This window comes from Cellulomonas sp. SG140 (assembly GCF_025770785.1).
In the GTDB taxonomy this organism is placed as follows: domain Bacteria; phylum Actinomycetota; class Actinomycetes; order Actinomycetales; family Cellulomonadaceae; genus Cellulomonas.
Genome location: NZ_JANZLA010000007.1, coordinates 1 through 57671 on the forward strand (window position 1 = coordinate 1; position 57671 = coordinate 57671).

Annotated in this window: 50 protein-coding genes and 1 riboswitch (1 of these 51 running past the window's edge); of the genes, 18 read left to right on the forward strand and 32 right to left on the reverse strand. The window is 73.3% G+C overall.

What is annotated here, in order from left to right; all coding sequences use genetic code 11:
* The 4 genes from N0B34_RS13130 to N0B34_RS13145 all read right to left on the reverse strand — a co-directional run.
* The coding region (locus N0B34_RS13130) for a protein kinase family protein (protein WP_263731857.1) at nt 1-1275 on the reverse strand (1275 nt) is incomplete at its 3' end.
* A 7-nt stretch (nt 1276-1282) separates the two neighbouring features.
* Nucleotides 1283-2953, reverse strand: a complete 1671-nt coding sequence (gene murJ / locus N0B34_RS13135) for a murein biosynthesis integral membrane protein MurJ (protein ID WP_263731858.1) — start codon at nt 2951-2953, stop codon at nt 1283-1285.
* Nucleotides 2950-5202 carry a DUF6049 family protein gene (locus N0B34_RS13140; RefSeq protein WP_263731859.1) on the reverse strand — a complete coding sequence of 751 codons (2253 nt, stop codon included), beginning with the start codon at nt 5200-5202 and terminating at the stop codon, nt 2950-2952. The genes murJ and N0B34_RS13140 overlap by 4 nt, the downstream gene beginning before the upstream one ends.
* Nucleotides 5199-5753 (reverse strand): NUDIX hydrolase, encoded by a 555-nt coding sequence (locus N0B34_RS13145; protein ID WP_263731860.1) that lies wholly within the window; start codon nt 5751-5753, stop codon nt 5199-5201. Before N0B34_RS13145 ends, N0B34_RS13140 begins: the two co-directional genes overlap by 4 nt.
* A 71-nt stretch (nt 5754-5824) precedes the next feature.
* Here N0B34_RS13145 and N0B34_RS13150 point away from each other — a divergent pair, with 71 nt between their 5' ends.
* The gene (locus tag N0B34_RS13150) at nt 5825-7300 is read left to right on the forward strand and encodes a CCA tRNA nucleotidyltransferase (protein WP_263731861.1); all 1476 of its coding nucleotides are present in this window, start codon (nt 5825-5827) and stop codon (nt 7298-7300) included.
* On the opposite strand, the gene N0B34_RS13155 is transcribed toward N0B34_RS13150, so the two are convergent.
* The 6 genes from N0B34_RS13155 to N0B34_RS13180 form a co-directional block, all read right to left on the reverse strand.
* Nucleotides 7291-9054 carry a SpoIIE family protein phosphatase gene (locus tag N0B34_RS13155; protein WP_263731862.1) on the reverse strand — a complete coding sequence of 588 codons (1764 nt, stop codon included), beginning with the start codon at nt 9052-9054 and terminating at the stop codon, nt 7291-7293. The two genes, N0B34_RS13150 and N0B34_RS13155, sit on opposite strands and share 10 nt — an antisense overlap.
* Entirely contained in the window at nt 9051-10361 is a 1311-nt protein-coding gene (locus tag N0B34_RS13160; protein WP_263731863.1) for an MFS transporter, read from the reverse strand. The genes N0B34_RS13155 and N0B34_RS13160 overlap by 4 nt, the downstream gene beginning before the upstream one ends.
* Before the next feature lie 96 nt (nt 10362-10457).
* Nucleotides 10458-11813, reverse strand: coding sequence for a phosphoribosyltransferase family protein (locus N0B34_RS13165; protein WP_263731864.1), 1356 nt, complete (start codon nt 11811-11813; stop codon nt 10458-10460).
* Nucleotides 11814-11845: 32 nt separating this feature from the next.
* The gene (locus N0B34_RS13170; protein ID WP_412175754.1) at nt 11846-12256 is read right to left on the reverse strand and encodes an Hsp20/alpha crystallin family protein; all 411 of its coding nucleotides are present in this window, start codon (nt 12254-12256) and stop codon (nt 11846-11848) included.
* Between the two features lie 145 nt (nt 12257-12401).
* Complete coding sequence (locus N0B34_RS13175) at nt 12402-13496, reverse strand: inositol-3-phosphate synthase (RefSeq protein ID WP_263731865.1); 1095 nt, start codon at nt 13494-13496, stop codon at nt 12402-12404.
* The gene (locus N0B34_RS13180; protein WP_263731866.1) at nt 13493-14158 is read right to left on the reverse strand and encodes a PadR family transcriptional regulator; all 666 of its coding nucleotides are present in this window, start codon (nt 14156-14158) and stop codon (nt 13493-13495) included. Before N0B34_RS13180 ends, N0B34_RS13175 begins: the two co-directional genes overlap by 4 nt.
* Before the next feature lie 491 nt (nt 14159-14649).
* Here N0B34_RS13180 and N0B34_RS13185 point away from each other — a divergent pair, with 491 nt between their 5' ends.
* From N0B34_RS13185 to rplI, 5 genes are all read left to right on the forward strand, one after another.
* Nucleotides 14650-16896, forward strand: a complete 2247-nt coding sequence (locus tag N0B34_RS13185) for a penicillin-binding protein (protein ID WP_263731867.1) — start codon at nt 14650-14652, stop codon at nt 16894-16896.
* 191 nt (nt 16897-17087) lie between these two features.
* On the forward strand, nt 17088-17381 hold the full coding sequence (rpsF, locus tag N0B34_RS13190) for a 30S ribosomal protein S6 (protein ID WP_263731868.1): 294 nt from the start codon (nt 17088-17090) through the stop codon (nt 17379-17381).
* A gap of 66 nt (nt 17382-17447) precedes the next feature.
* Entirely contained in the window at nt 17448-17972 is a 525-nt protein-coding gene (locus N0B34_RS13195) for a single-stranded DNA-binding protein (RefSeq protein WP_263731869.1), read from the forward strand.
* A gap of 65 nt (nt 17973-18037) precedes the next feature.
* Nucleotides 18038-18274: a 30S ribosomal protein S18 gene (gene rpsR / locus N0B34_RS13200; RefSeq protein ID WP_263731870.1), complete on the forward strand. Its 237-nt coding sequence runs from the start codon at nt 18038-18040 to the stop codon at nt 18272-18274.
* A gap of 14 nt (nt 18275-18288) precedes the next feature.
* Nucleotides 18289-18738: a 50S ribosomal protein L9 gene (rplI, locus tag N0B34_RS13205; protein ID WP_263731871.1), complete on the forward strand. Its 450-nt coding sequence runs from the start codon at nt 18289-18291 to the stop codon at nt 18736-18738.
* A 131-nt stretch (nt 18739-18869) separates the two neighbouring features.
* Here rplI and N0B34_RS13210 read toward each other — a convergent pair whose 3' ends face one another.
* The 5 genes from N0B34_RS13210 to N0B34_RS13230 all read right to left on the reverse strand — a co-directional run bounded on the left by N0B34_RS13210 (nt 18870) and on the right by N0B34_RS13230 (nt 24181).
* Nucleotides 18870-19589 (reverse strand): ABC transporter ATP-binding protein, encoded by a 720-nt coding sequence (locus tag N0B34_RS13210; RefSeq protein WP_263731872.1) that lies wholly within the window; start codon nt 19587-19589, stop codon nt 18870-18872.
* Nucleotides 19576-20580, reverse strand: coding sequence for an ABC transporter ATP-binding protein (locus tag N0B34_RS13215; protein ID WP_263731873.1), 1005 nt, complete (start codon nt 20578-20580; stop codon nt 19576-19578). Before N0B34_RS13215 ends, N0B34_RS13210 begins: the two co-directional genes overlap by 14 nt.
* Nucleotides 20577-21800, reverse strand: coding sequence for a branched-chain amino acid ABC transporter permease (locus N0B34_RS13220; RefSeq protein ID WP_263731874.1), 1224 nt, complete (start codon nt 21798-21800; stop codon nt 20577-20579). Before N0B34_RS13220 ends, N0B34_RS13215 begins: the two co-directional genes overlap by 4 nt.
* A complete protein-coding gene (locus N0B34_RS13225) occupies nt 21797-22840 on the reverse strand; it encodes a branched-chain amino acid ABC transporter permease (RefSeq protein ID WP_263731875.1) in 1044 nt (347 codons plus the stop codon). Before N0B34_RS13225 ends, N0B34_RS13220 begins: the two co-directional genes overlap by 4 nt.
* A gap of 99 nt (nt 22841-22939) precedes the next feature.
* Nucleotides 22940-24181 carry a branched-chain amino acid ABC transporter substrate-binding protein gene (locus N0B34_RS13230; protein WP_263731876.1) on the reverse strand — a complete coding sequence of 414 codons (1242 nt, stop codon included), beginning with the start codon at nt 24179-24181 and terminating at the stop codon, nt 22940-22942.
* Nucleotides 24182-24835: 654 nt separating this feature from the next.
* On the opposite strand from N0B34_RS13230, the gene N0B34_RS13235 reads away from it, so the two are divergent.
* Nucleotides 24836-28735, forward strand: a complete 3900-nt coding sequence (locus N0B34_RS13235) for a replicative DNA helicase (protein WP_318529990.1) — start codon at nt 24836-24838, stop codon at nt 28733-28735.
* Between the two features lie 82 nt (nt 28736-28817).
* On the opposite strand, the gene N0B34_RS13240 is transcribed toward N0B34_RS13235, so the two are convergent.
* The gene (locus tag N0B34_RS13240) at nt 28818-29174 is read right to left on the reverse strand and encodes a YciI family protein (protein ID WP_263731877.1); all 357 of its coding nucleotides are present in this window, start codon (nt 29172-29174) and stop codon (nt 28818-28820) included.
* A 312-nt stretch (nt 29175-29486) separates the two neighbouring features.
* On the opposite strand from N0B34_RS13240, the gene N0B34_RS13245 reads away from it, so the two are divergent.
* The 3 genes from N0B34_RS13245 to N0B34_RS13255 all read left to right on the forward strand — a co-directional run bounded on the left by N0B34_RS13245 (nt 29487) and on the right by N0B34_RS13255 (nt 33449).
* Nucleotides 29487-30548: a cytochrome c oxidase assembly protein gene (locus N0B34_RS13245; protein ID WP_263731878.1), complete on the forward strand. Its 1062-nt coding sequence runs from the start codon at nt 29487-29489 to the stop codon at nt 30546-30548.
* A 207-nt stretch (nt 30549-30755) separates the two neighbouring features.
* Nucleotides 30756-32756 (forward strand): penicillin-binding transpeptidase domain-containing protein, encoded by a 2001-nt coding sequence (locus N0B34_RS13250; protein WP_263731879.1) that lies wholly within the window; start codon nt 30756-30758, stop codon nt 32754-32756.
* 27 nt (nt 32757-32783) lie between these two features.
* Nucleotides 32784-33449 carry a Pr6Pr family membrane protein gene (locus tag N0B34_RS13255; RefSeq protein WP_263731880.1) on the forward strand — a complete coding sequence of 222 codons (666 nt, stop codon included), beginning with the start codon at nt 32784-32786 and terminating at the stop codon, nt 33447-33449.
* A gap of 10 nt (nt 33450-33459) precedes the next feature.
* Here N0B34_RS13255 and N0B34_RS13260 read toward each other — a convergent pair whose 3' ends face one another.
* From N0B34_RS13260 to N0B34_RS13275, 4 genes are all read right to left on the reverse strand, one after another.
* Nucleotides 33460-34254 (reverse strand): hypothetical protein, encoded by a 795-nt coding sequence (locus N0B34_RS13260; RefSeq protein ID WP_263731881.1) that lies wholly within the window; start codon nt 34252-34254, stop codon nt 33460-33462.
* A 73-nt stretch (nt 34255-34327) separates the two neighbouring features.
* Nucleotides 34328-34804, reverse strand: coding sequence for a GNAT family N-acetyltransferase (locus N0B34_RS13265; RefSeq protein WP_263732061.1), 477 nt, complete (start codon nt 34802-34804; stop codon nt 34328-34330).
* Between the two features lie 145 nt (nt 34805-34949).
* Nucleotides 34950-35573, reverse strand: coding sequence for a YbhB/YbcL family Raf kinase inhibitor-like protein (locus N0B34_RS13270; RefSeq protein WP_263731882.1), 624 nt, complete (start codon nt 35571-35573; stop codon nt 34950-34952).
* 52 nt (nt 35574-35625) lie between these two features.
* A complete protein-coding gene (locus N0B34_RS13275; protein ID WP_263731883.1) occupies nt 35626-36075 on the reverse strand; it encodes a MarR family winged helix-turn-helix transcriptional regulator in 450 nt (149 codons plus the stop codon).
* Between the two features lie 88 nt (nt 36076-36163).
* Here N0B34_RS13275 and N0B34_RS13280 point away from each other — a divergent pair, with 88 nt between their 5' ends.
* The 3 genes from N0B34_RS13280 (at nt 36164) to N0B34_RS13290 (ending at nt 40295) form a co-directional block, all read left to right on the forward strand.
* Nucleotides 36164-37579: an MFS transporter gene (locus N0B34_RS13280; protein WP_263731884.1), complete on the forward strand. Its 1416-nt coding sequence runs from the start codon at nt 36164-36166 to the stop codon at nt 37577-37579.
* Between the two features lie 106 nt (nt 37580-37685).
* Nucleotides 37686-38822, forward strand: a complete 1137-nt coding sequence (locus tag N0B34_RS13285; protein ID WP_263731885.1) for a 6-phosphofructokinase — start codon at nt 37686-37688, stop codon at nt 38820-38822.
* Nucleotides 38823-39029: 207 nt separating this feature from the next.
* Nucleotides 39030-40295, forward strand: coding sequence for a hypothetical protein (locus N0B34_RS13290; RefSeq protein WP_263731886.1), 1266 nt, complete (start codon nt 39030-39032; stop codon nt 40293-40295).
* Here N0B34_RS13290 and N0B34_RS13295 read toward each other — a convergent pair.
* Nucleotides 40208-41974, reverse strand: a complete 1767-nt coding sequence (locus N0B34_RS13295; protein WP_263731887.1) for a cation:proton antiporter — start codon at nt 41972-41974, stop codon at nt 40208-40210. The two genes, N0B34_RS13290 and N0B34_RS13295, sit on opposite strands and share 88 nt — an antisense overlap.
* Nucleotides 41975-42104: 130 nt before the next feature.
* Here N0B34_RS13295 and N0B34_RS13300 point away from each other — a divergent pair, with 130 nt between their 5' ends.
* Nucleotides 42105-42920, forward strand: a complete 816-nt coding sequence (locus N0B34_RS13300) for a putative protein N(5)-glutamine methyltransferase (protein ID WP_263731888.1) — start codon at nt 42105-42107, stop codon at nt 42918-42920.
* Nucleotides 42921-43002: 82 nt separating this feature from the next.
* The gene (locus N0B34_RS13305; RefSeq protein ID WP_263731889.1) at nt 43003-43497 is read left to right on the forward strand and encodes an ATP-binding protein; all 495 of its coding nucleotides are present in this window, start codon (nt 43003-43005) and stop codon (nt 43495-43497) included.
* Here N0B34_RS13305 and N0B34_RS13310 read toward each other — a convergent pair.
* Nucleotides 43494-44345 (reverse strand): hypothetical protein, encoded by an 852-nt coding sequence (locus tag N0B34_RS13310; RefSeq protein WP_263731890.1) that lies wholly within the window; start codon nt 44343-44345, stop codon nt 43494-43496. The genes N0B34_RS13305 and N0B34_RS13310 overlap by 4 nt on opposite strands.
* Nucleotides 44346-44538: 193 nt before the next feature.
* Here N0B34_RS13310 and N0B34_RS13315 point away from each other — a divergent pair, with 193 nt between their 5' ends.
* The gene (locus N0B34_RS13315) at nt 44539-45360 is read left to right on the forward strand and encodes an SDR family NAD(P)-dependent oxidoreductase (RefSeq protein WP_263731891.1); all 822 of its coding nucleotides are present in this window, start codon (nt 44539-44541) and stop codon (nt 45358-45360) included.
* 32 nt (nt 45361-45392) lie between these two features.
* Here the strand turns inward: N0B34_RS13315 and N0B34_RS13320 are convergent, their stop codons facing one another.
* From N0B34_RS13320 to N0B34_RS13330, 3 genes are all read right to left on the reverse strand, one after another.
* Nucleotides 45393-46322, reverse strand: coding sequence for an NAD(P)-dependent oxidoreductase (locus N0B34_RS13320; protein WP_263731892.1), 930 nt, complete (start codon nt 46320-46322; stop codon nt 45393-45395).
* Between the two features lie 78 nt (nt 46323-46400).
* Nucleotides 46401-47243, reverse strand: a complete 843-nt coding sequence (locus N0B34_RS13325) for an aldo/keto reductase (protein ID WP_263731893.1) — start codon at nt 47241-47243, stop codon at nt 46401-46403.
* 150 nt (nt 47244-47393) lie between these two features.
* The gene (locus N0B34_RS13330; protein ID WP_263731894.1) at nt 47394-48086 is read right to left on the reverse strand and encodes a GNAT family N-acetyltransferase; all 693 of its coding nucleotides are present in this window, start codon (nt 48084-48086) and stop codon (nt 47394-47396) included.
* Nucleotides 48087-48249: 163 nt separating this feature from the next.
* Here N0B34_RS13330 and N0B34_RS13335 point away from each other — a divergent pair, with 163 nt between their 5' ends.
* A complete protein-coding gene (locus tag N0B34_RS13335; protein ID WP_263731895.1) occupies nt 48250-48942 on the forward strand; it encodes a 1-acyl-sn-glycerol-3-phosphate acyltransferase in 693 nt (230 codons plus the stop codon).
* Between the two features lie 53 nt (nt 48943-48995).
* Nucleotides 48996-49166: a CsbD family protein gene (locus N0B34_RS13340; protein WP_263731896.1), complete on the forward strand. Its 171-nt coding sequence runs from the start codon at nt 48996-48998 to the stop codon at nt 49164-49166.
* Nucleotides 49167-49441: 275 nt separating this feature from the next.
* Nucleotides 49442-49516, forward strand: a riboswitch (cyclic di-GMP riboswitch).
* A 298-nt stretch (nt 49517-49814) separates the two neighbouring features.
* Here the strand turns inward: N0B34_RS13340 and N0B34_RS13345 are convergent.
* The 7 genes from N0B34_RS13345 to N0B34_RS13375 form a co-directional block, all read right to left on the reverse strand.
* Nucleotides 49815-52379 (reverse strand): flippase-like domain-containing protein, encoded by a 2565-nt coding sequence (locus tag N0B34_RS13345; protein WP_263731897.1) that lies wholly within the window; start codon nt 52377-52379, stop codon nt 49815-49817.
* A 156-nt stretch (nt 52380-52535) separates the two neighbouring features.
* The gene (locus N0B34_RS13350) at nt 52536-53456 is read right to left on the reverse strand and encodes a CPBP family intramembrane glutamic endopeptidase (RefSeq protein ID WP_263731898.1); all 921 of its coding nucleotides are present in this window, start codon (nt 53454-53456) and stop codon (nt 52536-52538) included.
* Between the two features lie 32 nt (nt 53457-53488).
* Nucleotides 53489-53707: a hypothetical protein gene (locus N0B34_RS13355; protein ID WP_263731899.1), complete on the reverse strand. Its 219-nt coding sequence runs from the start codon at nt 53705-53707 to the stop codon at nt 53489-53491.
* Nucleotides 53708-53714: 7 nt separating this feature from the next.
* Nucleotides 53715-54677, reverse strand: a complete 963-nt coding sequence (locus tag N0B34_RS13360; RefSeq protein ID WP_263731900.1) for an SPFH domain-containing protein — start codon at nt 54675-54677, stop codon at nt 53715-53717.
* 214 nt (nt 54678-54891) lie between these two features.
* Entirely contained in the window at nt 54892-57309 is a 2418-nt protein-coding gene (locus N0B34_RS13365; protein WP_263731901.1) for a heavy metal translocating P-type ATPase, read from the reverse strand.
* The gene (locus N0B34_RS13370; RefSeq protein WP_263731902.1) at nt 57306-57539 is read right to left on the reverse strand and encodes a heavy-metal-associated domain-containing protein; all 234 of its coding nucleotides are present in this window, start codon (nt 57537-57539) and stop codon (nt 57306-57308) included. The genes N0B34_RS13365 and N0B34_RS13370 overlap by 4 nt, the downstream gene beginning before the upstream one ends.
* Before the next feature lie 58 nt (nt 57540-57597).
* Nucleotides 57598-57671 carry the 3' end of a metal-sensitive transcriptional regulator gene (locus tag N0B34_RS13375; protein WP_263731903.1) on the reverse strand. It continues 208 nt past the right edge of the window, so 74 of the gene's 282 nt are visible here — the last part of the coding sequence; its start codon lies beyond the right edge, outside the window; it ends in the stop codon at nt 57598-57600.

Below are 57671 nucleotides of genomic sequence, written 5' to 3' on the forward strand. Positions count from 1 at the left end.
GGGCCGCTGCGGCGCCGTGGCCCGCGGCGCCTCGGACGACGTGCGCACCGGGGGCTGGTTCGCCGCAGCCGCGGTGGGCGGGAAGGCCGGCGGCGGGGCCGCGGTCGCAGGCGTCATCGGCCGCGTCTCCGCGGCAGGCGCCGCGCCCGTCGCTGCAGCACCCGGCTCCGGGAACGGCGGACGTGCAGGCGGTGTCGCCGACGCGGCGAACGACGGAGGCTGCTGCCCGACCGCAGGGAAGGCGCTGGTGCGACCCGGTGCTGCGGGCGGCGGCGTGCCGGGGCGGTTGGTCCCCGCCGTGCTCTGGCTGAAGGCGCTGCGGACGGACTGCCGCTGGACCTGGGGCGGCGGGCCGCCGGCCGCCGGCCCCTCGGTGCCGGGCGCCGCCGCACCGGCTGCGGCTGCACCGGCGAGCGCACCCGCCGCGGCCGCTCCCGCCGCGCCGAGGTGCCCCGACGGCCGGCTGATGCGGATCTCGCCCCAGGGCTCGAGCTCCCGCACCACCTCGGCCGGGCTGTGCGGACCGTCGTCGTAGGGGCCCAGCGTCACCGAGCAGAGCGTGTCGAGGTCCGCGGGGACCGCGGCGACCAGGTCGGCCGGCGGGACGGGCACGCCGTCGACGACGGGCGCGACGGGCAGGCCGTCGGCAGCGGCGGCCGGACCCGGCCAGCGTCCCGTCAGGGCCGTGTACAGCAGCCGCACCAGGTCGACGGCGTCGGCACGGCTGGTGCTGCGCGCGTCGCCCTCCACCCGGCCGAGCAGGGCGGCGTCCAGGGCGAGACCGGACACGAGCACCCGACCGTCGTCCGCGACGCAGATCGCCGACGGGCGCAGCGCCTGGTGGTGCACACCGCGGCGCCGTGCGACCTCCAGCGCGGCCGACGCCTCGCCGACCACGGCCCTGGCCTGGTCGGCGGTCAGGGGCTCGCGGACGACCAGCTGGGCGAGCGACGGACCGGACACCTGCTCGGTGACCACGTAGCCGAGCCCGTCGTGCGTGCCGACGTCCAGCACGCGCAGCAGGCGAGGGTCGGTGACCAGTGCCGCACGCCGCGCCGCGTCGAGCCCGGCGGTCGACGACTCGGGGGCGAGCACCTGCGCGCGCACAGGTCTGTCGAGGATCTCGTCCACCGCCGCCCACGTCTGCAGCACGGGGACGGTGGACGGCTGGGGCTCGAGCACGCGGTAGCGCCCGGCGAGCAGAGTTCCTCGTCCGACCTGGTCCACGCGCAGCTCCCGCACCATCGGCAGGGACGTCCGGCGGCCGCCGGACACGTGCATGCTAGTCGGGACGCCCCGGGCGTCGCCCCGGGAACCGGGCGAGCACCGACCGCACCGGCCCGGCGAGGACCTCGAGCTCGGGCACATGCATCGCCCGGAGCACCAGCACGTAGACGGTCACCATCGCCCCGCCGACCACCACGCACTTCAGCAGGGCCGCGACCAGGGACATCTGGGCGCCTGCACCGAGCAGCAGCAGCAGGGGCACGCCGACCACCAGGGCGGCCACCGAGGCGAGGGTGGCGCGCAGGTGCAGGCGGAGCACCCGCGACCCGTCGAAGCTGCCGATCAGCCAGTGCACGTGCCGCAGCGCCATCAGGGTGCCGATCACGTAGGAGAGGCTGACAGCCAGCGCCGAGACGGCCACCCACCACTGCGGCGGCGCGAGCAGCCAGCCGAGCAGGGTGCCGACGACGATGACCACCGCCATCACGATCTGCGGCGCCAGCATGCTGCGCGCGTCCTCGTAGGCGTAGTACACGCGCTGGCACATCGACCAGATGCCCAGCACCGGCAGGCCGAGCACCATCGCGACCGTGACGCCGCCGACCGCCGCGATCTCGCCGGGGTGCGGGTGCCAGATGATCAGGCGCACCACCGGCAGGGCCAGCAGCCCGACGATCACCGTGGTCGGGATGGTGAACAGGCCGAGCGCGCGCAGGCCGGTGGACAGGGTGTCCCGCACACCGAGCCGGTCCCGGTCGGTCGCCTGTGCGGAGAGGCGCGTGAACAGCGCCGTCATCAGCGAGACCGTCACCAGCGAGTGGGGAAGGATGAACACTAGGAAGGCGTAGTCGTAGGCCGCGTTGCCGGCGACGGCGGTGGTCGCCTGGACCGTCGTCAGCCCGTGCGCCCGCGCGAACGCCTCGGGGGCGGCGGACGCGATCCGGGACTGGACGATGAACGCGAGCTGGCCGACGCCGAGACCGGCGAAGGTCCACATCGCCACCGAACCGGCCCGGCCCAGGCCGGTGCCGCGCACCCCCCACCGCAGCCGGAACCGCACGCCGGCCCTGGTCAGCGCGGGGAACAGCACCAGCGCCTGCGCCACGATGCCGAGCGTGGCCGACCCTGCGAGCACGGCGACCTTCGCACCGCTCCAGCCGCCGGCGCTGCTCGACGAACCGAACATCACGATGAACAGACCGCAGCCCGCGATGGCGACGATGTTGTTCACCACCGGCGCCCACATGTAGGGGCCGAACGACTCTCGGGCGTTCAGCACCTGCCCGAGCAGCCCGTACACGCCGTAGAAGAACATCTGCGGGATGCACCAGTAGGCGAAGGTGGTGGCCAGCACCATCTGCTCACGGTTGCCGGCGTCGGCGTACAGCAGCACCAGCAGCGGTGCGGCGATCGTCAGCAGCAGCGTGGTGCCGGCGAGCACGGCGAACCCGAGGGTGAGCAGCCGGTCGACGTACTGCTGGCCCGCCCGGCGCTTGTACGCCCGCACCACCTGCGGCACCAGCACGGCGTTCAGTGCCCCGCCCGCGAGCAGCTGGTAGAGGATGTTCGGCAGCTTGTTGGCCACCGCGAACGCGTCGGCGGCCTGACCGGTGGCACCGATGGCGGCGGCGAGGGCGATGCTGCGCAGCAGCCCGAGGACCCGCGACGCGGCCGTGCCGGAGCCCATCAGCGCGGAGGCGCGACCGATGCTGGGCGAGCGGCTCACGACGGACGTCCGGGCGACACGTCGCCACCGAGCGGAGGCAGCGGGGGTGCCTCGTCCTCGGAGGTGCGCCGGGCACCGCGGCGGGCGCTCTGGCCCCGTCGGACGGTCCGCACGATGCCCAGCACCAGGCCGATCGCGAGCAGCGCACCGACCACGGCGGTGCCGACGTTCTCGACGGTGGGTGCCACCCGTGCCGTGAACTGGGCGCCGGTGCCGACCGGCTGCCCGGCGAGGTCCGTCACCTGCGCGTCGACGATCACCTCGCAGTTGGCCGCCGCGTGCAGCACGACCGGGACGCTGGCCTCGGCACCGGCCGAGACGGTGACCGCATCGCTGGTGGCGGCACCGAGGCAGCTCTTGCGGGGGTGCACCGTCACCCGGACGGTCACCGGGACGGGCAGGCCGTTGCGGACGGCGAAGCGGTAGGGCACCGACGCGCTGATCACGTTGAGGTTGCTCACGGGCGCCAGGGAGAGGCCGCTGCGGCGGTCGTCGATCGCCTGGATCAGCCGTGCTGCCAGCGCGTCACGGTCGCCCGGTGCGGAGCGCCAGGCGACGGAGAGCGGGGTCAGGGCCTCGTCGTCCACCCCGGCGAGCAGCGTGCCCGGCTCCTGCGTGATGCTGGCGAACGCCCGGGTGGTGGCGCGCGCGGTGGCCAGCGCCTGCACGGTCGCGGGTGCGAGCTCGTCCGGCGCCGCCGCGCTGGCCGGGAGCGAGGCGCGCTTGCTGCGGTCGTCGGGGTTGCCGAGCGCCGTGCTGACCGGCTCGAGGCGGCTCCACGGCGAGCTGGACAGGGCGGCGAGCACCGCCTGCGCGGTGGTCGGGTCGGGGCTCCAGTCGCGGGACGGGGCGACGAGAACGTCGCGCGGCTCGCTGGAGCCGGTGCGCGTCAGCAGCGCGAGCTCAGCCAGCGTGCGCTGGACGGCGGTGGCCGCCGTGCTGCCCGGCTCCACCGACCCGGGGTCGGTCAGCAGGGAGGTCAGCACCGCGTCTGGCACCAGCGCCGTCACCGTGCCCGCGGCCGTCTTCACGTCGGCCCGGGCGGTGGTCGCGACGCCGCCGACGCTCTGCAGCGACTGCGGGCCGACGACGACGGCCGCGGCGTCCACCGTGCGCGCCAGCGCGAGCGTGCTGGTGTCCACCGCACCGGGACCCGCCCACAGCACGTCCGTGCGCGCGGTCTGCCCACCGATCCCTACGTCGGAGGACAGCTGCTGCGCGGTCCGGAGCAGATCGGCACCGTTCCCGTGCGCCACCGTCGCGAGGTCGGGGTCCGACCAGGGTAGCGCGAACGTCTCCCGTCCGGACAGCGCCGTGCCGAGGTCGGCGGCCCAGGCGCGCGCGTGCGCCCCCGAGACCTGCGCGTCGGCGACCAGCGCGGGGTCGACGGCCAGGCCCAGGTCGGGAGAGCTCCGAGCCAGGTCGAGCACCGCCCGCAGCCGACCGCCGGCGGTGGTCAGCCGCTCCAGGGCGGCCTGCTCGGTCGCGCTCGGCGTGACCGACACCGCGCCGCCCGCGGGGGCCGACGCGGTCCCGCTCGGGCTCGGCTGCGGGGTCGCGCCGCCCGTGGCACCGCTCGGCGACGGCCCGGTCGCTCCCGGTGCGGCACCGGCGCCGGAGCCGGCCGCGACCGTCGGCGTGCGCGCGGGACCGGTCAGCGGCAGCAGCACGGACACCCGCGCCTGCGGCACCGTGCCGTCGGGCAACCACAGCGCGAACGTGCGCGCCGAGCCCGCACGGTCACCACCGTCGTCCGTCACGTCCACGGCGAGGCCGCGCGGCCCCCAGCCCGTCGACACGTTGCTCAGCCCGATCGCCGACGCGGGGACGGTCAGGTCGACGTTCAGCTGCGCACCGGGCGCCAACGCCCCGGGGTGCACGGTGGTCAGGCGGACGCCGATGACGCCGCTGGAACGGTCGATCCAGGACGCCAGCTCGGCGCGGGTCGTCGGCCGGAGCCGGTTGATCCGCAGCGCGACAGTGGGGTCCGCGATGGCCTCCGAGCCGGTGTTCCGCAGCGTGACGCTGACGGTGAGGTCGTCGCCGGGCCGCAGCACCGTCGGCATCACCCGCTGGATCGAGACCGACACCGGCAGGTCCGTGTCGGCCGCCGACGCGCTGGGGCTGGGCGAACCGCTCGCCGCGAGGGCCGGCGAACCCCCGAACACGCAGGTCAACGCGAGGAGCAGCACCGCGAGCAGCACGACGGGCGTGGCGCGGGCGGGTGCGCGCCGGACGGGCCGGCTCATGCCTCGTCGGCGAGCACCGCGCAGGCCGCCTCGGCGAGCCGGCGCTCGTTCGGGTACGCCAGCCGGGCCGGCAGCGCGCCGACGGCCACCCAGGCGACGTCCTCGGCCTCGCCGTCGGGGTCGCCCTCGACGGACAGCTCCCCGCTGACCGCGCCGAGCAGGAAGTGGTGCACCACCTTGTGCACGCGACGGTCCTCGCCGCTGAACCAGTAATCGATCACGCCCAGGCGCCGCAGCACCCGGCCAGTGATGCCCGTCTCCTCCGCGATCTCCCGGACGGCGGCCTGCTCCGGTGTCTCGTCACCTTCGAGGTGACCCTTGGGCAGGCACCACTCGAGCCGTCCGGCGCGGTTGCGGCGCGCGATGACCGCCGCGTGGAACAGCCCGTTGCGACGCTGCACCACCAGGCCGCCCGCGGAGGTCTCGTCCACCACCGGGAGCGGGGTGGTCACCGCACGGACCGGGGTGGTGCTGGGATCGATGCGCAGCCGGTGCCCGCCGGGCGGGGCCGGCACCCGCCCCGAGGCGTGACCTTCGGCGGCGGCGGACATGCCGACACTGTAACGACTCGGGCACGGCGCCCCGGTCCGGGCGGTCCGCCCCGGTCTGGCAGGCTTGCCGGGTGCCGAACGACCGCCCGAACCCCGACGAGGCCGCCCTGCAGCGGCGTGCCCTGGCGTCGCTCGCGCAGCTGGCGCCCGACGCCGTGGCCCTGGGTCGTCGGTTCGCGGACGCGGGCCACGAGCTGGCTCTCGTGGGTGGCCCCGTGCGCGACGCGTTCCTCGGTCGGGTCAGCGCCGACCTCGACTTCGCCACCTCGGCACGGCCCGACGAGTCCGAGCGGATCCTGTCCGGCTGGGGCGACGCGCACTGGGACGTCGGCAAGCGGTTCGGCACGCTGGGTGCGCGCCGGTTCGGCCGCGGCGGCTCGTCGGACGTCGTCGTCGAGGTGACCACCTACCGCACGGACGCCTACGACCCGACGTCCCGCAAGCCCGCCGTCGAGTTCGGCGACACCCTCGAGGGCGACCTGTCGCGGCGGGACTTCACCGTGAACGCGATGGCGGTGCGGGTGCCGGACCTGCAGTTCGTCGACCCGTTCGACGGGCTGGGCGACCTGGCGCGGCGCGTGCTGCGGACACCGGTGGACCCCGAGCAGTCCTTCGACGACGACCCGCTCCGCATGATGCGTGCCGCGCGGTTCGTCGCCCAGCTCGGGTTCGGCGTCGACGACGCCGCACGGGCTGCGGCCGTCGCGATGGCCGAGCGGCTGTCGATCGTCTCCGCGGAGCGGGTGCGCGACGAGCTGGTCAAGCTGCTGCTGTCCGACCACCCGCGCGAGGGTCTGCAGGTGCTGGTCGGCACGGGCCTGGCCGACCACGTGCTGCCCGAGCTGTCCGCCCTGCGCCTGGAGATCGACGAGCACCACCGCCACAAGGACGTGTACGAGCACTCGCTCACCGTGCTGGAGAAGGCGATCGCCCTGGAGACCGGCCCGGACGGCGCCGTACCCGGGCCCGACCTGGTGCTCCGGCTCGCCGCGCTGCTGCACGACGTGGGCAAGCCGCGCACGCGGCGGTTCGAGCCGGGCGGCGGCGTCAGCTTCCACCACCACGAGGTGGTCGGCGCCAAGCTCGTCGCCAAGCGGCTGGCCGCGCTCCACTTCGACAAGCAGACGGTGCACGACGTCGCCCGGCTGACGGAGCTGCACCTGCGGTTCCACGGCTACGGGGACGCGGGCTGGACGGACTCGGCCGTGCGCCGGTACGTCACGGACGCCGGCCCGCTGCTCGAGCGCCTGCACCGCCTGACCCGGTCGGACTGCACCACGCGGAACGTGCGCAAGGCGGCGCGCCTCTCCGCCGCGTACGACGACCTCGAGGAGCGGATCGGCCGCCTGGCCGAGGCGGAGGAGCTCGCCTCGATCCGCCCCGACCTGGACGGCACCCAGATCATGCAGGTGCTGGGCATCGGCCCGGGACGGGACGTCGGTGAGGCGTACCGCTACCTGCTCGAGCTGCGGATGGACCGCGGTCCGCTCGGTGCCGACGCGGCCCGCGAGGAGCTGCTGGCCTGGTGGGTGGCGCGTCAGTCCTGACGCACGACGGGTTCGGTGGCCGACGGCACCCGGACCACCAGCAGGCACAGGTCGTCCTCCTGGGACGACGCGGCCAGCCGCTGCACCAGCCGGTCCCGGACCGCCGTCGCGTCGGCATCGTCCGGCACGGCCTGCAGCTCGGCCTCGAGCTGCGCCACGCCCTCGCGCAGCCCGCGGTCCCGCCGCTCCACCAGCCCGTCGGTGTACACCACCAGGGTCGAGCCGGCCGGCAGGTCGACCGTCGCCTGCTCCCGGCCGGCCGTGTGCGACGTCAGGCCGATCGGTGTGCTGTTCGCCTGGTCCAGGCGCAGCACCTCACCACCGGGCAGCCGCACCATCGGCGGCGGATGACCGGCACGGGCGTACGTCACCCGGGCGTGGTCGCCCGCCGGTACCCAGTGCAGGTAGACGCACGTGGCGACCTCCGCCATGCCGAGCCCCTGCACCAGCTCGTCCAGCCGGTCGAGCACCTCCCGGGGCGGTAGGCCCGCCCACGCGTGGGACCGCATCAGCGACGCCAGCTGACCCATGGACGCCGCGGCGCGCAGGTCGTGGCCCACCACGTCGCCGACGGCGAGGCCGATCGCCCCGTCGCGCAGCGGCAGCACGTCGAACCAGTCGCCGCCCACCTGCGCGTAGCGGGAGGACGGGACGTACGCGGTGGCGAGGTCGAGGCCGGCGACGGGCTCGACGTGCGGGAGCAGACGCTGCTGCAGCGTCAGGGCGGCCTCGCGCTGCGCCAGGTACAGCTGCACGTTGTCGAGCGCCAGGCCGGCGCGGCGGCCGAGGTGGGCCGCGGTGATGGCGGTCTCGGGTCCGAAGCCGTCCGGTTCGTGGTGCAGCAGGACGAGCACGCCGAGCACCCGGTCGCGCGCGCGCAGCTGCACGATCAGCGACGATCCGAGGCCGAGCCGTTCCAGCAGCTTCAGCTCGCCGGGCGTGCTGCGGGTCGGCAGGTCCGCGCGGTCCACCGGCATCGGCTCGGGCACCAGCTCGATGCTGCTGTCCAGGGCGCTCCGCACCCGCGGTGAGCGCTCGAGCCACCATCCCGCCTCGGCCTCCAGCCGGGCGGCGGTCGCGGCCAGGCGGGGGTCGGTGGCGACGACGTGCACCCGCTCGAACCGTCCACGGTCGCCGACGACGGCGACGAAGCCCCACGTGGCGAGGGCGGGGACCACCACGTCGGCCAGCGCGTCGACCGCCGTCTCGTAGTCCAGGTGCCGCGAGAGCTCGTCGCTGACGGCACGCAGCAGGTCCAGGCGGGAGCTCGTCTGCCGGGCCAGCTCGAGCTCGAGGTCCCGCGCGTCGTCGTCACCCACCTGGGCCGTGACGTCCAGCTGGGCGCCGACCAGGTGCGTCACCTGGCCGTCGGCGTCGTGCACCGGGCTGATCACCACCCGGTTCCAGAACACCGACCCGTCGCGCCGGTAGTTCAGCAGCACCTCGCTGATCGACCGGCCGACGTGCACGGCGTCGCGCATCCGCTGCACGGCGGCCGGGTCGGTGGCCGGCCCCTGCAGGAAGCGGCAGTTGCGACCGAGCGCGTCCTGAGGTGCGTAGCCCGTCAGGCGGGTGAACGCCTCGTTCACCCAGACCAGCGGCTGGTCCGGGGCCTGGGCGTCGGACAGCGTCAGGGGGAGGTCGCCCTCGGTGACGGCCAGCGCCAGCAGGCGCTCGTCGGGCGCCCGGCCGGCGAGCTCGGCGGGCAGGGGGATGCCGTCCGGCGGTGTGCGGTGCCCCGCGGTGGCGGTCATGACCGCACGCTCTCGGCCGGCAGGTGACCGGCGGCGTGGGCACGGTTGGACGCGCGCGCGTAGACCAGCGCCGATCCGAGGTAGCCGGCGGCGAGGACGACGAACAGGCCTCGCGACCAGCCCGTGTCCGGCAGCGTGACGGCACCGAGCGCGGCGGCGCCGACGAAGGCGGCGTTGTAGAGGACGTCGTAGAGCGCGAACGCCCGGCCGCGGTACGCGTCGGCCGTGTCGCGCTGCACGATCGTGTCGACCGCGATCTTGGCCGACTGCGCCGCGAGGCCCAGGGTCGCGGCGGCCACCAGCACCACCGGCAGCGCGAGGGTCACCACCAGCATCAGCTGGCTGACGGTCGCCACCACCAGGCACACGACGATCCACCGCTGCGGCCCCAGCCGCGGGCTGAGCACCGGCGTCACCACGACGGCGAGCGCGAAGCCGACCGCCGTCGCGCCGAGCACGGTGGCGAAGGTGCGCAGCCCGGCGTCGACGTCCGACGGGGAGTTCAGCAGGTTGCGCGAGATCAGGATGCTGGCCATGAAGACGACGCCGTAGCAGAACCGGTGCCACGCCATGATGCCGAGCGCCTCGGCCGGCGTCCGGCGCGCCACCAGGTACCGCGCACCGGCGCCGAGCTCCCGCGCCACCACGCCCAGCGCGCGGCGCACCGGCATCACCACCGGCTCGTCCGGCCCCAGCTGGTCGCGACCGAGGCGGCCGGCCAGCGCCGACGCGGCGCCCATCACCGCGGCCGCCACCACCAGGGCGATCGCGTCGCGCTCGCGTCCGGCAGGCATCAACCGGCCCAGGACGAAGCCGAGCAGCGCACCGACCCCCGCGGAGGCGGCGCCGAGCGTCGGGGTCAGCGAGTTCGCGGTGAGCAGCAGCGGGCCGTCGACGACCTTCGGCAGCGACGCGGACAGCGCCGCGAGCAGGAAACGGTTCACGGACAGGGTGACCAGCGCCAGCACGTACACCAGCGGACCGACGCCGTGCACCACCATGACCAGGGCGATCGCCGCCGTCAGCACGACCCGCACCAGGTTGCCGTACAGCAGCACCTGCCGCCGGCGCCACCGGTCCAGCAGCACCCCGGCCCACGGACCCACCACGGTGAACGGCAGCAGCAGCACCGCGAAGGCGGCCGCGACGCCGGTGGCGGTGCTGGCCGTCTCCGGCGAGAAGAAGAACAGCGTTGCCAGGCCGACCTGGAACATGCCGTCCGCGCACTGGCTGACCAGGCGCACCGTGAACAGGCGCCTGAAGCCCACCAGGGGCCACAGCCGTCGGAGGTCCTCGGTCACCTGCACGGACTCAGGCTAAGCGCAGGTTCTCCGGCTGCCACGCCGGGGCGCCGACCTCACCCGCTCGGCGGAGCCGGCACCACGAGCGTGGCGCCGGCGTCCTCACACCTGCCGGTACCCGGACATGACGGCCGCCTCCGGGGCAACGGCGGCGGCTCCGAGAAGGTGGTCGACGAACCAGTCGCGCGCCAGGCCCGCGGCCTCGGCGAGTGCGCCCGGCTCCTCGAACAGGTGCGTCGCCCCACGGACCACCGCCAGCTCGCGGTGGCAACGCATCAGCTCCATCGCCTCCCGGTTGAGCCCGAGGACCGCCACATCCGCCCCGCCCACGACGAGCAGGGTCGGCGCGTGCACCTCCCCGAGCCGTGCGCGCGCCAGGTCGGGTCGACCCCCGCGCGAGACGACCGCCGCGATGTCCGACCCGGGCTCGGCGGCGGCCCACAGCGCAGCACCGGCGCCCGTGCTGGCCCCGAAGTAGCCGACGCGGCAGCCGGCGGCGTCGGGACGGGCGCGCAGCCATCGCGTCGCGGCCAGCAGCCGCCCCGCGAGCAGCTCGATGTCGAACACGTTGGAGCGGTCCAGCTCCTCGTCGGGGCCGAGCAGGTCCAGCAGCAGCGTGCCGAGACCGGCCTGCCGCAGCACGTCGGCCACGTAGCGGTTGCGTGGGCTGTGCCGGCTGCTGCCGCTCCCGTGCGCGAACACCACGACGCCGCGCGCCGGCTCGGGCAGGTACAGGTGGGCACCCACCGTGACCGAGCCGACGGGGATCTCGACGTCGAGGTCCGCGTCCAGCCCGCCGTCCCCCGTCCGGACGGGAAGCGGCCGAGCGGCAGCCGCGTCGAGCAGCACGACGACCTCCTCGTCGGTGGTCGGCGAGAAGTCGCGGTAGTGCGAGCCGACGGCCCGGAACGCGTGCGGCGTCGCGACGCACACGACCTCGTCCGCCTCCGGCAGGTCCCGGAGCGCCTCGACGGGCGCCACCGGCACCGCGACGACGATCCGGGCGGCGCCGAGCGTGCGCGCGACCTTGCACGCCACCCGCATGGTGGACCCGGTGGCGATGCCGTCGTCGACGATCACCGCCACCCGTCCCGCGAGGTCGACCCGCGGGCGCCCGCTGCGCAGCAGAGCGATCCGCGCCTCGAGCTCGATCCGCTCCTGCCGCTCCACCTCGGCGAGGTCGTCCTCCGACACGCCCAGCGTGGCGAGCACCGCGTGGTCGACCACACGTGCGCCGCCCTCGCCGATGGCGCCCATGGCGAGCTCCGGCTGGTACGGCACGCCCAGCTTGCGCACGACGACGACGTCGAGGGGGGCGCCGAGCGTCTGCGCCACCTCGTACGCCACCGGGACGCCGCCCCGGGGCAGCCCCAGCACCACCACGTCCTGCCCGCGCAGGCGCTCCAGGAGCCGGGCAAGCTCCCGACCGGCCTCGATGCGGTCAGCGAAGAGGTTCACCGTTGCACCCCCCCACCTGCGTGCGGACCCGGTCAGGCCCTCGCCACGGAGATCTTCACGGGCTCGGTCGGCCGCGCCGCCGTCGTCGGGACGCGCACCTCCAGGACGCCGTCGCGGTACGTCGCGGTGACGTCCGTCTCCGAGCAGCCCGCGGGCAGCGGGATGCTGCGGGCGAAGGACCCGTAGCGGAACTCCGAGCGGTAGGAGTCCTTGCCCTTGTGCTCGGACGTCTCCTCGCGCTCGGCGCTGATCCGCAGGGTCCCGTCCACCACGGTCAGCTCCACGTCCTTGTCCGGGTCGACACCGGGCAGCTCCGCCCGGACCACCAGCGTCCCGTTCTCGACGTACTCCTCCACGCGTAGCCAGGGCTTGTCCCAGTCGCCCTCGACGAACCGTCGGAACATCTCGGGCAGCTCGACCCGGTCGCGTCGCACGATTGCCATCGTCGACCTCCCTCGGTCACGGTGGGCGACTGCGCTGTCCCCACCAGGATCGACGCTAGTCCTGTGGTCGCGGACGCAGAAGGGCCCCGCCACCCTGACGGGTGCGGGGCCCTTCTCGCATCAGCTCAGAGCGCGGGGCTCGGGCTCAGCGCTCGTTCTCGCCGCGGATGAACGCCTCGAGCGCAGCGCGCCCGGCGGTGTCCTCCATCTGCACCGGCGGGGACTTCATCAGGTAGGTCGCCGCGGACAGGATCGGGCCGCCGATGCCGCGGTCCTTGGCGATCTTCGCCGCACGGATGGCGTCGATGATGATGCCGGCCGAGTTCGGGGAGTCCCACACCTCGAGCTTGTACTCGAGGTTCAGGGGCACCTCGCCGAACGCGCGGCCCTCGAGGCGGACGTACGCCCACTTGCGGTCGTCGAGCCACGCGACGTAGTCCGACGGGCCGATGTGGACGTTGCGGTCCTCCTTCTTGCCCGACAGCGGACCGTCGTTCAGGTTGGAGGTGACCGACTGGGTCTTGGAGAGCTTCTTGGACTGCAGGCGCTCGCGCTCCAGCATGTTCTTGAAGTCCATGTTGCCGCCGACGTTCAGCTGGTACGTGCGGTCCAGGATCACGCCGCGGTCCTCGAACAGGCGGGCCAGCACGCGGTGCGTGATGGTGGCGCCGACCTGCGACTTGATGTCGTCGCCGACGATCGGCACGCCGGCGTCCTCGAACTTCTTGGCCCACTCCGGGTCGGACGCGATGAACACGGGCAGGGCGTTGACGAACGCGACGTTCGCGTCGATCGCGCACTGCGCGTAGTACTTGTCGGCGATCTCGGAGCCGACCGGCAGGTAGGAGACCAGCACGTCGACCTTGGCGTCCTTGAGCGCCTGGACGATGTCGACCGGCTCGGCGTCCGACTCCTCGATGGTCTCGGAGTAGTACTTGCCGAGGCCGTCGTTGGTCACGCCGCGCTGCACCGGCACGCCCAGCGGGGGCACGTCGGAGATCTTGATGGTGTTGTTCTCGGACGCGAAGATCGCCTCGGACAGGTCGAAGCCGACCTTCTTCGCGTCGACGTCGAACGCCGCCACGAACTCGACGTCACGGACGTGGTACGGGCCGAACTGCACGTGCATCAGGCCCGGCACCTTGGTGTCGACATCGGCGTCCTTGTAGTACTGGACGCCCTGGACCAGCGACGAGGCGCAGTTGCCCACGCCGACGATGGCCACGCGGATGGAGGTCATCCTCGCTCCTTCTGGGTGTGCGCCGGGGCGGGGTTGCTCTCGGCGTGGATCTGGGGACCGGCCGGCCGGCTGGTCCCCGTGGTTCGTGCGGAGGTGCGGGCGGGACCGATGCCCCGCTCGTTGTCGATGAGGCCGTCGAGCCAGCGGACCTCGCGCTCGACCTGCTCCAGGCCGTGCCGCTGCAGCTCGAGGGTGTACTCGTCCATGCGCTCGCGGGTGCGGTTGAGCGACTGCCGGACCACCTCGAGGCGCTCGGTCAGCCGGGTGCGGCGTCCCTCGAGGATCCGCAGCCGCGTCTCGGCGTCCGTCTGCGCGAAGAACGCGAAGCGGACGTCGAAGTTCTCGTCCTCCCAGGTCGCCGGCCCCGACGAGGCCAGCACCTGCTGCAGGTGCTCCTTGCCGTCCGCGGTCAGCTCGTAGACGATGCGGGCGCGCTTGCTGGCGACGGCGCGCTCGACCCCGACGGTGGCGGTCGACTCGGCGCCGACGATCAGCCCGCGCTCGGCCAGCGACCGCAGGGCCGGGTACAGGGAGCCGTAGGACAGGGCGCGAAAGCTGCCGAGCACCAGGTTGAGCCGCTTGCGCAGCTCGTACCCGTGCATGGGCGACTCGGCGAGCAGGCCCAGGATGGCCGGCTCGAGGACGTCGGTCCGTCCGTGCACGGCTCACCCCCTCGGCGTACTGTCGGACGACGCCGCGGCGCCGATGTATCAGATCGATACATCTGCAGAGTACGTCGAGCCGATGTGTCGGCACAAGCCGCCTGTGCATGAGACCAGCCGGTGGCGCCGCTCCGACGGCTGCGGAGGCCCGGCGGTCGGCACGCGGAGCCTTCGCGCCGATCCGGTGAAAGTTGCCTGCTGACGGCGGCCGAGCGGCCCCTGCAGGGGGTGGTCCCCCATACTGCTGTGAGTCCTGGGCTCCCGTTCGGCCCTGCCTGGCGCCTCGGGACCGTCCCCGTCGCCGTCCGGAAGGCCCTCGGTTGTCAGCGAGCAGTCGGCGCTCCGCGCCTCCCCGGTCCCGCCGGGGATCCACCCGTCGCCCCGCAGCCGGCCGGTCCGGCCGTGGCAGGGTCACCGGGCGCCGCCGCTTCTTCGACTACCCCCGGTCCACCGTCACCGGCTTCCGGCGCTGGCTGCCGTCCTGGCGCGTCGTGCTCGGCACGTTCCTCGGGCTGATCTTCGTCGGGCTCGGCGCCGCCGTCGCGGCGTACGCGACCCTCAAGGTCCCGTCCCCGTCCGCCCAGGTGAAGTTCCAGACCTCGACGGTGTACTTCGCCAACAACGCCGACGGCTCCCGAGGCCCGGTGATGGGGACGTTCGCCGACCAGAAGCGCGACATCGTCGACTACTCGACGCTGCCGTCGTACGTCGGCAAGGCCGTGGTCGCCTCGGAGGACCAGAGCTTTTACCAGAACGCCGGGGTCGACCCGCGGGGCATCGCCCGCGCCCTGTGGAACAACCTGCGCGGCAACGCGCAGCAGGGTGCCTCGACACTGACCGAGCAGTACGTGAAGACGTACTACAAGAACCGGACGACGACGAACTACATCGGCAAGGCCGAAGAGGCGATGCTGGCCATCAAGATCGGCCGCACGGAGTCCAAGGACCAGATCCTCGGCCGGTACCTCAACACGATCTACCTGGGCCGCGACTCCTACGGCATCCAGGCCGCCGCGCAGTCGTACTTCGGCGTCGACGCCAAGGACCTCACCGTCTCGCAGGCCGCGCTGCTCGCCGGCATCATCCCGTCGCCCAACAACTGGGACCCGGCCAACGCCCCCGACAAGGCGAAGGCCCGCTGGAACCGCGTGCTGGACTACATGGTCAAGGGCGGCTTCCTGTCCCAGGCGGACCGGGACAAGCAGGAGTTCCCGCAGACCATCCAGTACAAGCAGTCGAACGCGATGGCCGGCACCAACGGCTACCTGCTGCAGATGGTGCTGGACGAGCTGCAGACCTCGATGAAGCTGTCGATCGGCGACATCAAGACCGGCGGCTACACGATCATCACGACGATCGACCCGGCCGTGCAGAACGAGGCGGTGCGCTCGGCGAACGACCTGTACTCCGGGCAGCTGGCCAACGGCGCGACACCGAACCCGCGGCTGCGCCTCGCGATCTCGACGATCAACCAGGCGGACGGATCCATCGTCGCGCTGTACGGCGGCGCGGACTATCTCAAGGACCAGCGCAACGCGGCGACGTACGACAACATCCAGGCCGGTTCGACGTTCAAGCCCTTCACCCTGGTCGCCGCCCTGGAGCAGGGCATCGGGCTGAAGACGGAGTTCAACGGTGCCTCCCCGCAGGTCATCCCGGGCTGGGACACCCCCGACCACAAGGTCACCAACTTCGCCAACGAGCAGCCGGGCCGCATCGACCTGATCCGCGCGACGTCCGACTCGGTCAACACCGTCTACGCCCAGCTCAACCTCAAGGTGGGACCGGACAAGTCCGCTGAGGTCGCCAAGCGCGCCGGCGTGACAACACCCCAGCCCGTCGTCGGCTCGAACGTGCTGGGTGCCGGTGACGTGCACCCGCTCGACATGGCCGCGGCCTACGCCACGTACGCGGCCCAGGGCGTGCAGCACACGCCGTTCATCGTGCGTGAGGTGCTCGACTCCACAGGCAAGACGGTGGACAAGGGGGGCAGTGCCGGGCAGAAGGCCTTCGCCCCTGACGTCATGGCCGACGCGATCTACGCCATGCAGCACGTGGTGACCAACACCACCGGTACTGGCCACAAGTGGATCAGCCCGCTGAACATCCCGATCGCGGGGAAGACCGGCACGTCGACGGACAACAAGTCGGCCTGGTTCGACGGGTTCACGACGAGCCTGACCACCGCCGTGGCGATGAGCCAGCTCGGTGAGGACAACAAGTCGCAGGACTCGATCACGGCGTTCGGCGGGATCAAGCAGGTGACCGGTGGTGACTGGCCGGCCAAGCTGTGGGCCGACTACATGAAGCCGGTGCTCGCGATGCCGCAGTGGACGCCGAAGTCCGACTTCCCGCAGCCGGCGTGGATCGGCAACAAGCCGACGGCGACGCCGACGGCCACACCGACCGACACCGCGACGCCGACCACCGCGCCGACCACCCAGGCGCCGACGACCGTGCAGGTGCCCGGCGGCCTGGTCAAGAGCACCGAGGCGGACGCCTCGGGTGCCCTGCAGAACGCCGGGCTCGCAGCAGTGATCGTCACGGCGCCGTCGGACACCGTCCCGGCAGGCCGGGTCATCTCCGCGTCCCCGGCGTCCGGCACGACGGTGCCGGCGGGTTCCTCGGTGACCCTCACCGTCTCCACCGGTCCGGCAACCCCGCCGCCCACGACACAGGCGCCTGCGCCGAGCCCGTCGGCGACGGCGGGCGGACCGGCCCCGAAGTCCACGCCGTGACCCTGGGCTGACCGGGGTCCAGCCACCGAGCCGCCGTCGTGCACAGCCCCGGACCGGGGGCTGCGCGCCGCACGCTACGATGGACCGCTGCCCCGCGTGCTCGTCGTCGTCCTGACGGCTGCCCGGGGGGCGGACGCACAGACCCTCCTGCCACGGACCGACCGTGGCCGCGAAGACCAGAGGAGGTGGGTATGAGCCTGCGTCAGTACGAGATCATGATCATCCTCGACCCCGAGATCGAGGAGCGCACCGTCGCCCCGTCGCTCGACAAGTACCTGTCGGTCGTCAAGTCCGACGGCGGCAGCGTCGACAAGGTGGACATCTGGGGCCGCCGTCGTCTCGCGTACGACATCAAGAAGAAGGCCGAGGGCATCTACGCCGTCGTCAACTTCACCGCGAGCGCCGCGACCGCCAAGGAGCTCGACCGCCAGCTGGGCCTCAACGAGGTCGTGCTGCGCACCAAGGTGCTCCGCACCGACGCCTGACCCGTTGTGGGTGCCCGCCGCTAGCGTGCGCCGAAGTCAGTCGACACGAACCTGCGAGGAGCTGGCATGGCCGGTGAGACCACCATCACGGTGATCGGGAACCTGACCGGGGACCCGGAGCTGCGCTTCACCCCGTCCGGGGCCGCGGTCGCGAACTTCACGGTCGCGTCCACCCCCCGCACGTTCGACCGCCAGTCGAACGAGTGGAAGGACGGCGAGACGCTGTTCATGCGCTGCTCGATCTGGCGGGAGGCGGCCGAGTCGGTCGCCGAGTCGCTGACCAAGGGCACGCGCGTCATCGTCGTCGGCCGGCTCGTCCAGCGCTCCTACGAGACCCGTGAGGGCGAGAAGCGCACGGTGGTCGAGCTGCAGGTGGACGAGGTCGGTCCGTCGCTGCGCTACGCCACGGCCAAGGTCACCCGGACCCAGCGGTCCGGCGGTGGCGGCGGCTTCGGTGGTGGGGGCGGTGGCGGCTTCGGCGGCGGCGGGTACGGCGGTCAGGGTGGTTCCGGCGGCAGCCAGCAGGACGACCCGTGGGCCACGCCCGCGGGTGGGTCGGCCGGCGGCTATTCCGACGAACCCCCCTTCTGACAGACAACTGATTCCCATCCCCGGGCCGGGCAAGCCCGGGGCTCCGACAGACGAGGAGCACCACGATGGCCAAGCCCGTCGTTCGCAAGCCCAAGAAGAAGCAGAACCCGCTGAAGGCGTCGAAGATCGACGTCGTCGACTACAAGGACACCGCGCTGCTGCGCAAGTTCATCTCCGACCGCGGGAAGATCCGCGCTCGCCGGGTGACCGGGGTGTCCGTCCAGGAGCAGCGGGCCATCGCCCGCGCCGTCAAGAACGCCCGCGAGATGGCCCTGCTGCCGTACTCGTCGTCGGCACGCTGAGGAAGGGGACCGACATGGCGAAGATCATCCTGACCCACGAGGTCACCGGCCTCGGCGCTCCGGGCGACGTGGTCGAGGTCAAGGACGGGTACGCCCGCAACTACCTGATCCCGCGCAGCCTGGCCACGCCGTGGAGCACGGGTGCCGAGAAGGACGTCGCGGCCATCCGCAAGGCCCGTAAGGCGCGCGAGATCGCGACGCTGGACGAGGCGAAGGCCACGCGCGACTCGCTGCAGTCCAAGCCGGTGACGGTGGCCGCCAAGGCCGGCGACAGCGGCCGGCTGTTCGGCGCCGTCACCACCGCCGAGATCGCCGCGGCGCTCGTCGCCGCCGGCGCCCCGGCCGTGGACAAGCGCAAGATCGAGATCGCCCAGGCGATCAAGTCGGTCGGCGACTACTCGGTGCAGGTCCGCCTGCACCCGGAGGTCGCCGCCAAGGTGACCGTCAAGGTCGTCAAGGCCTGACGCTCCGCAACGACGACGAACGCCCCGCCCCCGGTCACGGGTGGCGGGGCGTTCGTCGTTTCGCAGTGAGCCGCGGTCGGTGAGTGGCGGACCGGCGTGCCGGGTCGGGAGGGTCGGGTCGGGGGGTCGGGTCAGGCGACGCCGAGGTAGGCCTGCTTGACGGCCGGGTCCGCCAGCAGCTCCTTGCCGGCGCCGGAGGTCACCACCTCACCGGTCTCCAGGATGTACGCCCGGTGCGAGCGGGACAGCGCCTGCTGGGCGTTCTGCTCGACGAGCAGGATCGTCGTCCCGGCCGAGTTGATCTCGGTGATGATCCGGAAGATCTGCTGGATCACCATCGGCGCGAGCCCCATGGACGGCTCGTCGAGCAGCAGCAGCCGGGGCCGGGCCATCAGCGCGCGGCCGATGGCCAGCATCTGCTGCTCACCACCGGACAGCGTCCCGCCCACCTGGTCGCGGCGCTCGTGCAGGCGCGGGAACAGCTCGTACACCCGCGCCAGCGTCTCGTCGTGCTCCGCCTTGGAAGGGAACACCCGGGCGTAGGCGCCCATCTCGAGGTTCTCCACCACGGTCATGCCGGGGAACACGCCGCGGCCCTCGGGTGCCTGGACGATGCCGGCCAGCACCCGCTCGTGCGCCTTCATCCGGGTGATGTCCTTGCCGTCGAACCAGACGGAGCCGCGGGACAGCTGCCGGATGCCGGAGATCGCCCGCATGGTCGTCGTCTTGCCCGCGCCGTTGGCGCCGATCAGCGTGACCAGCTCGCCCTCGTCCACCGTCAGCGAGATGCCGCGGACGGCCTCGATGCGGCCGTAGGAGACGGTGAGGTCCTTCAGCTCAAGCAGTGGCATCGTCGGGAACCCCCAGGTAGGCAGCGATCACGGCCGGGTCGGCGGACACCTCGGCGGGCAGGCCGTCGGCGATCTTGCGGCCGAACTCCAGCACCACGACGCGGTCCGTCACGCCCATCACCAGGCGCATGTCGTGCTCGATCAGCAGCACGGTGTAGCCGTCGTCGCGGATCTTGCGGATCAGGTCCATCAGCTGTTGCTTCTCGGCCGGGTTGAAGCCGGCGGCAGGCTCGTCCAGGCAGAGCAGCTTGGGCTCGGTGGCCAGCGCCCGGGCGATCTCGAGGCGGCGCTGGTCGCCGTAGGGCAGGTTGCGGGCCTGCTGCGTGGCGCGCTTGCCGATGCCGACGAACTCCAGCAGCGCCATGCCGCGCTCCAGCGCGTCGCGCTCCTCGGCGCGGTGCCGCTTGGACCGGAACACCGCCCCGGGCACCGACGTGCGGTGCCGTGCGTCGGTGCCGACGATGACGTTCTCCAGCGCCGTCATGTCGGAGAACAGCCGGATGTTCTGGAACGTACGGGCGATGCCGAGGCGGGTGATCTGGTTCCGCTTGATCGCGCCGATCGGCCGGCCGTCGAACACCACCTGGCCCGACGTGGGCCGGTAGACGCCGGTCATCGTGTTGAAGCAGGTCGTCTTGCCGGCGCCGTTGGGGCCGATCAGGCCGAGGATCTCGCCGCGCTTGATCTCGAAGCTCACGGCGTCGAGCGCCGTCAGGCCGCCGAACCGCACGGTGACGGCGTCCATCTGCAGCAGGGTGCCGCCGACCTCGGTGCGGATGCTGCGGTCCGGGGCAACCAGCTCGGCGACCAGCTCCGGGTTGGCCAGGTCGGGGTTGACCTCGGCTACGTCGACCGGCACCTCGTCGATCACACCGCCGTCGGGCAGGAACTCCTCGGCGACCGAGTCCTCGGTGACGTACCGGGACTCGGTGCCGCGATGCTGCTCGGAGTGCTCGGACCCGGCCTCCGGCATCTGCGGGTTGATGCTCATCGGGCCTCCCCCACGGTCTCCTCGGTTCGGTGCGTCAGCGCGGTCGCCGCCCGCCGCGCCGCGGCGTAGACGTCACGGCCGTAGGTCAGCAGCTTCTGCCGGGCGGGGAACAGCCCCTGTGGTCGGAAGATCATCAGCACCATCAGGGCGACGCCGAAGAACAGGTACTTGTAGTTGGCGATCTCGTTGCCGTTGATCGGGATGCCGAACAGGCTGGTGCGCCCGATGAAGAAGTTCGGCAGGTAGACGACGATGAACGCCCCGAGGATCACGCCGAGCTTGTTGCCCTGACCGCCGAGCACCACGGCGCACAGGAACAGCATCGAGTTGATCACGTTGAACGTGGTCGGCACGACGAACTGCACCTGGCCGGCGTACAGGGCGCCGGACAGGCCGCCGATCGAGGCGCCGATCAGGAACGCCCAGAGCTTGAACTTGAACGTGGGGACGCCCATGATCTCGGCCGCGTCCTCGTCCTCGCGGATGGCCACCCAGGCGCGGCCGACGCGGGAGCGCTCGAGGTTCCCGACCAGGGTCAGCACCACGACGATGAGCACCAGCGACAGCCAGAACCAGGCGGTGCCGGAGTTCACCGGGTGGCTCGTGTTGCCGGCGGAGAACACGCCGGTGGGCCGCGTGCTGCTGGTGCCGACCACGGGGTAGGCGATGCGGGACAGGCCGCGGCCGCCGCCGGTGATGTTCGACAGGTTGTCCGCCAGCAGTCGGACGATCTCGCCGAAGCCGAGGGTGACGATCGCCAGGTAGTCGCCGCGCAGCCGCAGCGTCGGCGACCCGAGGATCAGGCCGGAGATCGCGGTGAGCGCGACGGCGACCGGCAGTGCGGCGAGCCAGGCCCAGTGCGGGTCCAGCCCGTGCACCCGCCACGGGCTGTCCGGGCTGGTGATCAGGCCGACGGTGTAGGCGCCGACGGCGTAGAAGCCGACGTACCCGAGGTCGAGCAGGCCGGCCTGGCCGACGACGACGTTGAGGCCGATGGCCAGCAGGGCGTACATGCCGAACTGGGCGAGCACCCCGCCGAAGTCGGTGCCGACGGTGGTGAGCACCGGCGGGCGCAGCACGGGCAGCAGGGCGATCAGCACGATCGCCGGGATGCCGACCAGCCACTGGGTCTGCCGCGGCAGGGTGTCCCACCACAGCCGGATGCGGTCGCCCACACCCAGGTGCGGTGCGACCGGGGCGGTCACGGTTTCGGTGCTCATGCGCGGGCCCTCCCCAACGACTCACCCAGGATGCCGGTCGGCCGGAACATGAGCACCAGGATCAGCAGCACGAAGGCGACGACGTCGCGCCACTCGGTGCCGAACAGCGCCTGCCCGTACAGCTCCATCACGCCGAGCAGCAGACCGCCGAGCAGCGCGCCGCGCAGGTTGCCGATGCCACCGAGGACGGCGGCGGCGAAGGCCTTGATGCCGAGGATGAACCCGCCGGAGTAGAGGATGCCGCTGGGCACCCTCAGCGTGTACAGCAGGCCGGCGGCACCGGCGAGGATGCCGCCGACCAGGAAGGTCAGCATGATCACGCGCTCGCGCGAGACGCCCATCAGCGTGGCGGTGACCGGGTCCTGCGCGACGGCGCGGATGCCACGGCCGAACTTGGTGGCGTTGATGAACCGGTCGGTCGCGAAGGCGAGCGCGAGGGCGGAGGCGACGATGACGATCTCGACGTTGTTCACGGTCGCGTTGCCGAAGTGGAACTGGGCGGTCGCCTGGACCAGCCGGATGGGCTGCTGCGCGTTCACACCGCCGAGGTTGCCGCCGGTCAGCTTGGGCAGCACGAAGTGCACGAACTCCTGCAGCACGAACGACGCGCCGATGGCGGTGATGAGGAAGACGAGCGCCGGGGCCCCACGCCGCCGCAGCGGCCGGTACGCCACGCGCTCGAGGCCCACCGCGGCACCGCCGGCGACCGCCATGCCGCCGACCATCGCGACGAGCAGGTAGACGATCGTCATCAGCGTGCCCTGCTGGTAGGCGTTGCCGCTGGGACTGAAGCCGAGGAGCATCAGCGTCGCGTACTGGCCGAACATGCCGAACATGAAGATCTCGGAGTGCGCGAAGTTGATCAGCCGCAGCACCCCGTAGACCAGCGTGTAGCCGACCGCGACCAGGGCGTAGATGGACCCGTAGGTCAGGCCGTCGACGGTGAGGGCCCAGAAGTTGCGGCCCAGGGCTCCGATGTCGAAGGCGCTGACCATGCCTCCGGCGAGGACGTGCCCGCCGGCGAGCAGGAGGACGCTCATGTTGCTCCTAACGAGATCCGCCACGGCACCGCGTGGTGACGGGGCGAGCGGGACTGACGACGACGGCCGGGCCCTGGTGGGCCCGGCCGTCGTCCGGGGTCACTTCACCTGGTAGACCCAGGTGCTGGCCGAGGCCAGCTCACCCGTCGAGTCCCACTTGTAGTTCTTGGCCAGCCCGGCGCCGTCGTACGACGCGACGAACTTGACCAGGTCGCCGCGGGCGGTGATGCCCTTGTCGATGCCCTTCAGCATGATCGTGCCGAGGTCGTACGCCTCGACCGAGTAGACGCCGGGGGCGACGGAGAACATCGCCTTGTAGTCGGCCGCGAACTTGTCCGGGGCCGGGCCGCACGGGCAGGTGAGGTAGGCGCCCTTCGACGCGTCACCGGCCTGCTTGACGAACTCGGGGTCGTTGGTGCCGTCGCCGGAGGCGAAGGCCGCCGTGACACCGCCCTGACGCAGCTGCGACAGCAGCGGCGCCGCCTCGGCGTAGTAGCCGCCGTAGTACACGGCGTCCGGGGACGCGTCCTTCACCAGCTGCACCGCGGCCGAGAAGTCCTTGTCACCCGTCTTCACCTTGGCGTTGCAGGAGGAGACGGCCACGGAGCCGAGCGTCTTCGCGACGACGGTGGCCAGGCCGATGCCGTAGTCGGAGTCGTCCTGGATCACGCAGACCTTCTTGTAGCCCAGCGTGTCCTTCATGTAGCTGGCGATCGCGCCGCCCTGGGAGTTGTCGTTGCCCAGGCCGCGGAAGAAGTTGTTCCAGCCGTTGGTGGTCAGCCCGGGGTTGGTCGCCGACGCCGTCAGCGACAGGAGGCCGGCCTGGTTGAAGATGCTGCCGGTCGCCTTGGTCTCGCCCGAGAACGCCGGGCCGAGCAGCCCGATCACCGAGCTGTCGGAGACGATCTGCGGCGCCACCTGGGTCGCCTTCTGCGGGTCGCCCTCGGTGTCGAACTGCTTGACGGTCACCTGGCAGCCGGCGTTCGCCTTGTTGTGCTGGTCGACCGCGAGCTTGAGCCCGTTGAGGATGTTGGTGCCGAGGGCCGCGTTCGGACCGGTCAGGGCGCCCGCCATGCCGATGGAGATGTTGCTGCACTTCGCGTTGCCGTCACCCGCCGGGTCCGCGGCCGTCGAGCCGCCCGCTGCGGTGACCTTCTTGCCGGACGCGTCCACCTGCACGAGCGGCTGGATGGACAGGCTGCTGGAGGCGGAGCTGCCGCCCGTCGCGCCCGAGGTGCTGCCCCCGCCGCCGCCCGCGCTCTTCGAGGAACAGCCGGCCAGCACGAGGCCGGCGGTCATGACGAGCGCCACGCCCGCGAGCCGCGGTGTCGATCTGCGCATGTGTGCTACCTCCTGGTTGGTCGAGGCACGGCCTCCGTCCCGACCCCTGAGCGTCGGGTTGGCACGCAAGGTAGGCCCGTTGCGTTTCCGTGGAGTTTCCACTTCACACGCAAACGGATCACGAGTCGAGATCCGGAGGGCCACGATGCGATCACGCCCTCGACCCGGGTGACGACGATGGTAGGGGTCAACCGGTCGGGATGCGATGCCTGTTACCGACGCGTCACGTCGGACCGCAGCGGCATCGCGGGTGCGCTGTTGCTTGGGGACTGGGCTGGGGACGAACCGGACACCATGCCGCGGCAGGTGTCCGAGGGCTGTCCACGGTGTGAATCCGAGACCAATTCGTGATGATCGGGATGCACTCCACAGCCCGTGCACAGCGCTGTCGCAGGTCGCTGACGTGCCGGAAGACCATCAGGACGGTTGTCCACAACGCTGTCCACCAACTGTGCACAGCCGGGCCGCCGTGGCTCCACAGGGGGTGTGGACGGCGGTCGTTGAGCCGTCCGTCGGCGGCCGCCTACTCTCGCCCTGGCCCCTCGTGGACGGGGCGTGCGTGCGGTCGCAGGGGGCGGTGTCCGTGAGGATGTCGGTGGCGTCCGGTAGAACACACGTTCGAGAGTGCAGCGCGGCGAGCGGGGTGGAGGACCGGTGACCATCGAGGACCTGGAGTACGGCGTGCCGTCCGCGCGGTCGCACGGCGACTCCGGCGACCGCCGGTACGACCCGGCCGACCGGCTCCCGCCCCAGGACCTGGACGCGGAGCGCTCGGTGCTCGGCGGCATGATGATCAGCAAGGACGCGATCGCCGACGTCATCGAGCAGCTGCGCGGCACGGACTTCTACCGCCCGGCGCACGAGATCGTGTACGAGGCGATCCTCGACCTGTACGGGCGCGGTGAACCGGCCGACGCCGTCACGGTCGCCGACGAGCTGACCAAGCGCGGCGAGATCGGTCGCATCGGCGGCGCGCCGTACCTGCACACCCTGATCGCCACCGTCCCGACCGCCGCGAACGCGGGCTACTACGCCCGCATCGTGCGCGAGCGGGCCATCCTGCGGAGGCTGGTCGAGGCCGGCACGCGCATCACGCAGCTCGGCTACGCGACCGACGGCGGCGACGTCGACGAGCTGGTGAACTCCGCCCAGGCCGAGGTGTACGCGGTCACCGAGCGGCGGGCCAGCGAGGACTTCCTGCCGCTGTCGCAGATCATCGGCGGCACCGTCGACGAGATCGAGGCGGCGGGGCACCGCGGCGAGGGCATGCAGGGGGTGCCGACCGGGTTCGCCGACCTGGACCGGCTGACCAACGGGCTGCACGCCGGCCAGATGATCGTGATCGCGGCCCGTCCGGCTATCGGGAAGGCGCTCGCACTCGACACCGCGCTCCCGACGCCCACCGGCTGGACGACGATGGGCGACGTCCAGGTCGGCGACCTGCTGCTCGCAGCGGACGGCACGCCGACGCCGGTGGTGGCCACCACCGAGGTGATGAGCGGCCGTCCGTGCTACCGCGTGACGTTCGACGACGGGTCGACGATCGTCGCGGACGCCTGGCACCAGTGGGCCACCCGCACCCGCCTCGACCGGCGCCGCAGCGACCGCGGGCAGCTGGGCATCCGCACGACGGAGGAGCTTGCGGCGACGCTTCGGTGCGCCACTGCAGACCAGCGTGCCAACCACAGCGTCGACACGGCGGCGCCCCTCGACCTGCCGGAGGCCGAGCTCCTCGTCGACCCGTACGTCCTCGGCGTGTGGCTGGGGGACGGCAGCGCGGACGGTGCCCGTTTCGTGTCGGCCGACCCCGAGATCGCGATGGAGATCGAGTCGCGCGGGTACGTGGCGGCCGCGACGGTGTGGTCGCGCGGGCCGGCGGGTACCCGTGGCTACGGGATCGCGCTGCCTCCCGCTGAGCCGTTCGCGGAGCGGGAGTGTGAGGTCTGCGGCGTGCGGTTCGTACCGCGGCGGAGCCACGTACGGACGTGCGGGCAGTCGTGCGGCGGCCGCGTCAAGGCACTCTCCGGACCGGTCCCTGCACCGACGTGCCCCGACTGCGGCCAGCCCACGACCGGACTGGTCCGATGCCAGGCGTGCCGGGACGCGTTCGGCACCGTTCAGGCGCGACTCCGGACCCTCGGCGTGCTGGGGTCGAAGCACATCCCGGTGCAGTACCTGCGTGGCAGCGAGCGGCAGCGCCGCGATCTGCTGGCCGGTCTGCTGGACACGGACGGAACCGTCAACCCGACGGGCAGCGTGCAGCTGACCTTCACGGACGAGCGGCTGGCCACCGACGCCCGGGAGCTCGTCCACACTCTGGGCTACCGCAGCGGACTGTCCACGCGGCGGGTGGCAGGGAGCCGCGAGTCCCGCTCCACGGCGTACACGATCACCTTCACCACCGACGACGACGTGTTCCTTCTCGAGCGGAAGCGGCTGGTGCACAAGGACCGGCGGCGGCCCTCCACTCCGCGCCTGAGGCAGCGGATGGTCGTCGCGGTCGACCGGGTCGACTCCGTGCCGGTCCGGTGCGTCGAGGTCGAGCACGCCGACCACCTGTACCTCGCGGGACCGGCGATGATCCCGACGCACAACTCGACCCTCGGGATCGACATCGCCCGGTCGGCCTCGATCAAGCACAACATGGCGTCCGTCGTGTTCTCGCTCGAGATGAGCCGCAACGAGATCACCATGCGACTGCTGTCCGCCGAGGCGCGCGTGCACCTGCAGAAGATGCGCACCGGTCAGATGGGCGAGGACGACTGGGCCAAGGTCGCGCAGACCATGGGCAAGATCTCCGAGGCGCCCCTGTTCATCGACGACTCCCCCAACATGTCGCTGATGGAGATCCGGGCCAAGTGCCGTCGGCTCAAGCAGCGCCACGACCTCAAGCTGGTGATCATCGACTACCTGCAGCTGATGAGCTCCGGCAAGCGCGTCGAGTCCCGGCAGCAGGAGGTGTCCGAGTTCTCGCGTGCGCTGAAGCTGCTCGCCAAGGAGCTCGAGGTACCGGTGATCGCGATCTCGCAGCTGAACCGTGGCCCGGAACAGAGGACCGACAAGAAGCCGCAGATGAGCGACCTGCGTGAGTCGGGCTGCCTGACGGAGGACACCCGGATCCTGCGAGCGGACACCGGCGCGGAGACGACCTTGGGCGAGCTCTACGCGCTCGGTGCCCGTGACGTTTCCGTCTGGGCCTTGGACGACCGCCTTCAGTACGTCCGGCGCCACCTGACCCACGTGTTCCCGACCGGCGTCAAGCCTGTGTTCCGGCTCACCCTCGCCTCCGGCAAGCGAGTCACGGCCACGGCGAACCATCCATTCCTCACCTACGAGGGGTGGACGCCGCTCGAGGAGCTGAGCGTCGGGTCGCGGCTGGGCGTGCCCCGGCACGTGCCCGGTCCGGAGCGGACGGCGCACTGGGACGACCGCAAGGTGGTGATGCTGGCGCACCTCCTCGGAGACGGGTCGTTCGTGCGACGGCAGCCCATCCGGTACGCGTCGATCGACGAGGCGAACCTTGCTGCCGTCAGCGATGCCGCTGCAGCCTTCGGCATCACGCCGCTCCGTGACGACTACGCGGCGGCACGGGTGACGACCCTGCGGCTGCCCGCTCCCTACCGGCTCGCTCGAGGGAAGCGGAACCCGATCGCCGAGTGGCTCGACGACTTCGGATTGTTCGGCGCCCGGAGCCACGAGAAGTTCGTCCCGACCGAGGTCTTCCACCTGCCGAAGCAGCAGATCGCGCTGTTCCTCCGGCACATCTGGGCGACGGACGGGTCAGTCACCGTGAACGCCACCGGTCGCGGTGGCCGGATCTACTACGCGTCGACGTCTCGTCGCCTCGCGGAACAGCTCGCGGTGCTCCTCCTGCGGTTCGGCATCTCGACGCGGTTGCGGACCGTCCGCAAGGCGGGTTACCGCGACGGCTACACGATCGACATCTCCGGGGTCGACGACCAGCGGCGGTTCTTGCAGGAGATCGGTGTGCACGGCGCCCGCGGAGTGCAGGCGCAGCGGCTCCTCGAGATCGTTCGAGAGCTGTCCGGCAACCCGAACGTCGACACGGTGCCCCGTGAGGTGTGGGACGACGTGCGCGACATCCTGGTCGAGCGCGGCATGACGCACCGCGAGTTCGCCGCGGCGATGGGCACCCAGTTCTGCGGCTCGACCCTGTGGAAGCACGCTCCGTCCAGGGCGCGACTGGGACGGGTGGCCGAGGTGCTGCAGTCGGAGGACCTCGAGATCCTCGCCGTGAACGACCTCCTGTGGGACCAGGTGGTGGCGATCGAGCCGCTCGGCGAGCAGCAGGTGTTCGACGCCACGGTGGTCGGTACCCACAACTTCGTCGCGAACGGCATCGCGGTCCACAACAGCATCGAGCAGGACGCGGACATGGTGATCCTGCTGCACCGCGAGGACGCCTATGAGAAGGAGTCGCCTCGTGCAGGGGAGGCGGACCTGATCGTGGCCAAGCACCGAAACGGTCCGACGGACACCATCACGGTGGCGTTCCAGGGGCACTACTCGCGCTTCGTCGACATGCAGATGTAGGTGCGGTGCGGCGGCGGTCGCGATGCCGTCGGGCTCACAACCGGTGGGGTCACAACCGTCGGGCGCGTCAGCCCGCGCGCGCTCAGTCCGCGCGGGCGATCACCTCGGCGATGGAACGGGGCGGGATGCCGGATCCCGGGACGATCATGCTGCGCGGTGCGCGCCAGACCGCGTACTCGTGGACGTACTTGCCGGCGACGACAGCGGGGTCACGATCGCCGAGCTCGCGTGCCCGGTCGAGCGAGCACACGAAGATGCTCACGCCGTGCAGCCCGTCCGGGCCGGACGCCGGGCCCGCGGCGATCAGGTCCCCGGACGCCCACAGGTCGGCGATGTGTGCCAGGTGGGCGTCCTGCAGCTCGTTCTCGCCCTCCTCGGTTAGGAGCGGTGGGTTCGGACCCGCGAGGAGCCGGGCAACCACGAACGTGTCGAACTGCATGGGTCCTCCTCGGCCGCACGAGTTCACGGAAGCTGCGGCGGAGATGGGCCATGGCGCCGTATCGACGGCACCGGAGCGAGGTCCCGCCCGGAGCGTGAACCGAGTCTACGAACGGCGGACTGCGAGGCTCCTGCTCGAGTTGACCGTGGGTGAACGGCACCGCACCCTGGGGCACGTGGAGGGTCCCGTGGGACGTCACGGTCGGACGGCGGCCGTGCCCGGCGTGCCGGTCGGTCGGCTGAACGCACCCGTCGGGCGGCTCACCGCGCCGGAATCTGCCGGTGCGAGGGTGCCCGTCGCCGCCGCGGTCCCGTGAACCCCGGCCCGCTGACCACCGCGTCGGCGCTCGGCTCGTGGCAGGTCGACGTGCCGGCGCTCGTCCTGGTCGTGCTGGCCGGCGCCGGGTACCTCGTCGGTGTCCGGGCCGTCCGACGTGCGGGGACGGTGTGGTCGCCGTTGCGCTCCACCGCCTTCCTGGCGGGCCTGGTGCTGGTGATCGCCTCGACCTGCTGGTTCGTGGGCGTGTACGCGCACGTGCTGTTCTGGGTGTTCACGCTGCAGGTCTGCCTGCTGCTGCTGGTCGCGCCCCTGCTGCTCGGCGTCGGCGCCCCGGTCGCGCTGGTCGCGGCCGTGCGTGGGCGGGGTGCGGTGGTCGACGACGACGAGGCGCCGGCGTCGCGGCGGCCGCTGCTGCTGCGCGTCCTCGGTGCGCCGGGCGTCGGGCCGCTGCTGCTGATCCTGGTCACGGTGCTGGTGTTCTTCACGCCGCTGCTGGGTGCCGCACTGCGGCACCCGCCCGTCTTCCACTCCGTCCACCTGCTGCTGCTGGCCGCGGGCCTGGTGCTGGCGCTCCCCGTGACGGACGAGGGGATGACGCTCAGCTCCCTCGGCTACGCGGCGCTGATCGGCCTGGGCTTCCTCGAGTTCCTGCTCGACGCCATCCCGGGCATCGCGCTCCGGCTGCACGGCAGCCTGCTGGCCCCCGAGTACTGGTCCGTGCTGCACCGCGGCTGGGGCCCGGCGCCGTTGGACGACCAGCACCAGGCCGGCGGCATGCTGTGGTTCTTCGGTGAGGCTGCCGACCTGCCGTTCCTGGTGATCGCGATGATCGCCTGGATCCGGGCCGACGCCCGCGAGGCGGACCGCATCGACCGCGCCCTCGACCTGGTGTCGGCCGAGCCGGCCTCGGCCGCCACCGGCGCACCCACCACCGCCGTCCCGGCCGGCGAGGGTGACCCTCCGGTCGGCGCGACGGCCCCGACGCTCGACCGGCCCTGGTGGGAGACCGATGCCGGTGTCTTCGGCGAGGAGCGCGCCAGACGGTACGGCTGGACGACCCGCGAGGGGCAGGGCGGTGCTCAGGGTCCGTCCTGACACCGGGCGGGACGACGCCGACATGCCGGCACCGTGCGGCTGCCGTCAGCGGGGTTCGGTCGCTCGTTCCGGGCCGTGACCGGTCAGTGACGTGGCAGGCTCGTCGCGGGTCAGGGGGACCGCGAGGGGGCGATGGTGATGGCGGCGTCAGGTCGCACGGTTGGACGGGTTCGTGACGCGCGGTCGGGTCGTCGGACGAGGACGACGGTGGCGGCCGTGCTGGCCGTCGTCGGGCTCGGCATCGTCGGGCTCGCCGGGTGCTCGCCGCACCGCCCGACCCCGAAGGCGGAGGCCGACGCGCTCGCCGCCGCGCTGACGTCCGGCGACTTCTCGCACGTCGCGCTCGCGGCAGGCGCGCCGGACGCCGCCGCGCTGACCGCGGCACGGACCGCCGCGTTCGCCGGCCTCGACGGCGCCACCCCCACCGTGTCGGTCGCCTCCGTGACCGTCGACCCGAAGGAGAGCACCAAGGCGACGGCGGGGCTGCACTGGGAGTGGGACCTGGGCACCGCGAAGCCGTGGACGTACGACGTGACGACGCAGCTGGACCTGGTCGAGGCCGGCGGGACGCAGGCGTGGAAGGCGCACTGGCGCACCTCCCTGCTCGCGCCCGACCTCGCCGACGGCGAGGTGCTCACCGAGCAGCGGGTGGCGGCCCAGCGCGGCACGGTGCTCGCCGGCAACGGCGACCCGATCATCACGCCACGGCCGGTGTGGCGGGTCGGCATCGACAAGACCCACGTGGACCCGTCGGGCCAGGACGCCGCCGCCCGGGCGCTGGCCACGGCCCTCGGCATGGACCCGGCGGCGTACGCGGCGCAGGTGGCGGCGGCCGGCCCCAAGGCGTTCGTCGAGGCGATCACCGTGCGCCAGGGGGACCCGACGTACGACGTCGGCGCGCTGCGCAAGCTCGCGGGCGTCAACACCGTGAACGACTCCCTGCCGCTGGCGCCGACCCGCCTGTTCGCGCGGCCGATCCTGGGGCAGGTCGGTCAGGCGACCAAGGAGATCGTGGACGGCTCGCACGGTGCGATCGTCGCCGGCGACCTCGCGGGCCTCTCGGGCCTCGAGCGGCAGTACGACGAGCAGCTGCGCGGCAGGCCGGGACTGACCGTGCTGGCCACGGCCGGTTCGGTGAAGCGACAGCTGTTCCACACCGACGCGGTGGCCGGGGTCCCGCTGCAGACCACGCTCGACGTGCGGCTGCAGACGACGGCGGAGCAGATCCTCGCGCCGGTGCAGGGGAACGCCGCGCTCGTCGTCATCCGCCCGTCGACCGGCGAGATCCTCGCGGCGGCCAGCGGACCGAACGGCGACGGCACCTCGACCGCGACCGTCGGCCAGTACGCACCGGGGTCGACGTTCAAGGTGGCCGGCGCGCTGGCGCTGCTGCGGGCTGGCCTGACCCCGGACAGCACCGTGCCGTGCCCCGGCAAGGCCGTGGTCGACGGGTACACCTTCAACAACGTCTCGGACTACCCCGCGTCGGCCCTCGGCGACATCCCGCTGCGCACCGCCTTCGCGCACTCGTGCAACACCGCCTTCGTCGGACAGGCCGGGACCGTCGACGCGAACGCCCTGCTCGCGGCGGCACGCTCGCTCGGCCTGGACCCCGCGCCGTCCCTCGGCTTCCCGGCGTTCCTCGCCTCCGTGCCGACGGACTCGACCGGGACGGACCACGCGGCGTCGATGATCGGTCAGGGCCGGGTGATCGCCTCTCCGCTCGGCATGGCGACGGTCGCGGCGTCTGTCGCGGCCGGCCACACGGTGACGCCGGTGCTGGTCAAGGCCTCGGCGGGGACGGCGACGGCGGGCGGCACGGGTGCAGCGTCCGGTGGGACGAGCCCCGCGGCCTCGGCGTCGTCGTCGGGCGCCACGGGCGCAGCGGCGCCCAGCCCGTCCTCGTCGGCCACCGAACCCACGACCCCCGCCAAGCCCCTGACCCAAGACGAGGCGACCACGTTGCGCACGCTGATGCGCGGTGTGGTCACCGACGGCACGGCGACGATCCTCCGTGACATCCCGGCGCCGGAGGTGGACGCCAAGACCGGCACCGCGCAGTTCCAGGGTCCGCAGGGGCTGGCGAACCACGCGTGGATGATCGCGATCCACGGGGACCTCGCCGTCGCCGCCTTCGTCGAGACGGGCGACCTCGGGGCGACGACAGCGGGGCCGCTGGTGCACCAGCTGCTGCTCGCGGCGGGCTGACCGGCTGCCCGACCTTACAGTTCCGGCATGGAGAGCCGGCCCGGCGCTCGCGCCGTCCACGCGATCACGTTCGCCGTCGCGACGTTCGCCGTCGTCTTCCAGCTGGTGCTGGTGGTCCAGGGCCACTCGCCGCTCGCCCTGGAGCTGCGACCGAGCACGGGCGAGGCGGTGCGACGGTTCTTCTCCTACTTCACCATCCAGTCCAACGTGCTGGTGGCGGTCACGGCGCTGGCGCCGGCGATCGGGCGTGGAGTGGACAGCCGGTGGTGGGCGGTGGCCCGGCTCGCCGCGGTGGTCGGCATCACCGTCACGGGTGTGGTGCACCTGCTGCTGCTACGGCCGATCCTGCACCTGACCGGGGTGGACTGGTGGGCGGACCTGCTGCTGCACGCCGTCGTGCCCGTGCTCGCCCTGGTCGGCTGGCTGGTGCTCGGGCCCCGCGGTCGCGCCGAGCGCCGGGACGTGGCACCGGCACTGGCGTGGCCGGTGCTCTGGTTGGTGGCGACGTTGGCGCTCGGGCCCGTCGTGCACTGGTACCCGTACCCGTTCCTGGACGTGTCGAAGCACGGGCCGGGCTCGGTGCTGCTGGTGTGTCTGGCGGTGGCCGTGCTGTTCGTCGGGCTGGCCTTCGGCGCCGTGGCCCTCGACCGCAGGTTGCCCGCACCGACTGAGGTGGCCCCGGTCCGGCCCTGACCCGCGGCGGTTACGGGCGGTTGTAGGTGCAGCTCGAGAGAGGCAGCCGCAGGGCGTTGCGCAGCCGTGAGCTGGCGAGGGCCCGCGCGTCGTTCAGAGTCCGGTCCTGCTCCTGGTTCGCCGACAGGTAGCCGGGGTTCTGCGACGCCGTCTGGACGAAGGCGTCGTACTGCTCGATCGCCGTGATCAGCCCGTCAGCGGCCGGCCGCTGGGACGCGGAGAACGGGATCGTCTTGAGGGCCGCGAGGAACTTCTCGTCACCCTGAAGCTGCATCACCATCTGGTCGGGCCGGACCTTCATGTCCTGGGCCCTGATCGTGTCGCTCATCGCGGACCAGTCGGGGTAGGACGCGTTGACCGCGCGGACGTACGCCGTGGCGGCGGCGGAGGCACCGAACGGCGCACGCTCCGAACCGCAGGCGGCGTGCTGCTGCCGGACCACGGGCAGCGCGATGGCGCCCATGACGACGATGAAGACGAGCACGCCGAGCCCGATGAGCCACGGCAGCGCGCGCGAGGAGCGGCGGGGCGGCGGGGACAGGTACGGCCGGTACGGCTGCGGGTAGCCCTGCGGGTACGGCTGCTGGTACGACGAACCGTACGGCGGGTAGCCCGGCTGCTCCGGCGGCTGGTAGGGCTGGGCCGGCGGCTGGTACGGCGAGCCGTACGGCTGCTGCGCCGGCTGGCCGTAGGGCTGTGCGCTCGGCGGCGCGTACGGCTGAGAGTTCGGCGGCGTGAACGGCGGCGGGGCCGGCTCGCCGTAGGGCTGCTGGTCAGGGGGCTGGGGCTCGTACGGCCACGTCACGGCGTCACGGTAGGACGGTGACCGCCGCAGGGGGACGCGTTCGGCTGAGCAGGCCCCGTCGTAGGGCCTGATTTCATCCGGCAGCGGCGGTCGCCAGATCCAAGAGGAAGAACGCGCTGTGCGGATCGGGGCGGTAGTCGCCGAACGGTCCGCACGGGACGAACCCGGCTCGCGCGTACAGGCGATGGGCCGGGGCGAAGAAGTCGTGCGTGCCCGTCTCGAGGTGCACGGTCCGGTAGCCGCGGGCTGCCGCCTCCGCCAGGGCGGTGCCGAGCAGCACGGTGCCGATGCCGCGGCCGCGGGCCGCGGGGGCGGTCCGCATCGACTTCAGCTCCCCGCCGGTCGGGTGCAGCTCCTTGAGGGCGACGGTGCCGAGCAGCGTCCCGTCCGACGTGCGGGCGGTCCAGAACGTCAGCGCCGGCGCCGTCAGCGCCGAGGGGTCGAGGGCGTGCACCGACTCGGCCGGTGAGGTGGCGTGCATGTCGTCCAGGTGGTCCTGCAGCAGGGCGACGACGTCGGGACGCAGCGGGTCGTCCACCGACACCGTCACGGCACCGGCCGCGGGGCGGGCGGTCGTCGGGCTCGTCGTCGGGGCGAGGTCGTCGTGCGGGGTGCGGTCCACCCGACCATCCTGACCGGCTCCCGGGGGCAGGCCGCAACCGGGGAGCCCGCCGACGGCCCGGCCACGGACGGGATCAGCCGCGCTGCCGGCCCTCGAGGAAGCCGCGCGCCAGCACGTGCCCGTCCAGGTGCGGCAGCAGCGGGGGGACCGCCGTCGCCCGCAGACGCCCGGCGGCGGCCGCCCGCCCGGCCTCGGTCACCGCTGCGCTGATCACCTCGTCGGGCACGGGGCTGTCGAGGGCCACCAGGTGGAACCCGTACCGATGGTCGCCGTGCCCGGGGATGGGGCGCGGTCCGTAGTACCCGGTGCGGCCTTTCCGCATGGGGATCCAGCGCAGGCCGGGGTGGTCGGCGGTCAGCTCCCCCTCCGGGATGCCCGTCAGATCCGGCGGCAGCAGGACGGCGAGGTGGTAGCCGGGCTCTGCTGCGGGAACGTCGACGTCCTCCAGCACGAGCAGCAGCTCGGCGGTGCCCGCCGGGACCGGCCCCCAGTGCAGCTCGGGCGAGACGTTCGGCCCGCGGCCCGGCCCCGAGTGGCGGCGGCCGATCAGGCCCCCGTGGGCGAACGCCGTGCTGGTCAGCTCGATCGTGGCCGTGGTGGACAGCGCTGGGTGGTGACGCAGGCGGCTCTCGGGGTCGGGTCGGCGGTGGCGCAGCGCGATGCCGAGCGGCCAGATCCACGAGTCTCGGTTGGGCATGGGTCCTCCGGTGGGTCAAAGGGGGGCGGTGGGCGGCTGTCGGGTGGAGCCCTCAGGAGTCGGCGATGCGTTCCAGCACCTCGGCGGCGCGGGCGAGCACCGCGCGCTCGTCGTCGGTCAGCTCGGCGAGGCGGGCGTTCAGCCAGCCGACCCGTTGGGCCCGGACCTCGCTGGCCAGCCGGTCACCCTCGGCGGTCAGGGAGAACAGGACGCGTCGCCCGTCCTGCGGATCGCGGCCCCGGACCGCGAGACCGCCCGCCGTGAGCCGGTTGACCGTCTGGCTCATCGACCCGGGCGTGACGTGCGCCCGCTCGCTGAGCTCGGACAGCGAGAGGGGACCGGCCTTGAGCAGCTGCGTCAGCGCGAAGATCGCCGCGTCGCCCACCTCGCCGTGCGCCCGCTCGGAGCGGAAGCGGCTGTACAGGTGCGCGACCGCGGCGCGCACGCGCGCGCTGAGCTCGGGGATCGCCGGGGTGGAGGCCTCAGTCGCTCGGTGTTGCACGGTCGCTTAGTATACCGAAACAGATGCTGAGTACTACGAAACACCGGCGCTCGCGGCAGTGCCACGCGCGAAGCTCCTCGGAGGTGCGATGACCAGGACGGACGAGCCGACCACCGCGGTGGAGCGGCCGCCGAACCCGTTCGGCTGGCGGTTCAGCCTGCCGCTGCTGCTGGGCTCGACGCTGAACCCGATCAACAGCTCGATGATCGCCGTCGGCCTCGTCGCGATTGCCGGCGACTTCCGCACCGGCCCCGCTGCCGCGGCATCGCTGGTCTCCGTGCTCTACCTCTGCAGCGCCGTCATGCAGCCGACCATGGGCAAGCTGTCCACCCTGTTCGGTCCCCGGCGGGTGTTCCTGTCCGGGGTCGCGGTGCTGCTGATCGGCGGCGCCGTCGGCGGCCTGGCCCCGAACCTGGAGGTGCTGCTCCTGTCCCGCGCACTGATCGGCGTGGGCACGTCGGCGTGCTACCCGACGGCGATGGCGCTGGTCCGCCGCCGGGCCCAGCGGACGGGTGCCGGGGTACCGAGCCGGGTGCTCGGCAGCTTCTCCATCGCGGCGCAGATCACCGTGGTGATCGGCCTGCCGCTGGGCGGCGTGCTGGCCGGCTCGTTCGGGTGGCGGGCGCTGTTCTGGGTCAACGTGCCGCTCGCGGCGCTGGTGATCACGTTCGCGGCGGTCGCGGTGGAGCGGGACGAGCAGCTGCCGCGACGCGGTGCGGCGGCGACCGTGGCGGCACTCGACCTGCCGGGCATCGCGCTGTTCGCCGGCACGGTGGTGGCGCTGCTCGTCTTCCTCGGCGCCCTGTCCCGGCCGCGGTGGTGGCTGCTCGCCGTCGCCGTCGTGCTCGGCGTGCTGCTCGTCGTCCGCGAGCGCCGCACCGCCACCCCGCTGCTCGACGTGGTGCTGCTCGGCCGCGACCGGCCGCTGCAGCGGACCTACGGCCGGGCGCTGCTGGCCGGGCTCGGCATGTACACGGCGCTGTACGGCGCCAGCCAGTGGCTCGAGGCCGCCGGCGGGTACTCCCCGGCGCAGGTGGGGCTGATCATGCTGCCGCTCTCGCTGGCCAGCATCGGCGCCGCCCGCCTCGTCTCCACCCGAGGCTGGGTCCGCACCCCGCTGGTGGCCGGGGCGGCGATGCTCGTCGCGAGCGGCGTGGTGATGCTCGTGATCCACGGACGCTCGCCGCTGCCGGCGCTCGTCGGCATGTCGGTGCTGTTCGGCCTGTCCACCGGCTTCAGCAACGTGTCGAACCAGACCGCGCTGTACGTCCAGACGGCCGACTCCGACATCGCCACCGCATCGGGCCTGCTCCGCACGTTCGCGTACATCGGCGCGATCTTCAGCTCCAGCCTGATCGGGCTGACCTTCGGCCCCCGGGTGTCCGACCACGGCTTCCACCTGCTCGGCTGGGCGGTGGTGGGCATCGGCACCGCATCGCTCCTGCTCACGGGACTGGACCGGGCGATCCCCGGCCGGGTCGCGGTGCGCCGGCCGACCGCCTGACCGGCGGTTGTCCCGGTCCGCCGACCCCGACAGACTTGCCGTACCGGGCCCGCACGGACCCGATGGGCGGCCCGCCGCGAGCGGGTGCGGACGAGGGACGACGACGATGGCACGCAGCAGCAAGCCCAAGCGGGTCGGCATCCTCACCGCCGGTGGCGACAGCCCCGGCCTCAACGCGGCGATCCGCGGGTTCGGCAAGACCGCCATCGGCCACTACGGCATGGAGCTGATCGGGTTCCGTGACGGCATCACCGGGCTGGTGGAGAACCACTGGATGGACCTCGACAGCCATGCGCTGTCCGGCATCCTCACCGTCGGCGGCACCATCCTGGGCACCAGCCGGGACAAGGTGCACCGCATGGTGGTGGACGGCGAGACGCGGGACATGGTGCCCACCGTCGTGGAGAACTACGCGGCGCTCGGCCTGGACGCGCTGATCATGCTGGGAGGCGGCGGCACGGCGAAGAACGCGATGCGCCTGGTCGACGCGGGGCTCAACGTGCTGCACCTGCCGAAGACCATCGACAACGACATCGCCTGCACCGACACCTCGTTCGGGTTCGCCACCGCGATGGAGATCGCCACCGACGCCCTGGACCGGGTGCACTCGACGGCCCACAGCCACCACCGGATCATCCTCACGGAGATCATGGGGCACCGCGCCGGCTGGCTGACCCTCGGTGCCGGGCTGGCGGGCGGCGCCGACGTGATCCTGATCCCCGAGATCCCGTACACGGTCGAGTCGATCGCCGAGACGATCAAGACCCGCACCGCCCGGGGCAGCAACTTCTCCGTGGTCGCCGTGGCGGAGGGTGCGCGGGACGTCGACGACACCGCGGACTACCAGGCGGCGCTGCTCCTGGCGAAGTCCGCGAAGACGGGTGAGGCGCAGCGCGCCGCCCAGTCGCACCTGCTGCACGTCGAGGACGCCCAGCGCGAGCACACGTTCCGGCTGGCGCGCGAGCTGGAGGCCGCCACCGGCCTGGAGTCGCGCGTGACGATCCTCGGCTACGTGCAGCGCGGCGGCACTCCGTGCGCGGCCGACCGGCTGCTGGCCACCCGGCTGGGCGCGGCGGCGGCCGACCTGGTGGCGACGGGCGAGTTCGGCGTGATGGTCGCCGCGCGCGGCGAGGGGACCGAGGCGGTGCCGCTCGCGGAGGTGGCCGGCAAGGTGAAGCTGGTGCCGACGGACCACGCCTGGATCGCGGCCGCGCGGCAGGTGGGGACCGGCCTCGGGGACTGACGCCGGTCACGGCACTCCCCTCGGACCTGGCGCACTTGTCCCGGCAACATCCGCAGGACCTGCACATCTGCCGTCGTACGGTGGTCGGCGGCGCTGTCTCCAGGTGGGGCCTCCGGTGGGGGCCGGTGCAGTTTCCGGCCCCGGGGCGAGACGGCGTGCCCGCGCCTCGGTCCTGAGGTGCTCCCGAGCACGTGAGGCCCCGCCACCGTGACCATCGTCGAGACGTTCGCACCCGTCCGTGCCGTGCAGCGGCGCACCCCGGCGGTGCTCGCGTGGCTCGACGCGCCGTGGTTCCTCTGGGCGTGGATGGGCCTGTGGGCGTTGGTGCACGCGGGTACCGCGCTCGTCTCGTGGCACTACGTCGTCACCGGCGCCAGCCTGCTGCGGTCGTCCGCGCGGGACGGCGGCCTGCACCTGTACGCGGCGCACCCCGAGCTGCAGATGGGTCCGCTGACGTTCCTGCTGGTCTCGCCGTTCCGTGCGCTGCCGGAGGTGCTGACCGGCGCGGTGGTGGCCCTGCTGATCGCGGCGGCCGGGCCGGCGCTGCTGCTGGTGCTGCCCCGGCTGGTGGACGCGCCGGTCAGCCCCCGGCAGCGGGCGCTCGCGGCCGTGGTGCTGCTGCCGGTGTGGGCCGAGCTCGGCGTCCACTACGTGCACCTGGACGACGCGCTGGCCCTCGCGCTGCTGGTCGCGGCGATGCTGGCCGTCACCAGTCGGCGGCCCGTGGTGGCGGCGCTGCTGCTGGCGGCGTCGGCGGACGCCAAGCCGTGGGCGGTCGCGTTCGTCCCCCTGCTGCTGGCGCTTCCGCGGGACCGGTGGGCCCGCGCGCTCGGCACCTGGGCCGCCGGCCTGGCCGTCGCGTGGCTGCCGTTCCTGCTGGCCGATCCCGGCACGGTGCACGCCGGTCGGTTCGCCATCCCCAACGACGCCTCGTCCTCGCTGCGCGCGCTCGGCATCACCGCGCCGGGCACGCCGATGTGGGACCGACCCGTCCAGGTGCTGCTCGGCGCGGCGCTGGCCGTGGTCGCCGTGCGCCGCGGCCGGTGGCTGGCGGTGCCGGCCGTGGTGCTGAGCGTGCGGATGCTGCTCGACCCGGCGACGTACCCGTACTACGGGGCCGGTCTGGTGCTGGCCACCGTGCTGGTGGACCTCGGCGTGCGGCGCACCCGCTGGCCGTGGCTGAGCACGGTCGTGGTGGCCGGCACCTACGTGCTGCGGCACCTGGGGGCGCTGACGCCGACGGATCCGCAGCTCGGCGTGCTGCGCGCGGTGGTCACCCTGGCGGTGCTGGTCGTGGCGCTCGGCCCGGACCCGGTGGAGGTGGTTCGGCGGCTGGTCGCCGTGGTGCGGACCCGTCGACTGATCGCCGTCGCCCGTCGTCGTCCTCAGCCGGCGGAGCCGCCGCGCATCTCCACCCCGATCTGCTCGGCGTCGAGCACGCGCAGCGCCTGGTCCAGGGACTGGGAGGAGTAGGCGCCCTCGTCGCGCAGCCGCAGCAGGCGCGCCCGTCGGGCCTGCAGGATCTCCAGCCGCAGGTCGCGGAACTGCGCCCGCGTCTGCTCCGAGGCCTCACGAGCCTCCTCCTCCGGCAGGTCCGGGTCGGCCACCGTCGCGGCCTCGCGCTGCCGGGCGCGGTCCAGCATGTCCTCCGGGTAGGGGCTGCCGTCCGGACGGCGCAGGTCCGGCTTGTCCAGCCGCGCCCGCACCGCCGCGACCAGCTCGACGTGCAGCGCCATCCGCTCGGCGGCGAGGTCGGCGTCCGGGTCCCGGCTCAGGCGCAGCACGCGCACCAGCCACGGCAGCGTCCCGCCCTGCAGCAGCAGGGTGCCGCCGGCGACGACGAAGCCGATCAGCACCAGCGTGGACCGCGACGGCGTGGACGCCGGCAGCGACTGCACCGCGGCGACGGTGACGGCCCCGCGCATGCCGGCCCACACGAGCAGCACCCCCTCGCGCCACCCGAACGACTCCGCCGCGAGGTAGTCGATGTCGGAGATCAGCCGCCGCAGACGGGTCAGCCGGGTCCGCCGCGCCGCCCGCACCTGCTCGAGCTGCTCGGTGTCCATCCCGGGCGGGCGGGGCTGAATGCGCTCGGCCGCCCGCCGCGCGGCGAGTGCCCCCTCGGCCTCCGACAGCTTGTCCCGCACCTGCACGCCGCGCCGCACCCGGCGGCGCTGCAGCCACAGTGAGGGCACGACGAACAGCGACCGCACGACGAGCACCAGCGAGCCGGCCACCACGCCGACCACCAGCGCCCGCACCAGCGACCCGTGCTCGCCCCGCACGTCCCGCACCAGGCCGAACAGCTGCAGCCCCATCACCAGGAACACGGCGCTCTCGATCAGCAGCTCGAGCGTCCGCCACACGGCCTGCTCGTTCAGCCGGTCCTGCGCCCGGAGCCGCTTGGGGGCGTCGTGGCCGGTGACCAGGCCGGCGGTGACGGCAGCCACCAGTCCGGAGCCGCCCAGGTGCTCGGTCGGCAGGTAGGCGACGAACGGCACCACCAGAGAGATGGCCACGTTGACCGTCGGGTGGCCGATCTGGGCCCGCACCGACAGGTTGACGCGCCCCACCAGCCAGCCGATGCCGACGGCGCTGACCACCGCCCACAGGAACCGGCCGGTCACGCTCCACAGCGTCACGGTGGCGGCCGTCGCGGCGATCGCCGACCGCAGCAGCACCAGCGCCGTGGCGTCGTTGAGCATGCTCTCGCCCTCGAGCACGGTGACCAGCCGGGGCGAGACGCGGGCGCGCCGGACGATGGTGGTGGCCACCGCGTCGGTGGGGCTGATCACGGCGCCGACGGCCAGCCCGGTGGCCAGCCCGATGCCCGGGACCAGGTGGGTCAGCACGACGCCGACCACCGCGGTGGACAGCAGCACCAGCCCGACGGACAGCTCGGAGATGGTCGTCAGGTCACGGCGGAAGTCCATCGTCGGCATCGCGACCGCCGCGGAGTACAGCAGCGGCGGAAGCACGATGCCGAGCACCCACCGGGGGTCCACCGAGATGGCCGGCACGGCCGGCAGGAAGCTGACCACCACCCCGACCAGCACCAGGAGCAGCGGTGCGGACACGTGCACCCGTGGGGCCAGCTCCGTCACGGCGACCACCACCAGGACGCCGAGCACCACCCAGCCGACCGGTTCCATGCGGCGAGCCTCCTCGTCGGGCGAGAGCGGGACGCGAGCCCGGGGCCGCGCGAGGATGCGGCGCCGACGCGTTCCGAGTCTGCCCTGCGCGCGGCGATCCGGCCGGGGTGCGGCTGCTATACACGGCGGGATGAGCAGCACGGGACGGGCGGTCGACGACGACGTCGTGCGGCGGCTGCGCGCCGCGGGCTGCGTGTTCGCGGAGGACGAGGCCCGGCTGCTGCTGGCGGAGGCGCCGCGGGACCAGCTGGGCAGCTGGGTGGACCGCCGGGTGGCCGGCGAGCCGTTGGAGCACGTGCTGGGCTGGGCGCTGTTCGACGGGCTGCGGGTCGCCGTCGGGCCGGGGGTGTTCGTGCCGCGTCGGCGCTCCGAGCTCCTGGTGCGGCAGGCGGTGGCCGCGCTGCGCGCGCACGACGGGGACCGTCAGCCTGTGGTCGTCGAGCTGTGCTGCGGTGCCGCGGCGGTCGCCGCAGCCGTCGGCCACCGCGTCCCGGGCGTCGAGCTGCACGCCGCGGACGTCGACCCGGCCGCCGTCGCCTGTGCCCGTCGCAACCTGGACCCGCTGGGCGGCACCGCCTGGCTCGGCGACCTGGACGCACCGCTGCCCGCCACGCTGCGCGGCCGCGTCGACGTGCTGGTCGCCAACGCTCCCTACGTGCCGACCTCCGAGGTCGCCTTCATGCCGACGGAGGCCCGCGACCACGAGCCGCTGCGGGCGCTGGACGGCGGACCGGACGGGGTGGACGTGCAGCGGCGCGTGGTCGCCGCCGCGCCGCGGTGGCTCGCACCGGACGGGGTGCTCGTCGTGGAGACCAGCCGCCGCCAGGCCCCCGTCACCGCCGCCGCGTTCCGCGCCGCCGGCCTCACCGCGCGGGTGGTGCGCAGCGAGCGGGTGGACGGCACCGCGGTGGCGGGGCACCGCGACCGCAGACGCCGGGACCAGTAGCCCAGCGCCCGCTCGCGGGTTACCGTCGTCCGGGTCCGCGACAGGTTCGGGTGCGTATCTGACGCCGCACGGGGAGGCGATGGTGAGCGAGGTGTCGAGCGAGATGCAGGCAGCGCTCCAGGCCGCCGGCATCCCCGACATCGACGTCGACCAGCCGCTGGCCCGTTCGACACCCCCGGCGACGTTCAGGCTGGTGCGCACCTGGGTGCTCGACACCACCGCCGAGCTCCGCGCGCTGCGCGCCGAGATCCACGAGGCGGTCACCGGCCACGTCGGCGAGATCCTCACCGGCGGGGTCCCGGAGCGCGTCGTGCTGGTCGCGTCCGAGCTGGCCACCAACGCCCTGCGCTACGGCATCCCGCCCACCCAGGTCTCCCTGCTCGCCGACGGCACCACCTACCTGCTGGACGTCGAGGACCGCGCGGTCGACCGGCAGCCGGTGCTCGCCGCGGCGCGGCAGCACGGCGAGGGCGGGTTCGGGCTGTACCTGGCGCGCCGCCTGGCGCTGCAGGTCGGCTGGTACACGGACGGCACCAGCAAGCACGTGTGGGCGACGTTCCTGGCCGACGAGGTCTAGCCGGGGAGCAACGAGCGGGGGACGACCACCGCCCACAGCCGGTCCCACCCCCCGAGCACGGCGCGGCCGCCCACCAGCTCGGCGCTCGGCACGCGCACCACGTCGCCCGACCCGGGCTCGTACACCGCCAGCACCGGCCCCACCGCACCGACGGCAAGGGTGACGTGCCGAGGGGCCGCACCGTCACCGACGAACAGCGCCGCCACCCGTCCACCGGCCAAGGCGGCGGCGACCGCCTCCGCGGCGGCGCGCCGCGAGCCCACGTCGTCCGGGTCCACCAGCCGGGTCCGGAACCGCGCCGCGGGACCGGTGCGCCCGTCGGCCGGCACCCGGCCCCAGAGCCGCGTCAGCTCCGTCGCCACCGCCCACGGCGGTGTGCCCAGCGCTCGTGGCCACGGCACCTGCCACCGACCCCCGGGCAGCACCGGCGCCGTGGTGCGCGCGTGCACCGCCCGCTCGGCCGCCGCGAACCGATCGGCCAGGTCCACGCCGGCGTGCCGACCGGTCCGGGCGTCGAAACCCTCGAGCAGCCACAGCGCGTAGACGGGGTCGGCCAGCGCGCGGGCGGTCACCAGGCAGGCGGAGCCGCACGTCGTGCCGCTGCGCTGCCGCAGCTGCCGGGACAGGGGGTCGAGCAGGGCGGACAGCTCCCCGGGCGGCGTCGTGCGCAGCCGCTGGGCGAGCCGGTGCAACGTCGGCCCGTCGTGACCCGCGGCCGCCGCTGCGAGCAGCACCGCCTCGCGGTCCACCGGCGGCAGCGGCGAGGACGCCGCCGTCGTACCGCCGCCCGGCCGCTGCGCCCGAGCGGCGCACGCCCAGGCGGCCCTGCCGAGCGCCGCCCACTCCACCCGACGGACGCTACCGGCGGCCCGCCCGGCGCGCCGCGGTCGCCCCGGCCTGCTGCGTCGCACCCAGCCGCCCGACCCCGGGCTCCCGCCGCACATCGGACCGTCGGAGCCGCGCCCCGACGCGGCAACAGGCAGGAGGATGAGAGCCCGGAGCGGGCCGGGACGCAGGGGACCGGCGCAGAGGGGAGCAGACGTGGCGCGCAAGACGATCGTCATCACCGGTGCGAGCGACGGGATCGGCGCGGCCGCCGCCCGGGAGCTGGCCGCGGCCGGACACGAGGTGGTGGTGGTCGGCCGCGACCCGGACCGCACCCGGTCGGTCGCCGAGGAGCTGGACGCGGAGCACCACGTCGCCGACTTCACGCGGCTGGACGACGTCCGCGCGCTCGCGGCGGCGCTCGCCGCCGGCCACCGGCGCATCGACGTGCTGGCCAACAACGCCGGCGGGTTCAACGACCGCCGCTACGTCACGCCGGACGGTCACGAGCGCACGTTCCAGGTGAACCACCTCGCGCCCTTCCTGCTGACGACGCTGCTGATCGACACGCTGGTCGAGTCGGTCGCCAGCGTGATCACCACGTCCAGCGTCGCGGCCCGCCGCGCCCGGGTGGACCTGGACGACCTGGACGCCCGGCACGGGTACTCGGCACAGCGCGCGTACGGCGCCAGCAAGCTGGAGAACATCCTGTTCACCCGTGAGCTGCACCGGCGCTACCACCGCCGAGGCATCTCCACCGCGACCTTCCACCCGGGCGGGGTGGCGACGAGCTTCGCGACGGACGCCGACCACCTGTGGGGGCGGGTCTACCGGTCGCCGCTGGGCCGACGGGCGATGATCGGGCCGGAGCGCGGCGCCGACACGCTCGTCTGGCTCGCCGAGGGCACCGCCGGCGAGGACTGGGTGTCCGGCCAGTACTGGGTCAAGCGCCGGATCGCCCGCACCAACCCGCTGGCGGCCGACCGCGACCTGGCCCGCGGCCTCTGGGAGGCCAGCGCCGCCATGGTGGAGGAGTAGCCGGTACCGCTCTCGTGGCGGCGGACGACGACCTACGGCTGGGCGTGCCGGCCGCGCGTCGGCGCGTCGCCCTCGGTCCCGCCGGCCCCGCCCGGCCGCACGCGGAACGCCTCCACCACGGCGGCGATGTCCCGCGGCGTGCCGTGCTCGTCCACCGCGGCGGCGTAGGCGTGCTCGAGGGTCTCGACGAGCGCGGTCGGCGCACCGGCCCGCCGGGCCTCCGCCGCCACCAGCTCGAGGTCCTTGCGCAGACCGGCCAGCTCGAACTGCGGCTCGTAGTCGCCGGACAGCATCGCGGCGCCCTTGACGTGAGCGTACGGGCTGTCCGGCTGGCCGCCGTCGATCGCGTCGAGGAACAGCTGGGGGTCCAGGCCCCACACCTGCGCGAGCGCGACGGACTGCGCCACCCCGGCGGTCAGCGTGGCGATCCAGGCGTTGGTCACCAGCTTGAGCTGGGACGCCGGCCCGGGCCGGTCGGCCACCCAGACGGTCCGGTTGCCGATGGCGTCGAGCACCGGCTGCACGCGGGGACGCAGCTCCTCGGGACCGGACGCGAGCACCACGAGCTTGCCGGCCAGCGCCGGCTTGCGGGTGCCCAGCACCGGCGCGTCCACGAACGCCACGCCGTGCTGCTCGGCCAGCTCCGCCAGCCGGGCCGTCCCCTCGCTGCCGACGGTGCTCGACTGCACCCACACCGCGCCGGCGGGCATCGCCTCGATCGCGTCGCCCATCACGGCCGCGGCCGCGTCGGCGTCGAACAGCATGGTCAGCACCACGTCGGCCTCGCGCACCGCGTCGGCCGGGGAGTCGGCCACCTTCGCCCCGAGCTCGCCCAACGGCTCGGCCTTCTCGCGGCTGCGGTTCCAGACCGTCGTCGAGATCCCCGCCCGCAGCAGCGAGACGGCGAACCCGTACCCCATCGTGCCGGTGCCCAGCACGGTCACCCGCAGGTCTCCACTCATGGCACACACGGTCGCACCGACACGCCGTGCGCGCGCGCCGACGGAGTCGGTGAACCGGTCAGCCGCCGGGGGGAGCGCTCAGTCCTGGGGCACCCAGTTGAACTCGTCGGGGTCCGGTCCGGTGCGCATGCCGCGGTCCAGGGCCTCGATCGCCGCCATCTCCTCCTCGGCGAGCTCGAAGTCGAACAGCGCCAGGTTCTCGTCCATGCGCTCGCGGTGCGTCGTCTTGGGGAACACCACGTCACCGCGCTGCAGGTGCCAGCGCAGCGCCACCTGGGCGGGCGTGCGGCCGTGCGCGCCGCCGATCCGCACCAGCTCGGGGTCGCCGAGCACCTTGCCCTGCGCGATGGGTGACCAGGCCTCGGTGACGATGCCGTGCTCGCGGCCGTAGGCGCGCAGCGGGTTCTGGGAGAGGTACGGGTGCACCTCGATCTGGTTCACCGCCGGAGTGACCGTGGACGTCTCGGCCAGCCGACGCAGGTGGTGCTCGTGGAAGTTCGAGACGCCGATCGCCCGGATCCGACCCGTGGCGTAGAGCGCCTCGAGGGCCTGCCAGGTGTCGACGAAGTCCCCGACCTTGGGCAGCGGCCAGTGGATGAGGAACAGGTCGACGTACGGCGTGCCGAGCGCCTCAAGGGTCCGCTCGAACGCGTCGTGGGCCGCCTGCGGCTCGTGGAACCCGTTGTTCAGCTTGCTGGTGATGAAGACGTCGGAGCGGTCGAGGCCGGACCGCGCGAGCGCCTCCCCGACCCCGGCCTCGTTCTTGTACATCTGCGCGGTGTCGATGTGCCGGTAGCCGGCGTCGAACGCGTCGAGCACCACGTCCGCCGTCCGGGCCGGCTCCACCTGGAACACCCCGAAGCCGAGCTGGGGGATCTCCACCCCGTTGTTGAGGGTCAGGTTCGGCACGACGGCAGGCACGGTGGCTCCTTCACGAGCGGCGACGACAGGGCTTCGGGTGCGTCCATCAGACCGCTGATCGGGCGCGACCGCCAGGCAGCGGGCGTGGACCGCACGTCGGACGGCGACGGCGGCGGGAAGGGGGAGACGCCGGGCGCCGACCGTCGGCGGTCAGGCCGCGCGGACCGCCGCAGCCTCGCGCGCCGGCCGCAGCATCGGCACGATCCACGGGCCGTCGTCGCCGGCCAGCGACACCTGCGCGCCCGTCTCCTCGTAGCCCATCTCGGCGTAGTACGCGACGTTCTCCGGCTTGGTCGTCTCCAGGTACGACCGCTCCCCGGCCTCGTCCGCCAGCGCGAACGCCTGCTGGATCAGCCGGTAGCCGCGCCCCGCGCGCTGCAGGTCGGGCCGCACGCCCAGCGCCTCGACGTACCAGGCGTCCGTCGGCACCCCGCTGGAGGTCAACGTGCCGAACCGGGCGATGCCCCGGCTGTGCTCGCGCGTGATGGTCGCCATCCGGGCGATGCGCAGCCCCTGCCGCAGCCAGCGGGCGGTGCTCATCGGATAGGTGTGCGGCGGGTAGATGGCGATGGCGCCCGTGACCACCGACCCGATGCGGGTGATGTAGGCGCGGCCGTGGTTGATCGCGTCGTCCAGCGTCATCCGGTAGAGGGCCTGCAGCTCCAGCTCGCGGCGTCTCGGGTCGGGGAACAGGTGCCGGTAGCCCGGGTCGTCCGCCAGCGCCGCAGCGAGCACCTGCGCGGCGCCGCGCCGGTCCGCCTCCGTCAGCGGGACCAGCACGTCCGGCGTCGTCCGGACCGTGTGCACCCGCGCCGCCTTGCGCTCGGTGCCCTCCGTGACCATAGGCGCATGATCACCCGGACGTTCGTCCAGGTGCAACACCGGGCTGTGACTCGGAGAGCCGTTCGGGTGACGGGCGTGGACCGCGGCGCCCGGTTCGTCGTCGCAGGTCCGACGTGGTGGGATGTGCGCACGGCGACGGAGCCGACGACGAGCAGGAGGCCGGATGACCCCCGTGCGGCAGACCCTGGGCACCCGGGTGCGCCGCGTGGCCGCCCGGACGTTCTGGCTGGTGAGCCGGTGGCGGCTGGTCACGGAGCGGGTGCCGGTGGACGGCACCGGCGTGCTGATCGGCGCCCCGCACACGTCCAACTGGGACTTCGTGCTGATGCTGGCGATCGCCTGGGAGGCCGGCCTGCCCCTGCGCTGGCTCGGCAAGCACACCCTGTTCCGGGGCGCCGCGGGTCCCCTGATGCGCGCGCTCGGCGGCATCCCGGTGGACCGTCGGGACCCCACCGGCCTGGTCGATGCGGTGGTGGCTCGGCTGCGGGCCGGTGAGCGGTTCTACCTCGTCGTGACCCCCGAGGGGACGCGCTCCGGGAGCGGCTGGAAGTCGGGGTTCTACCGGATCGCCCGCGCCGCGGACCTGCCCGTCACCCTCGGCTACGTCGACCGGACCACGATGACCACCGGCCTGGGCCCGACCCTGCGGCTCACCGGGGACGTGCCGGCGGACATGGACCGCATCCGCGGGTTCTACGCGGACAAGTCCGGCTTCGCGCCGCGGCGGCGCACGGAGCCGCGGCTGCGCGACGAGGGCGGCGCTGCCCCGACCGTGGACCCCGCACCTCGCACCGCGGGCCCCGCCGCCCCCCGGCCGCCCGCTGCTCCGGATGCGGGTGCGCCGAACCCGACCTAGCGTCGACCGGGTCGGCCGTCGGACGACGGCAGCGAGCAGGAGGGGAGCAGCCGATGGGACTCGACGACAAGATCCGTCACCAGGCCCAGGAGGCCAAGGGCAAGGTCGAGCAGGGCGTCGGTCGCGCGACCGAGGACGACCGCCTCGAGGCCGAGGGCAAGAAGGACGAGGCGGTGGGCGAGCTCAAGCAGGAGGGCGACCGCCTCAAGGACAAGCTGTCCTGATTCCCGCAGCGCGCCCCGGCACCGACGTCGGTGCCGGGGCGTCGTGGCGTTCCGGGTCGGTCGGCAACGCGTTCCGCTCAGCCGCCGTCACAAGGCCGTCGCGGGCGGTCGGATTGTGCCGACTCGCCGTCACAATGCTGCCCGAAGTGTCCTTACATGCCCGATTGACTCTCCGACCAGGACTGACGTCCTGCGGGTGAAAAAGCACCAAGTGCCCGAATTGAGGAGTCTGAAGGCCTTCCGGCGGTCCTTGTCATCATCTACTGTCTGGTCTGTCAGCGAATGGGCAAACCCTCCGCAAGGGGGGGACGCAAAGCCACGGGACCCTCGAGGTCAGCCGGGCTACCGAACAGGCAGGACGGTCACATGGACCAGCGAGGATCGGCAGCAGAACCGGTCAACACGCCCCTCCAGCCCCTCTCCACACCGATCGCGCGTGTGCAGTCGTGGGCTGGCGTAGCGGCCAAGATCGGCGCGGGGACAGTGATCCCCCACCAGGACCTCGCCGCCTGAGGACCACCGCGCGCTGAGAACCACCGTGCGCCGTCGGCGCGCTGCGACATCGTCGTTGCCGCACGTCGTCGGGTCGCTGGGTGCCGTCCGGCTCGGTGAGCACCGTCCGGTGAGGCGTCTGACGCCGCGAGTCGACTAGAGCTCGCCGAGCTTCTGCAGCCGCCGCATGGCCACCCAGCCCAGCGGGATGCGCAACCAGTACGTCAGCACCCGGAACAGCACCGCGACGGACAGTGCGACACCGGGGTTGAGCCCGACGACGGCGCCGAGGCTGGCCGTCAGCGCGGCCTCCACCGTGCCGACACCCCCCGGGGTCGGCACCAGCGAGCCCGCCGTCGTGCCCGCGAGGTACACGATCGCCACCTTGACCAGGCTGGCGTTCTGGCCGAGCGCCGCGAGGCTCGCGTCGAACGCGAGCACGTAGCCCATGGTCATCACGGTGCTGCCCAGCAGGCCCAGGCCCAGGCGGGTCGGCTGGCCGATCACCTGGATGAACCGCGGCCACGTCTGCCGCAGCGTCGGCATCGCCTTGGCCAGCGCCCACTGCCGCACGCGCGGCACCAGCAGCGCGGCGGCCACCAGGCCGGCGACGGCGGCGACGACCACCAGCACCACCGGAGAGACGGGCAGGGCGGACTGCTGCTGGGTGCCGGAGAGCAGGGACAGGACCAGCAGCAGGAGCACGGTGACGACGAACTGCGTCACCTGCACCAGCGCGACGGTGGCCGCCGCGAGGGTGGCCCCGACGCCACGCTTGGTCAGCGTGCGCAGGTTGAGCGCCGCGGGCCCGATGCCGGCAGGGGCCGCCAGCGCGACGAACGTGCCCGCCGTCTGCACCAGGGTGGCTCGCCACAGCGGGACCTTGACGGGGCTGAACGCGACCAGCGCCAGCGCCCCGCCGAGCAGCGTCATCAGGCCCAGCGCATAGGCCAGCACCGAGTACCGCCAGTCGCTGGCGCGCAGGGCGGCCGCGATCTCGTTCACGTTGATCGTCGTGAGCACCACGAACACCGCCACCACCGTGACGATGATCGTCAGCAGCGTCCGGGCGCCGAACCGCACCAGCTGCTGCGGCTCCACGTCGGCCTGCGGCAGCCGCGCGACCAGCGCCTCCCGGACCTCCGCCAGCACCTCCTTGTGCTGGCGCATCGCCTCGCGCGTCTGCCGCGGCAGGGCGATGGTCTGCAGCAGCGGACCGATGGCGGCCACGTCGGCGGCGTCCAGCGCGTCGGCCGCCGACCGCACGGCCCGGTCGGCACCGACCCGCAGCGCCAGCAGGGCGAGCACCTGCATCAGGTCCATGCGGCGGGCCAGCTCGGAGGACGCCACGTCGCCCTGCTCCCACCCGGTGAGCCACACCCGCGGGACACCGTGCGAGACGGGGCCGACGACGATGTTGTCGCTGGTCACGGAGCGGTGGGCGATGCCGGCCGTGTGGGCGCGGCGCAGCTGGGCCCACACCGCACGCAGCAGCTCGTCGGTCAGCCGGGCGTCCGGCAGGTCGGTCAGCGGGACGCCGCCGTGCGGGTGGTCCAGCAGCAGCAGCATCGAGTCGGCGTTCTCGCCGATCCGCAGCAGGCCGGGGGTGTCCACGCCGGCGGCCTCGGCGGCGTAGGAGAGCAGGGCGGCACGCTCGGCGGCCTGGCGCAGGGACACCACCGACCGGCCCTCGAGACCGCGCAGCCGCAGGCTGCGCCACAGGCGGGCCAACGAGCCGACCACCTGTCGGTCGCGGTCGAGGACCACCAGGTCGAGCACCTCGTCGTACGCCGTCTCGACGCGGTACACGCGGGTGCCGGACGAGCGGGCCAGTGCTGCGGAGGCCGGGTCGGGATCGGGCAGCGGCGGGTACCGGTCGCGGTGCGGTGCCGCGGCGGTCTCCTGGTCCGGCACCCGCACCAGCCGCCGCGGCGTGTAGCCGGCCCGGCGCACGCCGACCGCGAGGTCCTCGCCGTACGCGCGCTGCGGGGCGACGCCGGACACGTACCGGACGGCCATCCCGACGATCCGGCCCAGCAGCACCGACACCGCGACGCCCGGCAGGGACACCTGCGCGGTGATCAGGGTGATGCCGACGGCCACCCACAGGGCGTTCCAGCCCCACCGCACCGAGGCGCTGACCCGGGACCCGGCGACGGTCAGCACCCCCGCCGCCAGTGCGGCGTACGCCGGCAGCGTCAGCTGCCAGCCGGTACCGACGCGGATCGACAGGTTCTGGGCCAGGTCGGTGGCGGTCAGACCGCTGATCAGCCAGTGCGCGCCGGCGTTCAGCGCGAGCGCCGCAGCACCGCCGGCCATCGTCTCGAGCAGCAGCCGCCCGCGCCGGCGCAGCGCCTGCTCGCCGAGCACCAGCAGCGGAACCGCCAGCGTGATCAGCCCCACCAGGGCGTTCACCGGGACGAAGAGGATGCGGCGCAGCAGGGTGGCGAAGCCCTGGACGTCCTCCGCGACACCGGAGGTGGTGTTGTGCGCGTACGACGCCAGCGCCAGCACCAGCGCCACGCCGAGCACCCCGAGCACCACGCCCAGCAGGTCGCTGGGGTGCTGCACGCGCGACGTCGGGACGTCGATCACCTCGACGGGCGGAGGTGGTACCGCCGTGTGCAGCCGGAGGGTCGGCTGCTCGTGCGGGTCGGTGCCGGGCACGTCCTGCGCCGTGTCGTCCGCACGGGCGCCGGGCCCGGAGGACTGGGCGGTCATGCGGGCGAGTCTAGGCAGGGGACCCTCACCGACGCGGTCGGTCGGCGCGGGTTCCGCGAGCCGTCAGCCGGGCGCTCGGGACAGGCCGGGAGCGGTCCTGGGGCGCTCGGGACGATGCGTGCGCGGAGCGGTCAGGACGATGCGTGCGCGGAGAGCTCAGGACAGGCCGAGAGCGGTGCGCCAGTGCGCCGGTACCAGCGCGTACCCGATGAACACGACCATGTCCATCACGGCGTGGGCCACCACCAGGGGCATCACCCGCCGGCGTCGGCGGTAGTACTCGGCGAACACGACGCCCATCACGGCGTTGCCGATGAACGGTCCCCAGCCCTGGTACAGGTGGTACGAGCCGCGCAGCAGGGCGCTCGCGGCCACCACGAGCGGGCCACGCCAGCGCAGCTCGCGCAGCCGTTCCGAGAGGTAGCCGACGGCCACGACCTCCTCGAGCAGCGCGTTCTGCACGGCGGAGAAGACGAGCACCGGGACCGTCCACCACGCCGCGTTCAGCGCGCTGGCCTGCACCTGCACGGTGATGCCGAGCGCGCGCCCGGCGGCGTACAGGCCCAGGCCGGGGATGCCGATCACCGCCGCGAGCCCCACGCCGACGCCGAGGTCCTGCCACGGGCGCCGGGCGTCCAGGCCGAGGCGGCGCACCGCCGAGCGGCCGTTGGCCGACAGCAGGTACAGCGCCAGCGCGACGGGGACCAGGGCGAACGCGATGGAGAGCAGCTGGTAGGTCAGGTCCAGGAGCGGCCGCGGGGACTGGCTCTGGTTCAGCGCGGTGCTCTGGGACGCCAGTGGCGGGCCGGCGGTGAGGCTCGCGACCAGGCTGACGACGGCGTACACGCCCGAGCGGCCCAGCGACAGGCCGAGGACGATCCAGATCTCGGTGGTCAGCCGTCGCGAGATCGCCCGCCGACCGGGTCGGGGGGTTCCGACGGGTCGCTCGCCCGGCGTCGTCGGTTCGGCCGGTGCCGTCCGCGCTGCGGAGCCGGAGCCGCCACGGTCCACCGGCTCCCGCTCGGCTGCTGTCAGAGCGGCGCCCGTGGCGTCCAGGGCTGCCTCGTCGGCCGACATGCCGCGAAGCGTACGACCCGGACCTGGTCGGGTCAGGTGGGCTCGGACGGGGGTCGGCCGGGGCGGCGGGGCGGCCGGAGCCCGGGCGGGGTGCGTCCCGCCCGGGCCAGCGCCTCGCGCAGCAGCAGCTCGATCTGCGCGTTGACGCTGCGCAGGTCGTCGGCGGCCCACCGCGCGAGCGCGTCGTGCACCGCGGGGTCCAGCCGCAGGAGCACCGCCTTGCGCTCGCGCGGCTCGCCGCCCTCGTTCACCGGTGGCTCACGTGTACAGGGACCCGGTGTTGACGATCGGCGTCGCCCGGCTGTCGCCGCACAGCACGACCAGCAGGTTGGACACCATCGCCGCCTTGCGCTCCTCGTCGAGGGTGACCACGGCGTGGTCCTCGAGGCGCTGCAGCGCGTCCTCGACCATCGAGACGGCGCCCTCGACGATGCGGCTGCGGGCCGCGATGATCGCGCCGGCCTGCTGCCGCTGCAGCATCGCCTGGGCGATCTCGGGGGCGTAGGCGAGGCTCGAGATGCGCGCCTCGACCACCTCGAGACCGGCGATCGCGACGCGGGCTGCGACCTCGGCGGCGATCTCCCCCGAGACGACATCGGTCGCGCCGCGCAGGGTCTCCTCGCCGGTGTCCGGGCGGTCGTACGGGTGGGACATCGCCACGTGGCGCAGGGCCGACTCCGACTGCACGCGCACGAAGTCGACGTAGTCCTCGACGGCGAACGTCGCCTTGGCGGTGTCGGCCACCTGCCAGACGACGATCGCGGCGATGTTCACCGGGTTGCCGTCGGCGTCGTTGACCTTGAGCTCGTTGGTCTCGAAGTTGCGCACCCGCACCGACACCCGGCGGCGGTTGCTCAGGGGGACGGTGGTGTACAGGCCGGTGCGGCGGACGGTGCCGACGTAGCGGCCGAACAGCTGCACCACGCGGGTGGAGCCGGGGCTGATCACGCCGATGCCGGTGAAGGTGAGGACGGCGACGGCGATCAGCAGCACGCCGAGGCCGGCGTGGGAGTCGTCACCGGTCGAGTCGGCCTGGGCGAACTGGTTGAACGCCGTGATCACCAGGGCGATGTCGATGAGGAGCAGCAGCACCGTGGCGGCGCTGCCGAGGGACCACGCGGTCCGCTCGGACACGTCGACCCGCGTCCCTCCGCTGCCCACGGGGCGACCGGCGGGCTGACCGCCCACCGAAGCCTGCGGGGGTGAGGCGATGTCCGACATCTGACTCGTGCTCCTTCGCTGACCGGCGCACCCCCTGTGGATGCGCGATAGCAAAGTGATATCAGGTTTGTGAGACGGGCGGGAGGGATTTCGCCGGCGGAGCTGCGCGGGACGGGTCCGGCGACGCGGAGACGGCGACAGCCGCGCACGACGATGCCCGGGGCCGACACGGTGGTCGGCGCCCGGGCATCGGGTGCTGGGTCGAGCGCTGGCGTCAGGAGAAGCGGCGCAGGCGCAGCGAGTTGGTGACGACGAGCACGGAGGAGAACGCCATCGCCGCACCCGCGATCATCGGGTTGAGCAGGCCGGTCGCGGCGAGCGGGATCGCCGCCACGTTGTACGCGAAGGCCCAGAACAGGTTCTGCCGGATGATCCGCAACGTGGTGCGGGACAGCCGGATCGCCTGCGGTGCCGACTGCAGGTCGCCGCGCACCAGCGTCAGGTCGGCTGCCTCGATGGCGACGTCCGTGCCGGTGCCCATCGCCAGGCCGAGGTCGGCAGCGGCCAGCGCCGCGGCGTCGTTCACCCCGTCGCCGACCATCGCCACGGTGGCGCCCCCGGCACGCAGCCGCTCGACCGCCGCCACCTTGTCCTCGGGCAGCACCTGAGCCACCACGTCGGCCTCGTCGATGCCGACCTCGCGCGCCGCCACCCGGGCCGCCCGCGGGTTGTCGCCGGTGAGCAGCACCGGCCGCATGCCCAGCGACCGCAGCTCGGCGATCGCCTGTGCCGAGGTCGGCTTCACCGGGTCGCGCAGCACCAGCACGCCGCGCGCCGCGCCGTCCCAGGCGGTCATCACGGCTGTCGCGCCGTCCGCCTCGGCGGCGTCGAACTGCTCGTCGAGCACGGTGGTGTCGACGCCCTGGTCGTGCAGCCAGGCCGGGCGGCCCACCAGCACGCGGCGGGACAGGCCGACACCGGCGTGCGCGGCGCGCACCACGCCGACGACACCGCGGCCGGGGGTCTCGACGAAGTCGTGCACGTCGAGCTCCGGCGCCGCAGAGGTCCCGGTGGCGGCGCCGTCGATCGCTGCGCCGTCCGCCTCGACGGCGGTCGTCGCCGTGCGGTCGTCGGCCGCCGACGTGATCGCCGCGGCGATCGGGTGCTGGGAGCCGCGCTCGACGGCACCGGCCACCGCGAGGACGTCGTCCGCGTCGCCGTCGTCCGGGACCAGCACGTCGACCAGGCGCATCGCACCCGCCGTGATGGTGCCCGTCTTGTCGAGCACCACGGTGTCCACGGCACGGGTGCGCTCGAGGATCTCCGGACCCTTGATCAGGATGCCGAGCTGCGCACCGCGGCCGGTCCCGACCAGCAGGGCGGTCGGCGTCGCCAGGCCCAGCGCGCAGGGGCAGGCGATGATCATCACCGCGACGGCCGCGGTGAACGCGGCCTGCACCGAGGCGCCGGACAGCAGCCACACCACGAGGGTGATCACGGACAGGCTGATCACCACGGGCACGAAGACCGCGGAGATGCGGTCGGCCAGCCGCTGCACGGGTGCCTTGCCGGTCTGCGCCGAGGCGACCAGCCGGCCGATCTGCGCCAGCCGGGTCTGCTCGCCGACGCGGGTGGCCCGCACCACGAGGTGGCCGGACGTGTTCACCGTGGCGCCGGTCACCTGGTCGCCGGGACCGACGTCCACCGGCACCGGCTCACCGGTGAGCAGGGACGCGTCCACCGCGGCCGTGCCGCGCAGCACCACGCCGTCGGTCGCGATCTTCTCGCCGGGACGGACCACGAACTCGTCGTCCACCCGCAGCGCGCTGATCGGCACCCGCCGTTCCGCACCGTCCACCAGGACGGACACGTCCTTGGCGCCGAGGTCGAGCAGCGCCCGCAGCGCGTCACCGGCGCGGCGCCGCGAGCGGTGCTCGGCGTACCGGCCGGCCAGCAGGAACGTGGTGACCACGGCGGCCACCTCGAAGTAGAGCTCGGGCGTCGACATCGCGTGGGCCCGCGACGGGATGAGCGTCGGGGTCATGTGGGTCCCGAGCCGGCCGGCGCCGCCGAGCAGCAGCGCCCACAGCGACCACGTGGTGGCGGCGATGATGCCGAGGGACACCAGCGTGTCCATGGTCGAGGAGCCGTGCCGGCCGGCGGCCAGCGCCGCCCGGTGGAACGGCAGCGCCGCCCACGTCGCCACCGGCAGGGCCAGGGCGGCCACCACCCACTGCCAGCCGCGGAACTGCAGCACCGGCACCATCGAGATCAGCACCACCGGCACGGTCAGCACGGCGGCGAGCCGCAACCGCCGGCGCAGGTCCGTGCCGCGGGCGTCGGTCGGGGCTGAGGTGTCCTCGTCGCCCATGTCCATGCCCATGCCACCGGTGACCGCGGCGATCTCCTCGTCGGTCATCGGCGGGGTCGGCGTGATCGGGTGCGCGTCGTAACCGGCGGCCTGCACGGCTGCGACCAGGGCGTCCACGTCCGCCGGGGAGCCGCCCTCGGGGAGCTCGACCCGCACGTGCGCCTGCTCCAGAGCGAGGTTCACCGTCGCCTGCACCCCGGGCACGCGGTTGAGCCGCTTCTCCACGCGGGCGACGCAGGAGGCGCAGGTCATCCCCTCGACGGCGAGGTCGAGCTCGACCACCCCGGTCGCGTCCGGGGTGCCGGCGACGGAGGTGCTCACAGCAGCGAGCCCCGCGGGGTGACCGCGTAGCCGGCCTCGTCGATCGCGGCGGCGATCGCCTCGTCGGAGATCGGGGCGTCGGAGGTGACCTTCACGGGCGACGAACCGCCGGCGACCAGGTCGATGGACACGTCGGTGACGCCGGGGATGGCCGTCAGCTCGGACGTGACGTGCTGCACGCAGTGGCCGCAGGTCATGCCGTCGACGGAGAACTGGGTGGTGGTGCTCATGTGCTGCTCCTCGGTTGGTTGTGCTGGCGGTACTGCGGGGGTCGTCGTCGGGTGGACGTCAGCTGCGGACGAGCCGGGCGATCGCGTCGGCCGCCTCGCGGACCTTCTCGTGGCCGGCCTCGTGGGACTGGC

Coding starts and splice junctions, on each gene's coding strand:
- N0B34_RS13140 (WP_263731859.1), bottom strand. CDS start 5,202: ATGAGCCGGCCCGTCCGGCGCGCACCCGCCCGCGCCACGCCCGTCGTG.
- N0B34_RS13145 (WP_263731860.1), bottom strand. CDS start 5,753: ATGTCCGCCGCCGCCGAAGGTCACGCCTCGGGGCGGGTGCCGGCCCCG.
- N0B34_RS13155 (WP_263731862.1), bottom strand. CDS start 9,054: ATGACCGCCACCGCGGGGCACCGCACACCGCCGGACGGCATCCCCCTG.
- N0B34_RS13170 (WP_412175754.1), bottom strand. CDS start 12,256: ATGGCAATCGTGCGACGCGACCGGGTCGAGCTGCCCGAGATGTTCCGA.
- N0B34_RS13175 (WP_263731865.1), bottom strand. CDS start 13,496: ATGACCTCCATCCGCGTGGCCATCGTCGGCGTGGGCAACTGCGCCTCG.
- rpsF (WP_263731868.1), top strand. CDS start 17,088: ATGAGCCTGCGTCAGTACGAGATCATGATCATCCTCGACCCCGAGATC.
- N0B34_RS13195 (WP_263731869.1), top strand. CDS start 17,448: ATGGCCGGTGAGACCACCATCACGGTGATCGGGAACCTGACCGGGGAC.
- rpsR (WP_263731870.1), top strand. CDS start 18,038: ATGGCCAAGCCCGTCGTTCGCAAGCCCAAGAAGAAGCAGAACCCGCTG.
- rplI (WP_263731871.1), top strand. CDS start 18,289: ATGGCGAAGATCATCCTGACCCACGAGGTCACCGGCCTCGGCGCTCCG.
- N0B34_RS13210 (WP_263731872.1), bottom strand. CDS start 19,589: ATGCCACTGCTTGAGCTGAAGGACCTCACCGTCTCCTACGGCCGCATC.
- N0B34_RS13215 (WP_263731873.1), bottom strand. CDS start 20,580: ATGAGCATCAACCCGCAGATGCCGGAGGCCGGGTCCGAGCACTCCGAG.
- N0B34_RS13220 (WP_263731874.1), bottom strand. CDS start 21,800: ATGAGCACCGAAACCGTGACCGCCCCGGTCGCACCGCACCTGGGTGTG.
- N0B34_RS13225 (WP_263731875.1), bottom strand. CDS start 22,840: ATGAGCGTCCTCCTGCTCGCCGGCGGGCACGTCCTCGCCGGAGGCATG.
- N0B34_RS13230 (WP_263731876.1), bottom strand. CDS start 24,181: ATGCGCAGATCGACACCGCGGCTCGCGGGCGTGGCGCTCGTCATGACC.
- N0B34_RS13240 (WP_263731877.1), bottom strand. CDS start 29,174: ATGCAGTTCGACACGTTCGTGGTTGCCCGGCTCCTCGCGGGTCCGAAC.
- N0B34_RS13255 (WP_263731880.1), top strand. CDS start 32,784: ATGGAGAGCCGGCCCGGCGCTCGCGCCGTCCACGCGATCACGTTCGCC.
- N0B34_RS13270 (WP_263731882.1), bottom strand. CDS start 35,573: ATGCCCAACCGAGACTCGTGGATCTGGCCGCTCGGCATCGCGCTGCGC.
- N0B34_RS13280 (WP_263731884.1), top strand. CDS start 36,164: ATGACCAGGACGGACGAGCCGACCACCGCGGTGGAGCGGCCGCCGAAC.
- N0B34_RS13285 (WP_263731885.1), top strand. CDS start 37,686: ATGGCACGCAGCAGCAAGCCCAAGCGGGTCGGCATCCTCACCGCCGGT.
- N0B34_RS13295 (WP_263731887.1), bottom strand. CDS start 41,974: ATGGAACCGGTCGGCTGGGTGGTGCTCGGCGTCCTGGTGGTGGTCGCC.
- N0B34_RS13300 (WP_263731888.1), top strand. CDS start 42,105: ATGAGCAGCACGGGACGGGCGGTCGACGACGACGTCGTGCGGCGGCTG.
- N0B34_RS13320 (WP_263731892.1), bottom strand. CDS start 46,322: ATGAGTGGAGACCTGCGGGTGACCGTGCTGGGCACCGGCACGATGGGG.
- N0B34_RS13330 (WP_263731894.1), bottom strand. CDS start 48,086: ATGGTCACGGAGGGCACCGAGCGCAAGGCGGCGCGGGTGCACACGGTC.
- N0B34_RS13335 (WP_263731895.1), top strand. CDS start 48,250: ATGACCCCCGTGCGGCAGACCCTGGGCACCCGGGTGCGCCGCGTGGCC.
- N0B34_RS13340 (WP_263731896.1), top strand. CDS start 48,996: ATGGGACTCGACGACAAGATCCGTCACCAGGCCCAGGAGGCCAAGGGC.
- N0B34_RS13345 (WP_263731897.1), bottom strand. CDS start 52,379: ATGACCGCCCAGTCCTCCGGGCCCGGCGCCCGTGCGGACGACACGGCG.
- N0B34_RS13350 (WP_263731898.1), bottom strand. CDS start 53,456: ATGTCGGCCGACGAGGCAGCCCTGGACGCCACGGGCGCCGCTCTGACA.
- N0B34_RS13360 (WP_263731900.1), bottom strand. CDS start 54,677: ATGTCGGACATCGCCTCACCCCCGCAGGCTTCGGTGGGCGGTCAGCCC.
- N0B34_RS13370 (WP_263731902.1), bottom strand. CDS start 57,539: ATGAGCACCACCACCCAGTTCTCCGTCGACGGCATGACCTGCGGCCAC.